Here is a 57354-nt window from a genome sequence, read left to right on the forward strand (position 1 = left end):
GCTTCCTCGGTGCTGCTGCTCTCCGGCACCGCCTTCGCGCACGTCAGCGTGCAGCCCCAGGGAGAGGCCGCCAAGGGCGGCTACGCCACCGTCAACTTCAAGGTGCCGAACGAGCGGGACAACGCCTCGACCGTGAAGGTGGAGGTCACCGTCCCCGCCGAGCACCCGCTGTCGTCCGTGATGCCGCAGCCGGTCCCGGGCTGGAAGGCCGAGGTCACCAAGACCAAGCTCGCCAAGCCGCTGACGGTGCACGGCAAGCAGATCACCGAGGCCGTCTCGAAGGTCACCTGGACCGCGGCCGGCGGCAAGATCGAGCCGGGCCAGTTCCAGCAGTTCCCCGTGTCGCTGGGACGGCTGCCCGAGGACGCCGACCAGCTCGTCTTCAAGGCTCTCCAGACGTACGACAACAAGGAGGTCGTGCGCTGGATCGAGGAGCCGAAGGAGGGTGCGGCGGAGCCCGAGCACCCCGCGCCCGTGCTCGCGCTGTCCGCCGCGACCGGTGACCACCACGGCGGTGGCGCCGCGAGCGACGACAAGAACGCCGCCGCCCACGACAAGAAGCACGACGCGGCGGACGCGAAGACCACGGCCGCCGCCGCCAGCGACACCACGGCCCGGGTACTCGCCGTCGTCGGCATCCTCGTCGGTGCCGCCGGTGTCGCCTTCGGCGTGCTGGCCGGCCGTCGTCGCGCTGCCTGACCTCCCCCCACGCACTTCACTTCCGGGACATTTCCTCATGCGCTACAAGACCGTGACGGCCGCCGCCCTGGCGGTGGCGGCCGCACTGACCCTCTCCGCCTGCGGCCCCGACGGCGGGGCCGACGCGGCGGACGGCCCCGTCGCCGACGTCTCCGCCCAGCCCAAGGGCAAGGCCGCGACCGTCCTCGACCGGCCCTTCGAGAAGCCCGACCTGGTCCTGACGGACACCAAGGGCAAGAAGTACGACTTCCGCGAGCAGACCAAGGGGAAGCCGACGCTGATCTACTTCGGCTACACCCACTGCCCCGACGTCTGCCCGCTCACCATGAGCAACATCGCCGTCGCCAGGAAGCAGCTCCCCAAGGCGGACCAGGACAAGCTCCAGGTCGTCTTCGTCACCACCGACCCCGAACGGGACACCTCGGCAGAGCTCGCCAAGTGGCTTCCCTCCGCGGGCGATCCGTCCTTCGTCGGCCTCACCGGCGACTTCCCGACCATCCAGGCGGGCGCACGTCAGCTCGGCATCGGCATCGACCCCGCCACGAAGGACAAGAACGGCAAGGTCGTCTCCATGCACGGAGCGCAGGTCGTCGCCTTCTCCCCCAAGACCGACCAGGGCTATGTCCTGTACGGGGAGGACACCACGCCCGACGACTACGCCAAGGACCTGCCGAAGATCATCAAGGGGGAGAACCCGTGAACCGCCGCACGACCGCCACCCTGGCCTCCGCCATAGCCATGGGCCTGGGTCTGGCCCTCGCGGGCTGTTCCTCCGGTTCCGGACCCGAACTCAAGGTCAGCGGGGCGTTCATGCCGCAGCCCGTGAGCGACATGGCGGGCGGCTTCCTCACCGTCACGAACAGCGGCGACACGGCGGACAAGCTCACCTCCGTCACCAGCAGCCTCTCAGACGACGTCCAGATCCATGAGACGAAGAACCAGAAGATGCAGCAGGTGAAGTCCTTCGACATCCCCGCGGGCGGGGAGCTCGACCTCGAACGCGGCGGCAACCACATCATGTTCATGGGCATCAAGAAGCAGCCGAAGCAGGGCGAGAAGGTCGACATCGAGCTGCACTTCGAGAAGGCGGACCCGATCAAGGTCCAGCTGCCCGTCGAGGCGCAGACCCACAACCCGACGAAGCACTGAGCCATCTGACGAAGCACTCAGCCACTCGAGGGACTGACGACACACCATGACCATCACCGCCCCGCGCTTCGGAACCGCACCACTTCTGCGGCTGCTGCTGATCACCGCGGCGCTGCTCGGCACCGTGCTCGCCGGCACGGCGAGCGCGCACGCCGCGCTGACCGGGAGCAACCCGAAGGACGGGGCGGTGCTGGCCACCGCCCCCAAGGACGTCACGCTCACCTTCTCCGAGCAGGTCGCCCTCGGGAACGACTCGATCCGCGTCCTCGACCCGAAGAGCAAGCGGGTCGACACCGGCGAGCTGAACAACCTGTGCAGCGGAAACATCATCAAGTACGGCGTCACGCTGCACGCCGGCCTGCCGGAGGGCACGTACACCGTCGCCTGGCAGGCCGTCTCCGCCGACAGCCACCCCATCGCCGGCGCGTTCACCTTCTCCATCGGCGCGCCCTCGAAGACGGCCGTGGAGCTCCCGAAGCAGGAGGCGGGCGGCGGGCTCGTCGGCACGCTCTACGGGATCGCGCGGTACGCCGCGTACGCGGGGTTCGTCGTCCTCGTCGGCGGCGCGGCGTTCGTCCTGGCCTGCTGGCCGCGCGGTGCGAACGCACGGCCGGTGCAGCGACTGGTGGTGCAGGGCTGGGTGACGCTCACCGCGGCCACGCTCGCCATGCTGCTGCTGCGCAATCCCTACACCGGCTCCGGCGAAGTGGGCGACGCGTTCGACCTCGCCGGGCTGCAGGCCGTACTCGCGACCAAGACCGGGGCCGCGCTGGTGTCACGGCTGTTGCTGCTCGGTGCGGCGGCGCTGTTCATCGCGGTGCTGTTCGGGGCGTACGCGAAGCGGATCACGGACGCGGACGCGGACGCCGACGCCGACGCCGAGTCGGACGCGGGGACGACCACGGGCGCGGGCGGGGACGCGCAGGAGCGCGCCAAGGAGCAGAAGGACCTCAGCTTCGGGCTGGCCATCGGCGGAACGGTCGTCGCGACCGGGATCGCCGCCACCTGGGCTCTCTCCGAACACGCCTCGACCGGCATCCAGCCGGGCGTCGCGATGCCGGTCGACGTGCTGCACCTGCTGGCCGTCGCCGCCTGGCTCGGCGGGCTGGTCGCCCTGCTCGTCGCGCTCCACCGCACTCCCGCCATCGATCGCTCGGCCGTACTGCGCTTCTCCCGGGTGGCGTTCTGGTCCGTCGTGGTCCTCGCCGCCACCGGGCTGTACCAGTCCTGGCGGCAGGTCGGCTCCTGGTCGGCGCTCACCGGCACGTCGTACGGGCGGCTGCTGCTGCTCAAGATCGGGCTGGTCGGCGTCCTGGTCGGCGTCGCATGGATCTCGCGGCGGTGGACGGCACGGCTGTCGGAGACGGGCACGGACGCCCATGCCGACACCGAAGCGGAAGCGGAAGCGATCGCGGACACGGAAGCCGTCGGCGACGCGGGTGCCGGCGCCGCGACGACCGATGCCCCACAGGCGTCCGACGATCCCGTACGCGCCGCCCAACTGGCCCGCCAGCAGGCCGCGGTGGCGACGGCGAAGCGCAAGCGGATCAAGGACGCCGACCCGGAGCGTGCCGGACTGCGCCGCTCCGTACTGACCGAGGCCGGTGTCGCCGTCGTGCTCCTCGCCGTGACGACCGTCCTGACGTCGACCGAGCCCGGCCGTACGGAGGAACAGGCCGCCCGGGCGGGCGGCTCTCAGGCCTCCACCGCCGTACCGGACCGGCCCGTCGACATCACCCTGCCCTTCGACACCGGCGGCACGGACGGCAAGGGCACCGCCCGGCTGACCCTCTCCCCGGGCCGGTCGGGCGCCAACGAGCTGCATCTCTGGGTCAACCGCCCCAACGGCCGTCCCCTGGACGCGCCCGAGGTCAAGGTCGCCTTCACCCTGACCGCCGAGAAGATCGGCCCGCTGCCGGTCGTACCCGACCGCGTCGCGACCGGCCACTGGAGTGCGAGCAACCTCCAGATCCCGCTGCCGGGCGAGTGGCGGGTCCAGATCACCGTGCGGACGTCCGACATCGACCAGGCGACCGTCGAGAAGAACGTGAAGGTCGGCTGACGTGACGAGCGGAAGCAGCGTGACCAGCGAGAACAACCTGAGCAGCACGAGCAGTGGAAACAGTGCGAGCAGTAGGAACGGCATGAGCGACATCGAGATCTCGCGACGCAGGCTCCTCGGCACCGTGGGCGCCGCAGGCGCGACCGGCATCGCCCTGGGCGCCGTCAGCGGTGCCGCCGGATACGTGGCAGCCGCCGGCGACCCGGCGACCGCCCTGGCGACGGTCGGTTCCGCCAGCGAGGCCTTCCACGGCGAGCACCAGGCGGGCATCACCACCCCCCTGCAGTCCCGCGGCCATCTGATCGCCTTCGACCTGGCGCCGGGTGCGGGCCGCAAGGAAGCGGTCGCCCTGATGCGCCGGTGGTCGGCGACCGCGGCCCGGCTGATGGCGGGCGAACCGGCCGGCGACGGCGACACGGGTGTCGCGCTCGACGCCGGCCCCTCCTCGCTCACTCTCACCTTCGGCTTCGGCCGGACCTTCTTCGACCGCACCAAGCTGACCGCGCGGCGCCCCGTCGCACTCGATCCGCTGCCCGCGTTCTCCAGCGACCAGCTCGATCCGCGCCGCTCCGACGGCGATCTGTGGGTGCAGATCGGCGCCGACGACGCGCTCGTCGCCTTCCACGCGCTGCGCGCCGTGCAGAAGGACGCGGGCGAGGCGGCGCGGGTGCGCTGGCAGATGAACGGCTTCAACCGGTCGCCCGGCGCGACCGCGGAGCCGATGACCGCACGCAATCTGATGGGCCAGGTCGACGGCACCCGCAATCCGAAGCCGTCCGAGGCGGACTTCGACCGCCGGATCTTCGTCCCGTCCGCCGGCGCCGAGGGTCCGTACGCATGGATGGCGGGCGGCTCGTACGCCGTCGTACGCCGTATCCGCATGCTGCTCGACGACTGGGAGAAGCTGCCCCTGAAGGAACAGGAGCAGGTGATCGGACGCCGCAAGTCGGACGGCGCGCCCCTGACCGGCGGCAGCGAGACGACCGAGCTCGATCTCGACAGGACCGGCCCCGACGGCACCCTGGTCATCCCGGCCAACGCCCACGCCCGGATCTCCGCACCGGAGCAGAACGCCGGCGCGGCCATGCTGCGCAGGCCGTACTCGTACCACGACGGCATCGCGGCGGACGGCACACCCGACGCCGGGCTGCTCTTCGTCTGCTGGCAGGCGGACCCGCTCAGGGGCTTCGTGCCCGTCCAGCGCAAGCTCGACCGTGGTGACGCGCTGTCCCCGTTCATCCGCCACGAGGCGAGCGGTCTCTTCGCCGTGCCCGGTGGGCCCGGCAGCGGCGAGTACGTCGGCCAGCGGCTGCTGGAATCGTGACGCGAGCGGCCCAAGGGTGGAGCGCACTAGGGTGACGAGTATGTCCGCCACGCGCTACACCTATCTCGGCCCCGAGGGCACCTTCACGGAGGCCGCCCTGCGCACCCTCCCGGAAGCCGCGACCCGGGAACTCGTCCCGATGGTGTCCGTACCGGCCGCCCTCGACGCCGTGCGCAACGGTGAGGCCGCGGCCGCGCTCGTGCCGATCGAGAACTCGGTGGAGGGCGGCGTCACCGCGACCCTCGACGAACTGGCCTCGGGCGAACCGCTGATGATCTACCGCGAGGTGCTGCTGCCGATCACCTTCGCCCTGCTCGTACGGCCGGGTACGAAGCTGTCGGACGTGAAGACGGTGACCGGTCACCCCGTCGCCCAGCCTCAGGTGCGCAACTGGCTGCGCGCCCATCTGCCCGACGCGCTGTGGGAGTCGGCGGCGTCGAACGCGGACGGTGCCCGGCTGGTCCAGGAGGGCCGGTTCGACGCGGCCTTCGCGGGTGAGTTCGCGGCGGCGACGTACGGGCTCGAGGCGCTGGTCACCGAGATCCACGACGCGCAGAACGCGGAGACGCGCTTCGTGCTGGTGGGCCGTCCGGCCCGGCCCGCGGCCCCGACCGGCGCGGACAAGACGTCGGTGGTCATCTGGCAGCGCGACGACCACCCGGGCGCGCTGCTGGAGCTGCTCCAGGAGTTCGCGGTGCGCGGGGTCAACCTGATGCTGCTCCAGTCACGCCCCACGGGCGCGGGCATCGGGAACTACTGCTTCGCGATCGACGCCGAGGGCCATGTCTCGGACCGCCGGGTCGGCGAGGCGCTGATGGGGCTGAAGCGCATCTGTCCCCAGGTGCGGTTCCTGGGGTCGTATCCGCAGGCGGGGGTGTCCGCTTCCGGGAGCACGGGGCGCACGCCGCGGCCCGGGACGTCGGACGCGGAGTTCGTGGCCGCGGCCGACTGGCTGGCGCGCTGCCAGGACGGCCGCGCGTAACCCTGCGTTTGCTTCGTCCGGCGCTGTCCGGATCTTCTTCCTACTTTTCGTTACCCACAGAGTTATCCACAGGGCTGCTTCTCTATCTGGGGACAAGTCGACAACGTAACCAGGCACAGTCGACAAATCGCCCCAGTCGCCTCACATCCGTCCACAGCACGGCCGGTCAGCCCCTGTCAGCCCAATTCCTTTGATCAACTCTTTGGAGCGAGGAAGTGCGAGGAATTCCCACTCGAACGAGTGCGTGGGCCATGTTTGGCGAGGGAATCCACTCGATCTCCTCGATGCATTCGGAATGATCAGTTCCGTAGTCCACAGGCCGACCCCACACCCTGTGGATAACTTGCCGGAGGCGCCCTCCCCTGTGGACAACGGCCCCCGAGTTCCGCACTCCACGGCACTCACGGGTCAATGAGGGGCGGCACTTGCCCCATTTCGGCGACCGGTATCCCGTTCATTGACGGATGTCGGCCCGGATTCACCGCATCTTTCCTCAATTCCGGCAATTCGGGCAAAGCGCCACACGATCAATATCAACTGGGGTGGCGGGAGTCCGCACCGGTAGCCTGGTGGGGTGATTGACCTTCGCCTGCTCCGTGAGGACCCCGACCGTGTTCGCGCCTCCCAGCGCGCCCGTGGAGAGGACGTCGAACTCGTCGACGCCCTGCTCTCCGCCGATGAGCGGCGCAGGTCGTCCGGCGTCCGCTTCGACGAACTCCGCTCCGAGCAGAAGTCGCTCGGCAAGCTCATCCCCAAGGCGTCTCCGGACGAGCGCACCGAGCTGCTGAAGAAGGCCGAACAGCTCAAGACCGACGTCAAGGCCGCCGAGGCCGAGCAGAACGAGGCCGACGAGGAGACCCGTCGGCTGCTGCTCCGGCTGGGCAATCTGATCCACCCGGACGTCCCCGTCGGCGGCGAGGAGGACTTCGTCGTCCTGGAGACGCACGGCACGATCCGCGACTTCGGCGCCGAGGGCTTCGAGCCCAAGGACCACCTGGAGCTCGGCGAGGCGCTCGGCGCCATCGACGTCGAGCGAGGGGCGAAGGTGTCGGGCTCGCGCTTCTACTACCTGACGGGTGTCGGCGCGCTCCTGGAGCTCGCCCTCGTCAACGCGGCGATCGCGCAGGCGACGGAGGCCGGCTTCATCCCGATGCTGACCCCGGCGCTGGTCCGGCCGCGCGCCATGGAGGGCACCGGCTTCCTGGGCCAGGCCGCGGAGAACGTGTACCACCTGGAGAAGGACGACTACTACCTGGTCGGCACCTCCGAGGTCCCGCTCGCGGCGTACCACATGGACGAGATCCTCGACGCCGACAAGCTGCCGCTGCGGTACGCGGGCTTCTCCCCGTGCTTCCGCCGCGAGGCCGGTACGTACGGCAAGGACACGCGTGGCATCTTCCGCGTCCACCAGTTCGACAAGGTCGAGATGTTCTCGTACATCGACCCGGACGACGCCGAGAACGAGCACAAGCGGCTGCTGGACTGGGAGAAGCAGTGGCTGACCGCCCTGGAGCTGCCGTTCCAGGTGATCGACGTCGCGTCGGGCGATCTGGGCGCGTCGGCGTCGCGGAAGTTCGACTGCGAGGCGTGGATCCCGACCCAGGGCAAGTACCGCGAGCTGACGTCGGCGTCCAACTGCGACGGGTTCCAGGCGCGCCGGCTGTCGGTGCGGATGCGTGACGGAAAGAAGGTCAAGCCGCTCGCGACGCTGAACGGCACGCTGTGCGCCGTGCCGCGCACGATCGTGGCGATCCTGGAGAACCACCAGCTGGCGGACGGTTCGGTGCGGGTGCCCGAGGTGCTCCGGCCGTACCTCGGTGGCCGTGAGGTCCTGGAGCCGATCGCCAAGTGAGCTTTCCGTACCGCCTGATCGCCACGGATCTCGACGGGACGCTGCTGCGCTCCGACGAAACGATCTCGGAGCGCACGCGCGACGCGCTCGCCGCCGCCACGGCGGCGGGCGCCGCGCACATCGTCGTCACGGGGCGGGCCGTCCCGTGGACCCGGCACATCCTGGACGACCTGGGCTATCAGGGCCTCGCGGTCTGCGGTCAGGGCGCGCAGGTGTACCACGCGGGCGAGCACAAGCTGCTGACGTCGGTGACCCTGGACCGGCAGCTCGCGGGGCTCGCGCTCTCGAAGCTGGAGGCGGAGGTCGGCCCGCTGGCCGTCGCGGCCAGCCGGGACGGCCTCGACGGGAACGTGATCGTCAGCCCCGGCTATCAGCTCCAGGAAGGCCCGCTGCCGGTCGTCCCGTTCGACGACCCGGCCGAGCTGTGGTCCGCGCCGTTGAACAAGCTCTACATCCAGCACCCGGGCCTCGACGACGACACGTTGACCCGCGTCGCCCGGCAGACGGTCGGCGGCCTGGTGGACGTGGTGATGGCGGGCGCCGGGATCGTCGAGATCCTCCCGCTCGGTCTGAGCAAGGCCACCGGGCTCTCCCTGGCGGCGCGCCGCCTGGGCGTGAAGTCCACGCAGACCATCGCGTTCGGCGACATGCCCAACGACATCCCCATGTTCGGCTGGGCGGCGCACGGCGTGGCCATGGCCAACGCCCACGACGAACTCAAGGCCGTGGCCCACGAGATCACGGCGTCGAACGAGCACGACGGCATCGCCGTGGTCCTGGAAGAGCTCATGCGCCGGTCGTGAGCGGCCGTTCCACCGGGATCGTGGGGCTCCGCACCGTGGGCACGGCACTCGGGGATGCCTTCAGGGTCAAGCCCGTCGGCAGCGTGCGGGCCCGCCCGTGGGACCCAAGGGGTTCCGGCCTCCTGCCGGAGGCGATACGCGGAGGATGCGCGGATCGAACGCGCGCGGGGTTGACCCCGACGACGGCTTAGCAAGCCGCTGCCTTACCACTCGGCCAATCCTCCGGGAGGGCGGCCCGCGCAGATGCGCGCTCGAAGCGGCCGCCCGGGCAGCATGCGGTCGGCGGCTCTACGGAGTCCGATGATTACTCCGAAGCCTGCCGTGCGCTGCCCTGCTGGGAGCTCGACGGACTCGTACTCTCGGTCATCGCCGCGCCCCTCCCCGGTCTCGAAACGGCTTCGTCGCACATGTGCGCGACTGCCAGAACCACTGTGCCCCGCCACGGCAGTTCCGTGCCACCGAATATCCGGCCTCAGTCCTTGTCCTTGCGCCGCCGCCACAGCCCTCGGCGCCGTCTGCGCGCCCGGCTCCAGAACCAGCCCGCCGGTGGTTCGTCGGACCGCCACGGCTGCGGCTCGGGCGCCGAGCCCCGCCACCGCGCGGCGAGCATCCGGGCCCGGGCGGACGGCTCGGCGGTCTCCGCGCCTCGTACGAAGTCCTCGTCGAGGACGGCCTTGTCCCAGGCGTCGTCCCGGGCGTGGTCCCGGGCCTCGTTCCGGGCGTCCTCCCCGGACTGCGGATCCTGCCCCGGATCCTGCCCCGGACCGTGTCCTGGATCGGGCCCCTCTCCCTGTCCCGGTTTCGGCTCCTCGGACATGGCGATTCCTCCTCTCCCCCAGTGTCCTCACGCACGCGTCAAACGCGTGTGAGAACGAGAACGCCCCCGGGAAGGCCCCTCGGGACCGTTCCCGGGGGCCGCCCCCGCCTGCTGTTCCTACTCCTCGCCCGCCAGCGTCAGCGTCCGCAGCTTCTGCCCGGCGTATCCCGTGGCCAGCAGCGTGACGCCCACGAGCAGCGCCACCGCGAGCGGCAGCCCCACATCGGAGGTGATCATCCCTTCGCCGCCGATCTTCTCGGCGAGGGCCAGCGACCACTGCTGGACGCTGAGTGTCCGCGCGCCCGGTACCAGGCTGCCGAAGAGCGTCTCCCACACCAGCGCGTAGACCAGACCGATGACGACCGCGTGCCGGCTGATCGTGCCGAGCAGCAGGAACAACGCGGCGTACGCGATCGACGCGACCAGCGCCGCGACGGTGTAGGCCATCGCGATCTGCTGTCCGTTGCCGTTGAGGATGTATCCGGCGATGAAGGTGGGGATCGCGGAGAACGCCATCGTCACGGCGATCGCCACGATCAGCTTGGTGATGATGATCGTCGGCCGCTTCACCGGCTTGGCCAGCAGATAGACGATCGAGCCGTCATCGATCTCGGGCCCGATCGCACCCGTGCCGGCGATCACACCGATCAGCGGCACCATCGTGGCGATGGCGAATCCGCCCAGCACGTCGGCGGCGATCTGGTCGTCCACCCCGTTGAAGGCCCGTACCGCAGCGGCGATGAGCAGCAGCAGCCCCGGGAGGATGAAGAGGACCGCAGCACGGCGACGGCCGAGAAGGGCCCGGTAGGTGAGCCGGGCGACTGTCGGGTTGTACATGTCGAAGGCTCCTTTCAGGCCTAGGCGGCAACGAGGTAGGAGAAGACCGACTCGAGGGACTCGTCCGAGGGCGAGACCGTCAGCAGCCGGATGGAGTGCTCACGGGCGACCTTCGGCAGCAGTTCCGTGAACCGCCCGAAGTCGACCGCCTGGATCCGCAACGCGCCCTCCTGGAGGTCCACTTCGATGCCGGCCGTCGACGGGTCGGCGATCAGCGCGGCGGCGAGTGCCCGGTCGTCGCTGGAGCGGACCAGGTAGCGGTGCGGCCGGTCGGTCATCAGCCGGCGGATCTTGCGGAAGTCGCCGCTCGCCGCGTGCCGTCCCGCGACGATCACCTCGATGTGCGAGGCGAGCTGCTCGACCTCCTCCAGGATGTGGGACGAGAACAGGACCGTGCGGCCCTCCGCGCCCATCCGCCGGAGCAGGTCCATGAGCTGCATGCGCTGGCGCGGGTCCATGCCGTTGAAGGGCTCGTCGAGGAGCAGCACGCTCGGGTCGTGCACGAGCGCGGACGCCATCTTCACGCGCTGGCGCATGCCCTTGCTGTACGTCGCGATCTTGCGGTCCTGCGCCGGCTCCATCTCCACCGTGGCCAGCGCGTGCTGGGCTTCCTTCGCGCCCAGTCCGTGCAGTTCGGCGTTGGCGACGACGAATTCCCGCCCCGTCAGGAAGTCGTACATCGCCTCGCGCTCGGGCACGACACCGATCTGCCGGTAGACCGTCTCGTTGCGCCAGATCGTCTGCCCGTCGAGGGTGACCGTGCCTGTGGAGGGGGCGAGGAATCCACCCATCATGTTGATGAGCGTGGACTTGCCGGCCCCGTTGGGTCCGAGGAGCCCGGTGACGCCCGGTCCGATGGTCATGGTCACGTCGTTGACGGCGACCACGTTGCCGAACCAGCGCGACGCGTGGTCGATGTTGATCGTTGTCACAGCCCGACCTTTCGGTAGCGGCGCATCAGGACGCCGTAGGAGCCGGCGATGAGCGCGAGGACGACCAGCAGATAGACCACGCCGGCCCCCGTCCCCGGCCCCTGCCCGCCCGGGTAGGAGGTGGTCGCGCCGAGGAAGGCGGTCTGCACTCCGTCGATGAGGGTGATGGGTGAGAAGAGGCCCAGCCACTCCACGACACCCTCGGACCCGGTCTCGTAGGCGATGGCCTGGAGCGTGGAGACCGCGCCGTAGGTGATCGTCAGGGTGGCGATGACGGCGGCGACGCCGAAGCCCCTGCGCGGGGTGAGCGCGGCCATGACGAGGCCGAGACCGCCGAAGAAGAGCGAGAGGAGTGCCACGGAGACCAGTCCCTGTGCGAATCCCTTGCTCTGCTCGGCGAAGTCCATCTTCGCCAGCAGCGAGCCGATGTAGAGGATCACCAGCGGGGTGGCGGTGAGGACGAACAGCGCCGAGGCCATCGCTCCGAGCTTGGCGAGGACGTAGTCGACGCGTTCGATGGGCCGCGAGAAGTACAGGGGCACGGTCTTGAAGCGCAGGTCCCGGGACACGGACTGGGGTGCCTGAGCGGCGAGGAAGAGGCCGATGACCGCCTGGGTGACGATCGCGTAGCGCGTGTAGTCGAGCGGCAGTTCCTTCATCTTCGTGGCCACCGCGACGGCGACGACGATCGCCGCCGGCACGCACATCACCGCGAAGAGGATCATCGGCAGCACCTTGGACTTGGCGGAGCGGCCGAGTCCGTAGGCGCCGCGCAGCGACTGTGTGTAGAGCGAGCGCCGCGCGTAGGCACGGCCGAGCCGGGCGCCGTCGTAGTTGCGGTATCCGATGTTGTGGATACGGGACGTCTCGGTGGTCATCGGACCGGCACCTCCATGGGCTGGGCCGCTGCCTCCGGGCGGAAGACCTCCGCGATGTGGTGGCGGCGCTGTTCCATCCGTACGAGGCCGAGGCCCAGGGCGGCGACGGTGTCGCGGACGGTGTCGTACGTCTCCTCGCCGGTCGCCTCCAGCAGCAGGATGTGGCCCGCTCCGGGCAGACCTTCCTCTACCCCGGCGTGCAGGGTGACGCCCGCGGCCGTCAGGGCCTCGCGGAGCGCGGCGGTCCCGTCGGGGTGGGTGTCGGAGTCGGTGACCTCGACCGCGAGGGTGGTCGTGATCTGGGTGAAGTCGCTGGTGGAGCTGGAGCGCAGCAGCCGGCCGCCGTCGACGACCACGACGTGGTCGCAGGTGCGTTCCAGCTCGCCGAGCAGATGGGACGTGACCAGGACCGAGATGCCGAAGTCCGTGTACACGCGGCGGATCAGGCCGAGCATCTCGTCGCGGCCGACCGGGTCGAGGCCGTTGGTCGGCTCGTCGAGGAGGACCAGCTGGGGGTCGTGGACGAGGGCCTGCGCGAGTTTGACGCGCTGCTTCATGCCGGTCGAGTAGCCGCCGATGGGGCGGTACCGCTCCTCGTAGAGGCCGACGTGGCGCAGGGTGTCGGCGGTGCGCTCGCGCGCCGCGGTCGGCGGGAGTCCGGACATGCGCGCCATGTGGACGACGAACTCGGTGGCCGAGACGTCGGGCGGCAGACAGTCGTGCTCGGGCATGTAGCCGACGCGCTCACGGATGACGGCACCGGAGGTGGTGACGTCGAGGCCGAGCACTTCGGCACGGCCTTCCGTGGCGGGGGACAGACCCAGCAGGATCTTGATCAGTGTGGACTTGCCGGCTCCGTTGGCGCCCACGAGTCCGGTCACACCGGGCCCGATGTCCAGGGAGAGCCGGTCAAGCGCGGTCACCCGGGGGAACCGCTTGCTCAGGCTTTCGGTCACGATCACAGTCACGTTTCGAAGGTAGTGGCGCACACCACAGGGGGCGTCAACCCTGGCGGCTGGTTCCGCATCCGACTCCAGGCGTACGGACCCGTAGGGGGCAACTCCGGAGGAGGACCTGCGGGGCCCTGCCGCGGGCCCGGCGTCGGGGTTGTCCACAGGCCGGTGCGGGGCTCTTGACGCAGCCGCCGGGCATTGTCACATTCATCAGTGTCAAGTTACGAGCACGTACCGCACACGAAAACGGGACGGGACGGGTGGCATGACCTCAGCAGTGACGAGGGAACGAACCGCGGAGCTGCGGGGGTTCCGGGAAGTGCAGCGCCTGGCCTACGAGTGCGCGGAGGCCGTCGCGGCGCAGCTGGGGCCCGGGGTGACCGAGCGCGAGGCCGCCCGGATGCAGCGTGAGTGGCTTCGCGAGCGCGGTGTGCGGGACTGGTTCCATCTGCCCTTCGCCTGGTTCGGCGACCGTACGGCGTTCGCCGGCTTCCGGATACCGCTGCAGTTCTTCCCCACCGGCCGGAGGCTGGAGGCGGGCATGCCCTTCATCCTCGACATGGCGCCGGTCTTCAAGGGCTTCACGGCCGACGTCGGCTATTCGGGCTGCCTTGGACCGCACCCCCTGCACGACAGGCTCCTCGCCGATCTCCGGGCGCATCGCGAGCTGATCCTGCGCGAGGTGCGCGAGCGCCGTTCCCTGCGCGAGATCTACGAGGACGTGGACCGGCTGATGGTCCGGCAGGGGTACGCCAATCGGCATCGGGAGTATCCGTTCGGCGTCATCGCCCACAAGGTGGACCGGGTCGGGGAGCGACGGTGGTCGCCGACGCTGTTCGGTTTCGGCACCCAGTCGCTGAAGGGGCTCGCGAGCGACGCGCTGCACGGCCACCGGGACGGCTGGTCACCGCTGTGGTCGCCGTACCGGTTCTCCGACCATCCGCCGCGGCCGGGGCTCTGGGCGGTGGAGCCGCATCTCGGCTTCCGTGGGACGGGCGCGAAGTTCGAGGAGATCCTGGTGGTCACGGACTCGAAGGACCCGGAGCAGAGCGCGTTCTGGCTGGATGACGATCTGCCGCATGTGCGCCGCTGGGCCGAGGAGGAAGCGGCGTCGGCGAGGCACCGGGCGGGCGGAGAAGCGAGCAGGAGGGATTCGTGAGCGTGGGGATCGAGGGCGCGCGCGAGCGTCGGGTGCGTACGGGCGGGATCGAGCTGTGCGTCGCCGAGCTCGGCGACGAGACGCAGCCGACGGTGGTGCTGGTGCACGGCTATCCGGACAGCAAGGAGGTGTGGTCCGAGGTCGCGTCCAGGCTGGCGAAGCGTTTCCATGTGGTGGTGTACGACGTCCGCGGGCACGGCCGCTCGACGGCTCCGGTGCCGCTGCGCGGCGGTTTCACGCTGGAGAAGCTGACGGACGACTTCCTGGCGGTCGCGGACGCGGTCAGCCCGGATCGTCCGGTGCATCTGGTGGGGCACGACTGGGGCTCGGTGCAGTCCTGGGAGTTCGTGACGGTGAAGCGGACCGAGGGGCGGATCGCCTCGTTCACCTCGATGTCCGGGCCGTCGCTGGACCACTTCGGGCACTGGATCAAGCAGCGCATGACCCGGCCCACCCCGCGCCGGGTGGGCCAGCTTCTCGGCCAGGGCGCCAAGTCCTGGTACGTGTACATGCTGCATACGCCGGTGCTGCCGGAGCTCGCGTGGCGCGGGCCGCTCGGCAGGCAATGGCCGAAGATCCTGCAGCGCATCGAGAAGGTGCCGGGCGGCGACTATCCGACGGCGTCGCTGCCGTCCGACGCGGCGCACGGCGCCTGGCTCTACCGGGACAATGTCCGGGCCCGGCTGCGGCGGCCCCGCTCCGACGCGTACGCGCACGTCCCGGTCCAGCTGATCACACCCACCGGTGACGCTTTCCTTTCCGAGCGGCTCTACGACGATCTGGCCGTGTGGGCCCCGAAGTTGGTGCGCCGGACGCTGCCGGCCAAGCACTGGGTTCCGCGCACGCGACCGGACCAGCTGGCTTCGTGGATCACCGAGTTCGTGACGGCCCACGAGGAGGGCGGGCCGGCCTGGCAGGCTCCCGCGATCACGGCGTCCGGCCGGTATGTGGAGCGGTTCGGTGGGCAGTTGGTGCTGGTGACGGGCGCGGCCAGCGGCATCGGGCGGGCCACGGCCTTCGCCTTCGCCGAGGTGGGCGCGCGGATCGTCGCCGTGGACCGGGACGGTGAAGGCGCCGCCAGGACCGCCGAGATGTGCCGGCTGATCGGCGCGCCCGCGGCCTGGCCGGAGACGGTGGACGTCGCCGACGAGGCGGCGATGGAGAAGCTCGCCGGGAAGGTCGCCGCCGAGTACGGCGTCGTGGATGTGCTGGTCAACAACGCCGGGATCGGTCTTTCCGGTTCGTTCTTCGACACGACGAGCGAGGACTGGCGCAAGGTCCTCGACGTCAATCTGTGGGGCGTGATCCACGGCTGCCGCGTCTTCGGCAGGCAGATGGCGGAGCGGGGCCAGGGCGGCCACATCGTGAACACGGCCTCGGCTGCGGCCTATCAGCCCTCCAAGGCCCTTCCCGCGTACGCGACGTCGAAGGCGGCGGTGCTGATGCTCAGCGAGTGTCTGCGGGCGGAGCTGGCCGGACAGGGCATCGGCGTCTCGGCGATCTGCCCGGGCATCGTGAACACGAACATCACCGCGACCGCGCGCTTCGCCGGGGTCTCGGAGGAGGAGCAGCAGCGCCGGCAGAAGAAGACCTCACGGCTGTACGGGCTGCGCAACTATCCGCCGGAGAGGGTCGCCGAGGCGGTCCTGCGCGCGGTGGTGGACAACCGGGCGGTGGTGCCGGTGACCCCGGAGGCCCGTGGTGCCCGTCTTCTGTCCCGTTTCAGCCCCGGGGCGCTGCGTGCGATAGCCAGGTTGGAGCCCCCGCTGTGAGCGGCCATGATGTGGTCTCGCCGCGAAGGCTCTGCCCGCCGGGCGGAGCCGCCGCGAAGCAGGGCGTCATGGGGCAGTGAGGAGTGGCCGTGTCCGGGGAGCATGCAGCGGAGTACCGGATCGAGGACCTCGCGCATCACAGCGGTGCGACGGTCCGGACGATCCGCGCCTACCAGGACCGCGGACTGCTGCCCAAGCCGGTGCGTCGCGGCCGGGCCAATGTGTACGGGGACTCTCATCTGGCCCGGCTGCGGCAGATCGCCGATCTCCTCGACCGGGGATACACCCTGGCCTCGATCAAGGAGTTGCTGGAGGCCTGGGACGCGGGGCGCGGTCTGGGCGGGGTGCTCGGGCTGGTCGCCGAGGTCCACGGCCCGTGGACGGACGAGGAGGCGGACCGGATCACCCGCGCCGAGCTGTACGAGACCTTCGGAGGGAAGCCGGACGAGGAGGCGATCACCGAGGCGGTGGAGCTCGGCGTGCTGGAGCGCGTCCCCGGACGGGACGACGAGTTCCTGGTTCCGAGCCCTCAAGAACTGGCGGTCGCGGCCGAGTTGTTCGCGGCGGGGGTTCCGCTGGCCGCAATCTCCGGACATCTACGGGAACTTCGCGGCCAGGTGGAGCACATCGCCTCCCGTTTCCTGGAGTTCACCACGGAGCATGTCTTCGCCCGGTATCTCGGGCACCGGCCGCCGACGGACGCCGATGCGGCCGAGGCGGCGTCGATGGTTCGCCGGCTGCGGCCGCTCGCGCAGCAGACCGTCGATGCCGAACTGGCCCGTGCCATGCGGCTGTTCGCGACCCGGCATCTTCAGCATCATCTGGGTGCGGAGACGCCGTTGACGCAGGGGGATGAGCCGCAGGCCGTGATGCTGCCGGCGGACACGATTCGGGCCGTTCATCGTCTGGTTGGCCCGGAGAATGCGACGGCGTTCATCGCCGCTGCCGCCGAACGGGAGGTACACACAAGGACATTGGATGCACTTACGGCAAATCACCTCAAAGACAACACTGTTGATCAAACCCTGTGAACCAAAGGCTCGTTGTCCACAGAGTCGCCAATTCCCTTGTGGATAACCTGACTTGGCTGTGGAACAAACATTTCGATCACCATCGTCCGGATGAAAATCGCGTGGCGGTGCGCTGACATCCGACGGCACTCTGAAGACATGGACGAACAACGCACCATCAAGGTGTCGAAGTACCTCTCGAAACATCTGCGGCATCAGCCGGAGCGGATCGGGCTCGCCCTGGATCCGAACGGCTGGGTCGAGATCGACGAGCTGCTGCGGGCTACCGCCGCGCACGGCTTCCGCATCACCCGGGACGAGCTCGACCACGTCGTCGCGGCCAACGACAAACGGCGCTTCATGATCGACGGCGCCCGGATCCGCGCCAATCAGGGCCACACGGTGCAGGTCGACCTGGACCTGCCCGTCACCGAGCCACCCGCGTACCTCTACCACGGCACGGTCGGACGCAGTCTGGACGTGATCCGGGCCGAAGGGCTGCGCCCGATGGCACGCCACCATGTCCACCTGTCCCCGGACCGCGAGACGGCCACCCACGTCGGCGCCCGCCGGGGGAAGCCCGTCGTGCTCTCCGTGGACGCGGGCGCGATGCACCGCGCCGGGCACGTCTTCCATGTCAGCGCCAACGGTGTCTGGCTCACGGACGCGGTTCCGCCGGAGTTCCTGCGCTTCCCCGGCTGACCCCCACCCCCGGTCCGCCGCCGCCCTGTGGCGAGCGGGGCCACGACAGGGCCGACGTACATTGGAGCGCATGACGTCTCCTCTGCGCCTCAGCACCGTGATCCTTCCTGTGCACCGCTGGAACGAGGGAGGCCGGGCACTGTGGCAGCGCGCCGAGGAGCTCGGTTTCCACGCCGCGTACACCTATGACCACCTGGCGTGGCGAGCCTTTCGCGACGGCCCCTGGTACGGCGCCGTGCCCACGCTGACAGCCGCCGCGGCGGCCACCGACACACTTCGCCTCGGCACGCTCGTGACCTCAGTCAAGCCTTTCTCACCTATCGCAGCCTGACCTGCGAAGATTTCCTTCGGTCAGCTGTCACAGCTGCCCCTCTCAGATGCCGATGAGCCGGACACGGTCGCCACACAACCGGGCCATGTCGTCGACGTCGGAGGTCAGCATGACCACCGGGCCCGGCTGACGCAGGGCCACCTCGGCCACGGTCGCGTCGATCGCGTACCTGTGGCCGTGCAGACCGGCGGCTTTGAGCAGTTCCGCGGACGCCTTCGCCGCATCCTCGGTCACCGGCTCGACCTTGACTCGGGAGAGCGCCCACCGCAGCCGAGGCATGTTCACCCGCGCATGGCTGACTTCCACGATGGTGTTGGCACCGATGACGAAATCGGCACCCACGGCATGGAACACCTGGAACATCGCGAGGATCTTGCGGTCCTGGGCGATCCAGGCAGAAAGCCCCTGGGAGTCCAGTACGACCGTCTCGACATGCTCTTTCACGCCGCGCTAACCGATCCGCCCGTACCCGTCGTCCCAAAGATCCTGGAGCGCGCCTCCGCCAACTCCTCCTCGGTGAAGGCCCCGTGCTCCTCCTGGTGACGCTGCAGGTCGGCACCGAGCAGTTGGTGCCGCAGTTGCCGCGCCACCGCCTCGGCGACATAGCCGGAGACGTTGTCGGTGAGCTTCCTGAGCTCGGCGACCTGCTCGCTCGGCAGCGTCACAGTGATACGCGTGGTGTCCGCCATGACCCGAGCATACTGCGATATGCGCCCCGGGTCGTGTCGCTCGCCACACGTCCGCACGCGGGCGCACCATACCCACTGCCAGCCACACCGGGGCCATGCTTGCCGAAAGGGAACAGCCGCCGACATCCGGGTTTGAGCAAGGCTGCGCCGACCCGCCATGATGGGCCTGCCTGGTGAGCGGGACGCGGTGAGGGCCGCCTGGAACACGATGGGGCGAATGGGCGTGGCACGGGTCGTCGCACGAGAACCACGCACCAGCACAAGGATCACGCCACCGCTCGCCACACCGGAGGCAACCGCCTTCGCGGTCGCCCTGCTCGACGACGGCTGGGCGGCGGTGTTCCTGCCCGGCGAACCCGCCCGCCTCGGACGGCTGCTGCTCTGGAAGCCCACCGGGGCAGCGGCGGCAGACGGCACAGTGCCCGAGGGCATCGAATCCGAGTCGGTGGAACTGGTGCTGCCGCACGGCCGGTCGGTCCGACGCCGCAGAGTCGAGGGCTATGCGCTGCCCGCCGCCGTCGCTGTCGCCGCCCTGGCCGACGCCCGGCCGGCGCATCCGTCCGCCGCGGCCTGGCAAGCCGCCTCCCGCTTCGCGCTGCGGCTGCTCGCCGACGGCCGTCTCCATCCGGCCCTCACCGACGCCGGCTACGACACGTGGCAGGCGGGTCCCCTCACCGCCGTACAGCGGCAGACGCTGGACGCCCTCGGCGCCGCCTTCCCACCCCACGCCCACTGCCTGCCCGAACCCGGCCCGGCTCCACTGCGCATCGCGGAACCGGTCGCGCTGGTACGCCAGTTCTGCGACGCGGTCGCGGACGACCTGGTCCGTACTCCGGCCGCGCCGCTCGCGATGGGGGCGCTGCCGTACGCCTGGCGCGAGGCGCGTGCCGTGCCCGTCCTGCGCGAGTGGGCCGAGGAGACCGCCGCCGCGTTCACCGCCGACGTCGGCGTCTCGCTGCGTGTCGACCTGCCCGAGGGGCGGCGCCGGGAGTTCCGGGCCGTTCTGCAGTTGCACACCGCGGCGGATCCGGCGCTCGTCGTAGAGGCCGCACGGCTGTGGAACGAGCCGTCCGAGACCGAGCGCCTCCTCGGCCCTCGCGCCGAGACCGAGACGCTGCTCGCACTGCGCCGCGGCGCCCGCGTCTGGCCTCCGCTCGACCGGCTGCTGAACGACGCCGCGCCGGACCAGCTGCGGCTGACCGACGAGGAGGCGTTCGACCTGCTGGGCGACGCCACCGACACGCTGCGCGCCGCCGGTATCGACGTGCACTGGCCGCGCGAGCTGGTCAAGGCGCTCAGCGCGACTGCCGAGATCGGGCAGCGCACCGCGCCCGGCTCCAGTGCCGGTGGTCTGCTCGACGCCGACGCCCTCCTCGACTTCCGTTGGCAGCTCTCGCTCGACGGTGAGCCGCTCACCGAGGCCGAGATGGATGTCCTCGCCGAGGCACGCCGTCCCCTCGTCAGGCTGCGCGACCAGTGGGTGGTCGCCGACCCGAAGCTGGTGGCCCGCGCCCGACGCCGCCGGATGGAATCGCTCACTCCCATGGAGGCCCTGGGTGCCGCGCTGACCGGCGAGGTGGAGCGGGACGGGGAGACGATCACCTGTGCTGCGGTCGGGGCGCTCGGCGACCTCGTCGCCCGTATCCGTGAGCCCGAGTCCCGTACTCCCGCCACCCAGCCCGCCGCTCTGAAGGCCACGCTGCGCGACTACCAGAAGCGGGGTCTGGCCTGGCTGGCGGAGATGTGCGAGCTCGGCCTCGGCGGCTGCCTCGCCGACGACATGGGCCTGGGCAAGACCATCACCCTGCTCGCCCTGCACCTGCACCGCCAGACCGACCCCGCCACCGCGGGTCCCACCCTCGTCGTATGCCCCACCTCCCTGCTCGGCAACTGGCAGCGCGAGGCCGCCCGGTTCGCGCCCGCCACCCCCGTGCGCCGCTACCACGGTGGCGACCGCCACCTCAAGGACCTGGCCGGGGACGAGATCGTCCTGGTCACCTACGGTGTCCTGCGCCGCGACCGCGATGCCCTCGCCGAGAGCGCCTGGTCGCTGATCGCCGCCGACGAGGCCCAGCACGTCAAGAACCCCTATGCCGTCACCGCCCGCGAACTGCGCGCCCTGCCCGCCCGCGCCTGCGTCGCCCTGACCGGTACCCCCGTGGAGAACAACCTCTCCGAGCTGTGGGCGCTCCTCGACTGGACCACGCCCGGGCTCCTCGGCCCGCTCGCCGCCTTCCGTGACCGCCACGCCCGCGCGATCGAGTCGGGCGAGGACCCGCAGGCCGCCGAGCGGCTGTCCCACCTCGTCCGCCCGTTCCTGCTGCGCCGCCGGAAGTCCGACCCCGGCATCGCACCCGAACTGCCCGCCAAGACCGAGACCGACCGCGTCGTCCCGCTCACCGCCGAGCAGGCGAGCCTGTACGAGGCGGTGGTCCGCGAGACCATGGCGAAGATCACCGAAGCCGACGGCATCGCCCGCCGCGGACTGATTCTCAAGCTCCTCACCGCGCTGAAGCAGATCTGCAACCACCCCGCCCAGTACTTGCGCCAGTCCAGCCCCCTGCACGGCCGCTCGGGCAAACTCGACCTCCTCGACGAACTCGTCGACACCATCACCGCCGAGGGCGAGTCGGTACTGGTCTTCACCCAGTACAAGCAGATGGCGGCTCTGCTGGAGAGACATCTCGCGGAACGAGGCATGCCCACCCTCTTCCTGCACGGCGGCACGCCCGTCACCGCACGCGAGGAGATGGTGGAACGCTTCCAGCGAGGCGAAGTGCCGGTGTTCCTGTTGTCGTTGAAGGCGGCCGGCACCGGCCTCAACCTCACCCGTGCCACCCACGTCGTGCACTACGACCGCTGGTGGAACCCTGCCGTCGAGGACCAGGCCACCGACCGCGCCTACCGCATCGGCCAGGACAAGCCCGTCCAGGTCCACAAGCTCATCGCCGAAGGCACCGTGGAGGACAGGGTGGCGAAACTGCTGGAATCCAAGCGGGCGCTCGCCGACGCCGTCGTCGGCTCCGGCGAAGCCACTCTGACCGAACTGTCCGACGCCGACCTCGCCGAACTCGTCGCCCTGGGGGGGCAGTCATGAGCCCGTCCGTCCCCGGCCCTCGCCGTGCACCCAGCCGCGGCAGGCGTGCCTTCGCGGCGACGTGGTGGGGCCAGGCGTGGGTGACGGCTCTGGAGGACTCCACCCTGGACTCGGGGCGGCTGTCCCGCGGACGCACCTACGCCCGCCAGGGCATGGTCGGCGCGGTCACCATCGCCCCCGGCCAGGTCAAGGCCGCCGTCCAGGGCAGCCGTCCGCGCCCGTACCGCTCCGCCGTCCACCTGCCCGTCCTCACCGACGCCCAGTGGGGCACCCTTCTTGACACCATCGCGGCCCGAGCCGGGCATCTCGCGGCGCTCCTCGACGGTGAGATGCCCGCAGAGCTCATCGACGACGCCCGCCACGCCGGCGTCCCCCTCCTCCCGCAACCCACCGAGCTCGACCCCGAATGCTCCTGCCCCGACTGGGGCCATCCCTGCAAACACGCCGCCGCGCTCTGCTACGCCATCGCCGCCACCATCGACGACGACCCGTTCGTGCTGTTCACTCTGCGGGGCCGCGGACGGGACGACGTCCTCGCAGAACTGCGCGCACGCCAGACAGCGGGCCGGACCACCGACGCCCCGCCCGCTCCGGCCGGTGTCCACGCGGCGGGCGCCTACGCCGCGTGGACCGCCCTGGCCGATCACGCCCCGGGGTGGCCCGGCCTGCCCGACCTGCCCGAAACGTCCGCCCACGACGCCGCGCTGCCGGTCCCCCCACCGGCCGGCAGCGGTCTCGTCGGCGCGGACCTGGAGCGCCTGATGACCGATGTCTCAGCACGCGCGGCACGGCTGCTGTCGGGCGACGCCACCAACCTGCACCTGACCCAGCACCAGGACGCCGTGCGCATCGCCGCGAGCGGCCCCGGCCCTGAGTGGTTCCGCGACCTGGTCCAAAACACCGGCGCCAACCCCACCGCCTTCGCCCGTCTCACCCGCGCATGGCGCCACGGCGGCCCCACCGGCATCACCGTCGTCGAACAGCCCCACAGCCCGGAACCGTCGGCGATGACAGCAGCCCGTACCGCCCTGACCACGGCCCTCGCCGAGATGACCGACACCCCCGTCCGCCTCAGGGCCTGGCGCAACCGCCTCACCCTCCCCGACCACGGCATCCAGCTGCGCCTGGGGCCCGACGCCCGCTGGTACCCCTATCTCCAGGAGAACGACAGCGAATGGTGGCCGGCCGCACCGCCCACCACCGACCCCGTTGCCGCGCTGACCGCGATCTGGCAGCGCACCGGGATGTAGTAGAAATCCCTCAGCATTTCTCGCAGTCACCGGAGCATAGGGTCGTAGGCATGCGACTGAGCACCGTAATCCTTCCCATCCACAGGTGGGGCGAGGGACAGAAGGTCTGGCAGCACGCCGAAGACCTCGGGTTTCACACCGCCTACACCTACGACCACCTCTCCTGGCGCACCTTCCGGGACGGGCCGTGGTTCGGGGCGGTACCCACGTTGACCGCAGCGGCGACAGCTACGCAGAGTATGCGACTGGGTACTCTCGTGACCTCGCCGAACTTCCGGCACCCGGTCACCCTCGCCAAGGAACTGATCACTCTCGACGACATCTCCGAGGGCCGCATCACGCTCGGCATCGGGGCCGGCGGCAACGGCTTCGACGCGACCACCCTGCTGAAGGGCGACGAGGAGCCCTGGACGCCGCGGGAGCGCGCGGACCGCTTCGGTGAGTTCGTGCCCCTGCTGGACAAGCTGCTGCGCGAGCCCGCCGGGACGACGCACGAGGGCCGCTTCTATGCCGCGTCCGAGGCGCGGAACGTCCCCGGCTGCGTCCAGCGCCCCCGCCTGCCCTTCGCCGTCGCCGCCACCGGCCCCCGTGGACTGAAGCTCGCGGCCCGGTTCGGTCAGGCGTGGGTGACGACGGGAGACCCGAAGCTGTACGAGTCGGGTACCCCCGAGCAGTCGGTCGAGGCCGTCGCCGGACAGCTCGGCAATCTGGGCAAGGCCTGTGCCGAAGCGGGCCGGGACGCTGCCGAGCTCGACAAGATCCTGCTCACCGGCTTCACCCCCGACTTCAACCCGGCCCTCGCCGCGCCCCGGCTCGGCCGTCCGCTGGACTCCCTGGACGCGTTCGTGGACTTCGCCGGCCGGCACGCCGAGCTCGGCTTCACCGAGATCGTCGTCCACTGGCCCATCGCGGAGTCGGTCTTCGCCGCTGACCAGGCAGTCTTCGAGCGAATCGCGACGGAGGCCCTGGCACAGCTGCGCTGACCCGGGAGGCCCGTGGACGCAGCACGGTTACTCGCCGCCAGGGGGCGTGTACTCACATGTGCGACCCCCTGCACGGTAGTGCGCCTGGTACGGGAGAATGCGTGGGTGACCTCAGCTACCGATCCTCTCCCGCTGCCCGCCACCGTCCGGCTGATCGCCACCGACCTCGACGGCACCCTGCTGCGCGACGACAAGTCCGTCTCCGAGCGCACCATCGCCGCCCTCGCCGCCGCGGAGGAGGCGGGGATCGAGGTCTTCTTCGTCACCGGTCGCCCGGCGCGCTGGATGGATGTCGTCAGCGACCACGTACACGGTCATGGGCTGGCGATCTGCGCCAACGGTGCGGCGGTGGTGGATCTCCACGCCGGCGGGGAGCTGCTGGAGGTCCGCCCGCTGGAGCGCGCCATCGCGCTCGATGTCGTCCAGCGGTTGCGTGACTCCGCACCCGGCACCTCGTTCGCGGTCGAGACGGCCACGGGTATCCACTACGAGCCCGAGTACCCCCCGTTCCACCTCGACCCGGCCGCCACGGTCGCCCCCGTCGAGAAGCTGCTCCACGAGGACGAGCCCGGTTCCGCCGCTCCGGTGCTCAAACTGCTCGCACGCCACGGGGAGCTGACGCCCGACGGCTTTCTCACCCTGGCCCGTACGGCCGCAGGGGACCTCGCCACCATCACCCGCTCCAGCCCGAGCGCGCTGCTGGAGGTGAGCGGTCCCGGGGTGTCCAAGGCGTCCACGCTCGCGCTGTGCTGTGCGGAGCGTGGGATCTCCTCGGACGAGGTCGTCGCGTTCGGGGACATGCCGAACGATGTCGAGATGCTGACCTGGGCGGGCACGTCGTTCGCGATGGGCAATGCCCACCCGGACGTCATAGCCGCCGCCTCCGGCCGGACCGTCGCGAACAACGAGGACGGCGTGGCGGTCGTCATCGAACGGATTCTGGCCGCGAGCGGAGCCCGGCCGCAGTCCTAGGCCATGTCTGACAAATCCCGCCTGACGCGCGACGCCCGGCACCCGCACTCGCTGCGTTGTCGGAGCCATCCAAGTACGTCCAGTACGAGGATGATCTCCCCCAGCCTTCGGCGGGGGCACCCCCACCGCCTTGCGATTGCACGCACCGGACGCCGCGCACCCCGCCCTGCGGGCGGACGGCGCCATTTGTCAGACGCGGCCTAGGCCGACCGCGGTCCTCGCCCGACCGTCTGCCGGACCGGCCGCGGGCGCAGCCGGCCCGCGAACCACCGGCAGAAGCCGTACGGCGGAGCCCGCCGTACGGCTACAGCCAGACTCCCCGCTTCCGCAGCCAGGCCACCGGGTCCACCGCGGACCCGAAGTGGGGAGTGAGCCGCACTTCGAAGTGCAGGTGCGGCCCCGTCGAGTTGCCCGTGGTGCCGGCCTGTCCGACCCACTCACCGGTACGGACCCGGTCACCCTGGTCGACCGTGACCGCGGCGAGGTGCGCGTACTGCGTGTACCAGCCGTCGTTGTGCTGGACGACCACCTCCATGCCGAAGCCTCCGCCGCAGGAGACGGAGACCACCCGGCCCGCGCCGATCGCCCGCACCGCGCTGCCGATGCCGACGGCGAAGTCCTGCCCGGTGTGGCGGTGCGCCCAGCGTTGACCCGCGCTGTCGAATCCGGCCGACAGCGAGTAGTGCTCGACCGGCGTCACCCATGCCGACCCCTCCGGCAGTTCCGACTGCGGCAGCCGGACCGCGCCCGCGCACTGGCCGGCCGCCGCGCTGCGGTCCGCCTGCGCCTGCAGCGACCATCGCGCCGACTCCAGCTTGCTCTCGATGCCTCGTTTGATCTTCGCCAGCTCCGCCGTGCGCGCGTCCAGGCGGTACCAGGCCTCACGGGCCTTCTCCTCCGCCACCACGGTCAGCTCCTCGGCCTCCTTGGCCCCGTCGAGAAGCCGGTCCATGGTGAGCTGGGCCTTCTCGAACAACCGCTGCCCGCGCAGCAGCTCGTCGGGGTCGTCGGCGAACATCAGCTCCATCGTGGGCGCCAGGTCGCCGCCGCTGCGGTACTGGGCCCGGGCCACGGAGCCGAGCTTGTCGTGCAGCTTCTTGAGCTCGCGCCGCCGGTCGGCCAGCTGCCACTGCAACTGGTCGACGCGGGCGCGCTCGGCGACGGACGCGCTCAGTCCCCGCTCGTACGAGGCACTGGCCTTGCCCACCTCGTCGAGCAGCTGGGCCACCTCGACACTGACGCTCGGCCCGTCGCTTGCGGACGCGGGCGGCGCGGGGAGCAGGGCGATCGAGGACAGCAGCGCACACAGCAATGGCGTGAAAAGCCTTCGGCGCCAGTCGCGTTGTTGGTGTCCCATGCTCGGATCGTCACATCGGATCCGGGGGGTTTGCCACATTTTGCCTGGTTCGTACGGCCAACCGGCCCAGCCGCGCGGAGCTCCCGACCGGCCTCCGCACCGGTTCCTGACGGGGTGTCGAGCCTGGTCCTGACGGGGCATCGGCCATCGGGCCGGGGTCCCGGTCGGTTCCCCGGCGATGACTCCGCCCCGCGGCCCCCACCGGGGAGTCCCACCGGGGACTCCGGCCGGGGACTCCGGGCCGTCAGAGCTCCGGCCGTTCCTCCGCGGAAGGGACGTCGGACGGCGCGGGCGGCGCCGCGGGTGCGGCCTGCGCCTGGAGCGGAGCCTGCCAGATCACCGTCGTACCGCCGCCGCCCTCGGCGATCCCCGGTGCGCACCAGCTCGACCCGCCGAGCGATTCGGCGCGTCGCTGGAGATTGCGGAGCCCACTGCGCCGTCCGCCCTCCGGGATGCCGACACCGTCGTCCGCGACCGACAGCCGCACCCCGTCCGCCGCCTCACGCTCGGCCCCGCCCTCCTCGTCACCCCTGCCGTCGAGCCGGAGCGTCGCGTCCACGACGACCTCGATACGGGAGGCGTCGGCGTGCCGGAAGGCGTTGGAGAGCGCCTCGCGCAGGGCGGCGATGAGGTTCTTCCCGGTGAGTTCACCGACCACCGAGTCGACCGGTCCCAGAAAGCGGTGCGAGGGCTTGAAGCCGAGCGGCACGGCCGCCATGTTGATCTCCCGCAGGACCCGGGTGCGCAGCCCTGACGGGGCTTCGGCGGGTCCCTGCTGGAGCGCGAAGATGGCGGTGCGGATCTCCTGGATGGTGACGTCCAGTTCGTCGACCGCCTTGCCGACCCCTTCTTGGACCGCGGACGCGACCGACCTGCGCGAAGCGCTCTCCAGCATCATCCCGGTGGCGAACAGCCGCTGGATCACCAGATCGTGGAGGTCGCGGGCGATCCGGTCCCGGTCCTCGTACACGGCGAGCCGCTCACGGTCCCGCTGGGCCTCGGCCATCATCAGCGCGAGCGCCGCCTGGGAGGCGAACTGGGTGGCGAGAGTCCGTTCGGCCTCGGTGAACTGCCGTGCCCCACGAGCCCGTGGCGTCACCAGCGCACCGAGCACCCGGCCCCCGCTCTGCAGGGGCAGCAGCATGCACGGACCGAACCGGCTCGCCAGCGTGGTGACCATGCGCGGATCGGTGGAAGCGTCGGAGACGAAGACCGCCTCACCCGCAAGCAGCGATCCGACGACCAGGCTCTCGGCCGGAACGATCACCCCGAGCGGTACGTCCGGCTCCGGGGACGAGACGGCGACGACCTCGAGCTCGCCGTCGTCGGCCGGCAGCAGCACGATCCCGGCGGCCGACTCGGCGAGGCGGCGGGCCTGTTCCGCGACGACGACGAGGGCGTCCTCCGCGTCACCGCCGGACAGCAGCGCGGTGGTGACGGCGACCGAGCCGTCGATCCAGCGTTCGCGCTGCCGCGCCGCTTCGTACAGTCGGGCGTTGCCGATCGCGATGCCCGCCTCGGTCGCGAGGACGCGGACCATGTGCAGGTCGTGGTCGTTGAACTCGGCCCCGCCGCGCTTCTCCGTGAGATACAGATTGCCGAAGATCTCACCCTGGACCTTGATCGGGACACCGAGGAAGGTCCGCATCGGCGGATGGCCGGGCGGGAACCCGCAGGAGCGCGGGTCCGACGTCAGGTCGGCGAGCCGCATCGAGGCGGGATCGTGGATCAGCGCGCCGAGCAGGCCCTTGCGCCCGTCGGGCCGGTGCCCGATCTCCTGGCTCACCGCGTCGCTCACGCCGTACGTCACGAAGTCCGACAGGCCCTCGCCCCCCTCGCTGACGACGCCGAGGGCGGCGTAGCGGGCGTCGGCGAGCTCTGCGGCCGTCTCGCAGATCCGGTCGAGGGTGGAGTGCAGCTCCAGGCCGGTGCCGACGGAGCGCATGGCTTCGAGCAGCTGCGGTAGGCGTGCGGTGAGTTCGGGGACAAGGCCCTGGATGCTCCGGGTCGCCTGGGTGGCGGCTTCGAGGTGATCCTTCGGATCCTCCGGATCTCTCGGCTCCGCGGGGTCCCTCCGGTCCTCCGGCTCTCTCGGCTCCGCAAGGTCTCTCGGGTCCACGGGGTCTCTCGGGTCGGGCGCTGCCATGCCCACGAGAGTAGTTAGTCCTATTTCACGTGGAAAGTCGGCTCTCTGAACCGCTCGCCGAGCAGATCACCGGCACGCTCGCGCTCCAGCATGCGGCGCAGAGGGCCGTCGGCCTCGGCGAGCTCCGCGTACGGTCCGCGCTGTACGGTCCGTCCCTCGTCCAGCACCAGCACCTCGTCGACAGCGTCGAGGCCCCGGAGCCGATGGGTGATCAGCACCGTCGTCCGTCCCTCGGTCGCGACCAGCAGATCCGCGGTCAGGGCGTCCGCCGTGGCGAGGTCCAGATGCTCGGCCGGCTCGTCGAGAAGCAGTACGGGGAAGTCCGCGAGCAGCGCACGTGCCAGCGCGAGGCGCTGGCGTTGGCCCCCCGAGAGCCGGGCGCCGTGCTCGCCGACGAGGGTGTCGAGTCCGTCGGGGAGACCGTCGGCCCAGTCCAACAGCCGCGCGGCGGCGAGTGCCGCGCGCAGTTCGTCCTCGGAGGCGCCGGTACGGGCGAGCCGGAGGTTCTCGCGGATGGAGCTGTCGAAGAGATGGGCGTCCTGGGCGCAGAGTCCGACGAAACGGCGGACGGTGTCCCCGTCGAGCGCGGCCGCGTCCGTCCCGCCGATCGTGTACGTACCCGCCCGCCCGTCCAGGAAGCGCAGCAGCACCTGGGCCAGAGTGGTCTTGCCGGAGCCGGAGAGCCCGACGACGGCGATCCGCTGTCCGGCCGTGAGCGTCAGATCGAGGCCGCTGAGCGCGTCCCGCTCCTGGTCGGCGTGGCGCGCGGTGAGACCGCGGACCTCCAGCGGGAACGCGGACGCGGGCGCGGGAGCCGGCTCCAGGGGTTCGTGCACCGGCGCCGGGGCGTCGAGCACCTCGAAGACCCGCTCGGCGCTGCGCTTCACCCGCTGCCGGTACTGCACGGCGAGCGGAAGCCCTGCGACGGCCTCGAACGCGGCGAGCGGGGTCAGCACCACGACGGCGAGTTCGACGCCTTCGATGCGGCCCGAGTGCACTGCGGCGACACCCGCGTACGCGGCGAAGGCGACGGTCAGGCCGCAGGCCACCGCGGACAGCCCACCACCGAGCGCGGTGGCGCTCGCGGCGCGCGAGGCGATCCGGGTGAGCGCGTGGTCGGCCTCCCGCACCGCGCTCATGCGGCGCTTGAGCGCTCCGGTGACCGTCAGCTCGGCCGTGCCCCTGAGCAGATCGACGACCCGGGTGGCCAGCACCCCGCGAGCGGGGGCGAGCCGGCGTTCGGCCCGCCGGGCGGACACCCCGCTGACCATCGGCACGGCCACGCCGGCTGCGAGCAGCCCGATGGCCAGGACGGCACCCGCCTCGGGCAGCAGCCACGCCGTGAACCCGACCGAGGCGGTTCCGACGACGACCGCCACCCCCGCGGGCAGCAGCCAGCGCAGCCAGTAGTCCTGGAGCGCGTCGACATCGGCGACGAGCCGGGACAGCAGATCGCCGCTTCGGGTACGCCGCAGCCCGGCGGGAGCGATCCGCTCCAGCCGCCGGTACACGCTGACCCGGAGATCTCCGAGCATCCTCAGCACGGCGTCGTGCGACACGAGCCGCTCCGTGTACCGGAACACGGCCCGCCCGATCCCGAAAGCCCGCGTCGCCGTGACGGCCACCATCAGGTAGAGCACGGGCGGCTGCTCCGAGGCACGCGAAATGAGCCACCCGGACACCGCCATCAGCCCGACGGCCGACCCGAGCGCCAGGCTTCCGAGCAGCAGCCCGGCCACGAGCCGCCCCCGCAACTCCCCGGCCAAGCCCCGCACCCGCGCCGGCGTCCCGCCGCGGGCCCCGCCGGACTCGTGCACGCGGGCGGGACCGTCCTCCCGGCCCGTGTCCTCCGGCGAGCCCGACGGCCGCGGAACACGGGAAGCGCCGGGAAATCCCTGGTCCACCCCTTCGAGGACCGACCGGGCGAGGGAAACCTGGGGCACCGCATCGACGAAGGTCTCGGCGGGGCGCAGTTCGACCACCCGGTCCGCCAGCGACAGCAACGCCGGCCGGTGGACGACCAGCAGCACCGTCCGCCCCCGCGCCAGCCTCCGCACCGCGTCCACGACGCCCGCCTCGGTCTCCCCGTCCAGCGCCGCTGTCGGCTCGTCGAGCAGCAGCAGCGGCCGGTCCGCCAGAAAGGCCCGGGCCAGAGCGAGGCGCTGGCGCTGACCGGCCGACAGGCCCGCGCCGTCCTCGCCGAGGACGGTCTCCACCCCCTGCGGCAGCCCGGCCACGAAGTCGTACGCCCCCGCGTCCCGCAGCGCGGCCATGACCGCCGCGTCATCCGCGCCGGGCCGTGCGAGCCGCACATTCTCCGCGACCGTTCCCGCGAAGAGATACGGCCGCTGAGGCACCCACGCGATCTTTCCGTGCCAGGCCCCACGGTCCACAGACGCCAGATCGACCGGTGCCTCCCCCGCGCCGCCGACCCGGACCGTCCCCTCGTCCGGCTGTACGAACCCGAGCACCACATCCAGCAGAGTCGACTTCCCGACCCCGCTCGGTCCGACCAGCGCGACGATCTCGCCGTCCTCCACCACCAGCGACGCCGCGTCCAGCGAAGGAGCGGACCGCCCCTCGTGCCGTACGGTCACGGAGTCCAGCTCCAGCCGTACGCCCCTCGCACCGGGCACCGGACCCGTACCAGCCGCCGGGACCGGGGTCTCCAGCACCGCGAAGATCTCCTCCGCCGCCGAGAGACCCTCCGCCGCCGCGTGATACTGCGCCCCGACCTGCCGCAGCGGCAGATACGCCTCGGGCGCGAGGATCAGCACCACAAGGCCGGTGTAAAGATCCAGGTCGCCGTGCACGAGCCGCATCCCGATGCCGACCGCCACCAGTGCCACCGACAGGGTCGACAGCAGTTCCAGCGCGAACGACGACAGGAACGCGATCCGCAGCGTCTTCAGCGTCGCCCGCCGGTACTCGGAGGTGATCGTCCGGATCGACTCGGCCTGCGCCTTGGCCCGTCCGAACACCTTCAGCGTCGGCAGCCCAGCGACCACATCCAGGAAGTGCCCGGACAGCCGTGACAGCAGCTTCCACTGACGGTTCATCCCGGCTTCCGTGGCCCAGCCGATGAGCACCATGAAGATCGGAATCAGCGGCAGGGTCACCACGATGACCGCCGCAGAGACCCAGTCCTCGGTGACGATCCGGGCGAGCACCGCGACCGGGACCACCACCGCGAGCCCCAACTGCGGCAGATAGCGGGAGAAGTAGTCGTCGAGTGCGTCCACCCCTCGGGTGGCGAGGGCCGCCAGCGAGCCGCTTCGCTGCCCACTCAGAAAGCCCGGCCCCAGCGCTGCGGCCCGCTCCAGCAACCGCATCCGCAGCTCGGACTTGACCGCCGCGCTCGCTCGGTGGGCGGCCAGCTCCGTCAGCCAGGCAACCAGTCCGCGCCCCGCCGCGACCGCCGCCAGCAGCACCAGCGGATCCCACAGTTCGGAGACGTCCAGCCCCTGCCGGAACGCTCCGACCACCACCTCGGCGATGAGCATCGCCTGGGCGACGACCAGCGCCGCCCCGGCAAGGCCGAGAGCCACCACGGCCGCCATGAAGAGGCGGGTGGCCCGGGCGTACCGGAGCAGACGCGGGTCGACGGGTTTCACGTGAAACATCCCTCACTCAGGGGGCCGGCGGGAGGCCGTGCGGCCCTACGGAACGCGGAACTCAGTGCGGATCAGCGATGTGCTGTGTGCCGATCCGCTTCCGGAACACCCAGTAGGTCCAGCCCTGGTACAGCAGGACCACGGGCGTCGTGATCCCCGCGCACCACGTCATGATCTTCAGCGTGTATGGGCTGGACGAGGCGTTGGTCACCGTCAGGCTCCACTCCTCGTTGAGCGACGACGGCATGACGTTCGGGAAGAGCGTCAGGAACAGCATCGCCACGGCGGCCACGATCGTGAGGCCCGACAGTGCGAACGACCATCCTTCGCGCCCCGCCTGATTCGCACCGACCGCCCCGACCAGCGCGACCACGGCGATGATCATCGCGACCAGGCTGATCCCGTCGCCCTTGTCGGCCTGCGTCCAGCTGAGAAAGCCCAGCGCCAGCACGGCCGTGATCAGGCCCAGCTTCCGCGCCAGCTTCCGGGCCCGCTCCCTGATGTCCCCGACGGTCTTCAGCGCGACGAACACCGTGCCATGGAAGGTGAACAGGGTCAGGGTCACCAGTCCGCCGAGAAGGGCGTACGGATTCAGCAGGTCGCCGAAGGTGCCGACGTACTCCATGTCCTGATCGATCTTCACGCCGCGCACGATGTTCCCGAAGGCCACACCCCACAGCACCGCCGGCACCAGCGAGGTCCAGAAGATCGCCTGCTCCCAGTTGCGCTGCCACCGCTCCTCCGGCCGCTTCGCCCGGTACTCGAAGGCGACTCCACGCACGATCAGACAGACCAGGATCATCAGCAGCGGCAGATAGAAGCCGGAGAAGAGCGTGGCGTACCACTCCGGGAAGGCCGCGAACGTCGCACCGCCCGCCGTCAGCAGCCACACCTCGTTCCCGTCCCAGACGGGACCGATGGTGTTGATGAGGACGCGCTTCTCGACCCGGTTCCGGGCGAGCAGCTTCGTCAGAATGCCGACCCCGAAGTCAAAGCCTTCGAGGAAGAAGTAGCCGGTCCAGAGAACGGCGATGAGTACGAACCAGACGTCGTGGAGTTCCATGCCTCAGCTCCCAGTCCTTCGGTCTCAGTACGAGAAGGCCATAGGCCGGTCGGCGTCACGGTCGTCGCCGCCGATCCTGGTGGGCGGGTTGAGGTCGGATTCGGTGAGCTCGGGAGGACCTGCCTTGACGTACTTCACCAGCAGCTTGACCTCGATCACGGCGAGCACGGCGTAGAGCGCCGTGAAGACGATCATGGAGGTGAGCACCTCACCCTGGGACACACCGGGGGAGACCGCGTCGCGGGTGCGGAGCACGCCGTACACGACCCAGGGCTGCCGCCCCATCTCGGTGAAGATCCAGCCCCAGGAACTGGCGATCAGCGGGAAGCCGAGCGTCCAGAGCGACGCCAGCCAGTACAGCTTGGTGAGCTTCGGCCCGAGCGGCTTCTTGAAGAGCACCACATGCGGCACCTCGTCCTCGCCCACCCGCAGTGCCGGCGGCAGCATGAACTTCTTCCGGGTCAGCCAGAGCCCGGCGAGTCCGATCGCGAAGGACGTCATGCCGAAGCCGATCATCCAGCGGAAGCCCCAGTACGCCACGGCGATGTTGGGCCGGTAGTCACCGGGCCCGAACTTCTCCTGCAAGGCCTTGTTGGTGTCGTTGATCCCGGGCACGTGCGACGTGAAGTCGCTGTGGGCCAGGAAGGACAGCAGGCCCGGAATCTCTATGGCGACCTTGTTGTGCCCCTTGTCCACGTCCCCGTAGGCGAAGACGGAGAACGGTGCCGGCTGCTCGCCCTCCCAGAGGGCTTCCGCCGCGGCCATCTTCATCGGCTGCTGCTCGTACATGACCTTGCCCAGGAAGTCGCCGCTGATGGCGGTGAGCAGACCCGAGACGGCGATGGTGACCAGGCCGAGCCGCAGCGAGCTCTTCATCACCGGGATGTGCTTCTTGCGCAGCAGGTGGAAGGCGGCGATGCCGACCATGAACGCGCCACCCACGAGGAAGGCCGCGGACAGGGTGTGGAAGACCTGGGTGAGCGTGGTGTTCTGGGTCAGCACCAGCCAGAAGTCGGTGAGCTCCGCCCGACCGTTCTCCTTGTTGATCCGGTAGCCGACCGGGTGCTGCATCCAGGAGTTGGCCGCCAGGATGAAGTACGCGGAGAGGATCGTGCCGATGGAGACCATCCAGATGCAGGCGAGATGGATCTTCTTCGGCAGCTTGTCCCAGCCGAAGATCCACAGCCCGATGAAGGTGGACTCGAAGAAGAAGGCGATCAGCGCCTCGAACGCGAGCGGGGCTCCGAAGACATCGCCGACGAAGCGCGAGTAGTCGGACCAGTTCATGCCGAACTGGAACTCCTGCACGATGCCGGTGACCACGCCCATCGCGATGTTGATCAGGAAGAGCTTGCCCCAGAACTTGGTCGCCCTGAGGTACTTCTCGTTCTCGGTCCGCACCCAGGCCGTCTGCAGGCCGGCCGTCAGCGCGGCCAGTGAGATGGTCAGCGGCACGAAGAGGAAGTGGTAGACGGTGGTAATGCCGAACTGCCAGCGCGCCAGTGTCTCTGGCGCCAGAGCTAGGTCCACGTCGTCTCTCCTTACGTCGGCGTGGTCACCGCGTGGTCACAGCGTGTGCCCCGACAGCCTGCCCTGTAATTCACCTCATTCCATGAGGCTCAGGGCGCGCTTGTGAACGCGTTCACATTCACAAGCAATTATGACCCATACGAAATCCGCACCGTCAAGGGGGGTCCCCCTGAGGGCCACCACCCCTTGGCCACCATCCGTCGGGATGCCGTCCCGCTCCTGACATACCGACGCCCGCACCCCGGGGATCGGGTGTGCGGGCGTCCGGTCGCGGTCGGCGGCTACATCTCCTTGCGGAACGCCTCCGCGGCCTGCAGGAACACGTCGTTCGCCTCGCACTCGCCGATGGTGACCCGCACACCCTCGCCCGCGAACGGCCGCACCACGACACCGGCACGCTCGCACGCCGCCGCGAAGTCGACCGTGCGCTCCCCGAGCCGCAGCCAGACGAAGTTCGCCTGTGTCGGCGGCACGGTCCAGCCCTGACCCACCAGCCCGTCGTACACCCGCGTCCGCTCCGCCACCAGCGAGCCGACCCGCCCCAGCAGCTCGTCCTCCGCCTGCAGCGAGGCGACCGCCGCGTCCTGCGCGAGCTGGCTGACGCCGAAGGGCACCGCCGTCTTCCGCAGCGCGGCCGCCACCGGCTCATGGGCGACCGCGAAACCGACCCGCAGCCCGGCCAGGCCGTACGCCTTGGAGAAGGTGCGCAGCACGGCGACATTCGGCCGCTCGCGGTAGATCTCGATGCCGTCGGGAACGGCGGCGTCCCGGATGAACTCGCGGTACGCCTCGTCCAGGACCACCAGCACGTCGGACGGGACCCGGTCGAGGAACCGCTCCAGCTCCTCCCGGTGCACCACCGTGCCGGTGGGGTTGTTCGGGTTGCAGACGAAGATCAGCCGGGTACGGTCGGTGACGGCGTCCGCCATCGCGTCCAGATCGTGCACATCACCCGAGGTCAACGGCACCGGCACCGCCGTGGCACCGCTGATCTGCGTGATGATCGGGTACGCCTCGAAGGACCGCCAGGCGAAGATCACCTCGTCGCCCGGGCCCGAGGTGGCCTGCAGCAACTGCTGGGCGACACCCACCGATCCCGTGCCGGTCGCCAGATGCGAGACGGGCACCCCGAAGCGGTCCGCGAGCTCGTTCATCAGGCCGGTGCAGGCCATGTCCGGGTACCGGTTGAAGGTGCCCGCGGCGGCGATCGCGGTCTCCATCACGCCGGGCAGCGGGGGGTACGGGTTCTCGTTGGAGGAGAGCTTGAACGCGGCCGGGCCGCCGGCAGCGGCGGGCTTGCCCGGCTTGTACGTGGGGATGCCGTCCAGCTCGGCGCGCAGCTTGGGGCTCGTCTCGCTCACCGCAGGTCCTCCTCGACCGTCATACATGCTCACCAATACTGCTCACCCTATGAGGATTCCTGGCCGCTGCGAATGGGTGAGCCCGGAACGCCGGGAATGCCGGAGCCGGGGGGAGCGCTCTGTGATCAGCCGCGCGCCGGTGGCTCACGCCGTGGCGCGCATCCCTCGTAGTAGTGAGTTGAGACCTCTTCGAGACCTCGACCATTCGGCAGGCCTATGCCGGTCGACAACCGTGAGACCAGCGCCCTACCTCCCAACTCCCTTTATTTCAAAGGCAATTGACCACATCGAGCCATGCAGAAACGTGCCTGTCAACGACTGCATATGCTGGCGGCTCAACCGTCCGCCATCGCCCTACTATCGGCCTGCCATGACAGCAGCAGGGAAGCACCAGGTGAGCCGGACGGAGACATCACGCCGGGGCAGCCGGCCAGGCCGGGCGGGCATCCGGGACGTAGCCGCCGCAGCCGGTGTCTCCATCACGACTGTCTCAGACGCACTGAACGGAAAGGGCCGGCTCCCGGACGCCACCCGCCGACACGTCCGCGAGGTCGCAGACCGGCTGGGTTACCGCCCGTCGGCCGCGGCACGCACGCTCCGTACCGGCAAGTCCGGACTCATCGGCCTGACGGTGACCACGTACGGGGATGAACCTTTCACCTTCACCGAGTTCGCGTACTTCGCGGAGATGGCGAGAGCCGCGACCTCCGCCGCCCTCGCCCGCGGATACGCCCTCGTCATCCTCCCCGCCACCTCGCGCCACGACGTCTGGTCGAACGTCGCGCTCGACGGCACCGTCGTCATCGACCCGTCCGACCACGATCCGGTGGTCACCGAACTGGTCCGCCAGGGTCTGCCCGTCGTCTCCGACGGCCGCCCCGCCGGCACGCTCCCGGTCACCGCCTGGGTCGACAACGACCACGAGGCCGCCGTCCTCGATCTGCTCGACCACCTCGCCGCCGGCGGGGCCCGCCGGATCGGTCTGCTCACCGGGACCACCACGGACACCTACACCCGGCTGTCGACCACGGCGTATCTGAGCTGGTGCGAGCGGGTCGGCCAGGACCCGGTCTACGAGGCGTACCCCGCGCACGATCCGTGTGCCGGGGCCGTCGCCGCCGACCGGCTCCTCGCCCGGCCCGACCGGCCCGACGCCGTCTACGGGCTCTTCGACCCCAACGGCACCGATCTGCTCGCCGCCGCCCGGCGGTACGGACTGCGCGTCCCCGAGGATCTGCTGCTGGTCTGCTGCAGCGAGTCCACGATGTACGCCAACACGGAACCGCCGATCACCACCCTGTCGCTGAAGCCGCGGCGCATCGGCACCGCCGTCGTCCAGTTGCTCATCGACGCGATCGAGGGAATCGGCGACAACGGTCCGGTCGAGCAGGTGATACCGACCGAACTCATCGTCCGGACGTCGTCACAGCGGCGTTCACCACGGACGACCGTGAGTGCCCCACGGGCTTCTTCTCAGGACTAGACCAACGCAATTGGGGCGAAACAGTCGATGAACCGGGGGTGTACCCGGATTCAGCACCCCTGGTGCATCACACAGCACGATCCGCATTCCTATGATGGGCGCACGACACCGCGGTTCGTCCCCGACCAGGCCGGTCCGACGGTGCAGGGTGGCGCGACGGTGGTGGAGGGGTCGATGACTCAGGGGGCCGGTCAGGGACCTGTGGTGCGGACGGCGACGTTGCGTGACTTCCGTGTGCCCCCGTACGCGCAGGTCCCGGTGCAGTCGCAGTCCCTGTCCCATGAGTACGTACTCACTCATCCCGAGGATCTCCCGCGTCCCGACGCGGCCGTGCGTCCCGAGGACCCCTCGCGTCCCGAGGACGAGGTCCCGCACGCCATGTCGGCCGCGCCGGCCCACCCCGGCAACGTCCTCCCGGACGACGAGCCCCCCGAGGGCTACACCCCCACCGAACGCGATCTGCCGATCATCAACCGCGGGGACACCCTGCAGGTGACCGTGGCCCCCGCCGAGGCACCGGACTCCGCCCAGGACGGCCTCGGTCCGCTCTTCGTCGTCGGAGACGTCCACGGCTACCTGGACGAGCTCGTCGCCGCACTCGCCGAACAGGGCCTCATCGATCCGGAAGGCCACTGGTCGGCGGGCAACACCCGACTGTGGTTCCTCGGCGACTTCACCGACCGCGGTCCCGACGGGATCGGCGTCATCGACCTCGTCATGCGGCTATCGGCCGAGGCCGCGGCGGCCGGCGGCTACTGCAAGGCCCTGATGGGCAATCACGAGCTGCTGCTGATCGGCGCCAAGCGGTTCGGTGACAAGCCCGTCAACTCGGGCGCGGGCACCGCCACCTTCCAGGCGGCCTGGCTGCTCAACGGCGGCCAGAAGAGCGACATGGACCGTCTCCAGGACGTCCATCTGCAGTGGATGGCCCGGCTGGACGCGGTGGTCGAGGAGGACGGGCATCTGCTGATGCACTCCGACACGACGGCCTATCTCGAATACGGCACCACGCTCGAGGACGTCAACGACAACGTCCACGAGATCCTCAACCGCAACGACGCCGACGAGTGCTGGGACCTCTTCCGCAAGTTCACCAAGCGCTTCGCGTTCCGCGACGAAGACGGCCCACAGGCCGTGCGCAAACTGCTCGCCACCTACGGCGGCGAGCGCGTCGTCCATGGTCACAGCCCCATTCCGTATCTGCTGGGCGAGGTCGGAACCGAGGACGCCGGAGACGGGGAGGAAGCGTCACGCCCGGTGGTCGAAGGCCCCCACGTGTACGCGGACGGTCTCGCCATCGCCATGGACGGCGGAGTGACCATGGCCGGAAAGATGCTGGTCGCCCGGCTTCCGCTGCCCGGCTGAGGCAATCCGGGACAGGCGATTTCCGGAAACCCCCTGTCACCCCGTGCCGTAACCGCTCTACCATCGGCTTATCCGTAGCAGGCTCTCCTCCGTTTCCGCCCAACCGCCCCGAAAACAGGGGCAATCCGGCCCTACGGAGCATCGGGGGATGCACATGAACAGCGCTCCGCACCTGCTGACCGAGGATCGCGCCGATTACGAGCGCATCCTCGACGACGCACTGCGCACCGCGCACGACCGTCCGGGTGTCGACGGCATCGGGGAGCGGCTCAACGCCGAACAGCTGCGCACGATGGCCCTCAACGCCACCGCGCTGATCACCGGCGCCGCCGCCGCTGAGTACGAGCACTTCGTCAAGGTCCGCGAGGAGACGCGCACGTCCGCGGCCTCGTCCGTCAGCCGCTCGGTACTCGGCCCGGCGATGGGCGAGGCGTCCGAGGCCGGTGCCGGTTTCGGTGCCGTGCTCACCGTCCTGGCGCCGGTCCTGGCCGGCACCGCCGCGCTGATCTTCCTGCTCTTCGGCTACATCCTGAAGCTGGTCAGCCCCGAGCCCGCCTTCGCGGACACCCTGTTGACGGCGGGCTGGTTCTTCGGGGCGCTCACGGCCGCCGGAATACTCGCCGCCGCGATCGGTCTGCTGATCACGGCACTGCGCAACGGCGCGACCCAGGTTCCCGCCGAGGACGCGGGCGGCGAACTGCCCGACGAGGTGGCACGCGCCAGGGAAGCCTGGCGGCACGCGCTGCTGGAACGCGGCATTCTCCCGTTCCTCCGGGCCGCCCTGGCCGACCCCAGCGTCGATCCCGCCTCCCCGACGCCGCCGCGCCGGGTGAACCGGATCCCCAAGATCGGCTACAGCGGCCCCGAGTTCTCCAGCCCGAGCGAGGGCTCAACGACCGGCTCCCGCCCGACGTTCACCAGCCCGGACTTCACCAGCCCGGACTTCGGCCCCCCGGAACACCAGCCCGAGTAGCCGGAGGCTGCCGTACCTCGGGAGTGATCGCGCCGGGGCGAGACTGGTACGAGCGCACGGCCCTTGATCCGGACAGCCTCGCCGGCCACCCCGCCGTCGTCGAAGCCGCAGGCGCCCACCGCGACGAGGCGCTGTTCCACGAGGACGGGCCGGCCGAGTTCCACGGCCCAGGCTGGGCTGAGCGCGCAGGGTCGTCAGCCTGCGGTCGTCATCGGCCTCGGCCAGGCTCTCGCCCAGGGCGCGGGTTCTTCAGGACGAAGCCCGTCCGTCTCTCCTTGAGGAGGAGCCCCATGGGCTCCTGCAGGCGGGGCTGGGTAGCTCCGTTCAGCACAGGAGCTACCCAGTCGCTCACTCAGTCCGCAAGGGGCAGGTACACGCGATTGCCCGCCGCGGCGAACTCGGCGGACTTCTCCGCCATACCCGCCTCGATCTCGTCCGTCTTGAGGTCACCACCGTGCTCACGGCGGATGTCCTGGGAGATCTTCATCGAGCAGAACTTCGGACCGCACATCGAGCAGAAGTGCGCGGTCTTCGCCGGCTCGGCGGGTAGCGTCTCGTCGTGGAACTCCCGTGCCGTGTCCGGGTCCAGGGCCAGATTGAACTGGTCCTCCCAGCGGAACTCGAAGCGCGCGTCGGAGAGGGCGTCGTCCCACTCCTGCGCGCCCGGGTGCCCCTTGGCGAGATCGGCGGCATGAGCCGCGATCTTGTAGGTGATGACGCCGGTCTTGACGTCATCCCGGTTCGGCAGGCCCAGGTGCTCCTTGGGCGTGACGTAGCAGAGCATCGCCGTGCCCCACCAGGCGATCATCGCGGCACCGATGCCGGACGTGATGTGGTCGTACGCGGGCGCCACATCGGTCGTCAGGGGCCCCAGGGTGTAGAAGGGCGCCTCTTCGCAGATCTCCTGCTGAAGGTCGATGTTCTCCTTGATCTTGTGCATCGGGACATGTCCCGGGCCCTCGATCATCGTCTGTACGTTGTGACGCTTGGCGATCGTGTTGAGTTCCCCGAGCGTCCTCAACTCGGCGAACTGCGCCTCGTCGTTGGCGTCCGCGATCGAACCGGGCCGCAGACCGTCGCCGAGCGAGTACGTCACGTCGTACGCCGCGAGGATCTCGCAGAGCTCCTCGAAGTTCTCGTACAGGAACGACTCCTTGTGGTGCGCGAGGCACCACGCGGCCATGATCGAGCCGCCGCGCGAGACGATGCCGGTCTTGCGGCGGGCGGTCAGCGGCACGTACCGCAGCAGAACGCCCGCGTGGACCGTCATGTAGTCGACGCCCTGTTCGGCCTGCTCGATGACGGTGTCCTTGTAGATGTCCCAGGTCAGCTCCTCGGCGCGGCCGTCGACCTTCTCCAGCGCCTGATAGAGCGGGACGGTGCCGATCGGCACGGGGGAGTTGCGCAGCACCCACTCACGGGTGGTGTGGATGTTGCGGCCGGTGGAGAGGTCCATGACCGTGTCCGCGCCCCAGCGGGTCGCCCAGGTCATCTTCTCCACCTCCTCCTCGATCGAGGAGGTCACCGCGGAGTTGCCGATGTTGGCGTTGACCTTCACCAGGAACCGCTTGCCGATGATCATCGGCTCGATCTCCGGGTGGTTGACGTTCGCCGGCAGCACCGCGCGGCCCGCGGCGATCTCGTCGCGCACGACGTCCGGGGACACGTTCTCCCGGATCGCCACGTACTCCATCTCCGGCGTGATCTCGCCGCGGCGGGCGTACGCGAGCTGCGTCACCGCCTGCCCGTCGCGGCCACGGCGGGGCTGGCGCGGGCGGCCGGGGAAGACCGCGTCCAGGTTGCGGAGTCCACCGCGCGGAGACGTGTGCTTGATCCCGTCGTCCTCGGGGCGGACGGGACGGCCCGCGTACTCCTCGGTGTCGCCGCGGCCGATGATCCAGTTCTCCCGGAGCGGCGGCAGACCCCGCCGCACATCCTTCTCGACGTTCGGATCGGTGTAGGGGCCGGACGTGTCGTACAGGGTCACGTCCTTGCCGTTGGTGAGGTGCACCTGCCGGACGGGCACCCGGATGTCGGGGCGTGAGCCCTCGACGTATCCCTTGTGCCAGCCGATGGACTTCCCGGCCTCCGTCGTGCTCTCCGTGCCGGAGGCAGGCGTGCGCGTGTCCGATGTGGTCATGAGACCTACTCCCTACGCCGGCATTACCCGGTAACAGGTTCGGCGGTCGGCGCAGCTGTTCCGTACGAAGTACGGTGGTCAGCGCCCTCTCAGCCCGGTGCTCCGAGCTCCCGCGTGTGCAAAGGTGCCACCACGCTAGCGCCCCGTCGGGCGTGCTGAACAGTGGACCCCTTCCGTTCTTGCGATGATCTGTCGGTGACTTCCTCCCAGCAGACGCCCCAACCCGATCGCCGAACGGACGGTCCGGAGGTCGACCACGCCCCTGGCCACGCCCCTGACCACCCCCCTGTCCACGCGCACGGTCACGGGCACACACCTGCCGCGCCCGTCTCACGGCATCTGCGGCGGGTCATCGCCGCGGTACTGATTCCGTTCGCCGCGGCGGTGGTGGTCGGCCTGGTCGCCCTCTGGCCCGGCGGCGCGCCGGCGCACGAGCGCACCGGTGTCGGCTTCGACCGGCAGACCGAAGAGGCCCGGGTGGTCAGGGTCGAGCAGGTCGACTGCAAGGACGTGAACGCGGGACAGGTCCCGCCGACCGGCGAAACCTCGACACCCGAAGGGGGTGCAGCGGTCAACTCCCGGCAGGAGGCGTGCAAGAAGGCGACCGTCGAGGTCACCACCGGTAAGGACAAGGGCCGTACGTTCGTCGAGGTCGTCCAGCCGGACGCGTCACGCCAGCTGAAGCAGGGCCAGGAAGTGGTCGTCGCGTACGCACCCGACGCCCCGCGCGATCTGCAGTACTCCGTGAGCGATGTGAACCGCGAGTTCCCGATGGCGCTGCTCGCCGGGATCTTCGCGCTCGTCGTGGTCCTCGTGGGGCGGATGCGCGGGGTGATGGCGCTGATCGCGCTCGCGCTGAGCTTCGCCGTACTGACCCTGTTCATCCTGCCGGCGATTCTGCAGGGCTCGAATCCGCTGGTCGTCGCCGTGGTCGGGGCGAGCGCGATCATGCTGATGGCGTTGTACATGTGCCACGGTCTGACCGCCCGTACCTCGGTCGCGGTGCTCGGCACGCTCATCTCGCTGCTGCTGATCGGGCTGCTCGGCTCGCTCTTCATCGGCTGGGCGTCGCTCTCCGGGAACACCGATGACAACACCGGACTGATTCACGGCCTTTTTCCGAACATCGACATGTCCGGTCTGCTCCTGGCGGGCGTCATCATCGGCTCGCTCGGTGTGCTGGACGATGTGACGGTGACCCAGACCTCTGCGGTCTGGGAGCTGCACCAGGCGGATCCGGGGATGGGGCCACGAGGTCTGTACAAGGCGGGGATCCGGATCGGCCGGGACCACATCGCCTCGGTCGTCAACACGCTCGTACTCGCCTATGCGGGCGCTTCGTTGCCCCTGCTCCTGCTGTTCTCGATCGCGGAGTCGAGTGTGGGCACGGTCGCGACCAGCGAGCTGGTGGCCGAGGAGATCGTCCGGACCCTGATCGGTTCGATCGGCCTGGTCGCCTCGGTACCGGTGACCACGGCGCTCGCGGCGCTGGTCGTCTCCGCCGACCGGCCGGGGGGCACCGTGACGGGCGCGATGACCGGGGCGGTACGGGGCAAGGGCCGCCGTCGGCGCGCGAAGTAGCGCCCCTCACCGAACCGGCCCTGTGCAGGGCGGCGTTCGGCTGCCGTCAGCCGGCGGCCTCCTCGGCCAGAATGCGCCCCAGGGCGGCCTCCAGGTTGTCCTCGAAGTCGCCGAGCGTGCGCTCCTGCCCCAGCGGGACCAGCTTGTCGGTCCGGTCCAGGAATGCCACGAGGGGCGCGGCGCCGGCCCGGAACAGCGCCCGGTCGAGGCCGACCTGAAGCCGGATGTGGACGTCGGACAGCCCTTCGGGCTCCGTCGGCGCGATGTGCACATCACCGTCGCCACTGGGCCCGTTGATCCCGTCGAGCAGCAGCTCACGGCCGAACGCCCAGGTCACAGGCGCGTCGCCGGGCAGGTGAAAGGTCATCCGCACCGCATAGGGATCTCTCGTCTCGTACGTGAGCTCCACAGGGATCCGGAAGGAGAGCTCCTCGGAGACCAGGAAGCTCATCAGGACCTCGGCCTGAACCGACTCGCGCATCGTGTTACCCCGCAGTGGATGAAGCACTCGTGAAAACGGCCAGGAATGATCCCCCATGGCCCTCGTGACGACATGGTGCTGTACGTCACCATGAGATCACAAGGAGTAATTTTTCAGATACTGATAGAGAACGCGAACGGACTGAGCAGACGTCCGATACCACTGCGTAGTTGTTCGACTGCGGGAAGCAATCGATCTTCCTGCTGGAGCGGGAGGGAAATCGCCATGGCGGCGGCCGTGCTTCCGACCGTGATCGGAATAGCCGCGCAGACCGTTCCCAGGGCATATTCCTGTCGCTCGATCACCGGTTGCATCCGGCTCATACCGCCGAGCCGTTCCAGCAAAGTCCCCCGGTCGCGCACCGTATGAGGAGTGATCCTTTCGACGGGGTGGCGGTAGAGATGATCTTTTCTGGCCCGTTCGTCGAGCTGGCCCAGCAGACACTGACCGAGTGCGTGCGCGTGCCCCGTCTCCCGGAAGTCGGCCCATTCGTCGACAGCGGGTGCGTACGGGGTGTCGGCGACGGCGACGAGTTCGATCTCGTCCTCCTGGTAGACGGCGAAATAGACGGGTACGCCGATCGCGTCGCGCCAGTGCGCCAGGGATTCCTCGATCTTGGTGCGACGATTCTGCATCGCCTTGCTCATCGCGAGACGCACCGCTGCCTCGCCGAAGACGAACACGCCCCGCTCACGCCGGAGATAGCCCTCGTGCACGAGGGTCCGCAGCAGGTGGTAGGCGGTGGGAAGGGGCAGTCCCGCCTCACGGGCGAGCTGCTTGGCGGGGGCTCCGTCGGTGTGGGAGGCCACGGCCTCCAGGAGTCTCAAGGCCCGTTGGACCGAGCCGATCAGAGTGGGTGGAGCGGTCGAGGTGGGCGCGGAACTGGTAGCCATGGCCGTGGCCAAAGGTCACCCCCAGGCATGGTGACGGGCGGTCCGCCCGCGCGCGGAGGCCGCCCCCGCGCGCTCGCCGTGCTCCCTGATGATCCGAGGTGCTCCTGAGATCAACGTCGGGAACTTCCCAGGAAGTCGTACAAACCCCTGTCGTACAAACCGCTGTTCAACAGCGATCGTCGACCCGGGCCTCTCAGGGGCGGCAGAGGCTTGCCACTCTAATGGCAGCCTCCGACCGGCCGCGGGCATCACCTGCGCCATTCCCCCGCGCGAGGTAACAGGCGTACGAACCTTTCGTATCTCTACCGGCTCGTATGCCTGTCGGCGCGGATGCCTACCAGTCGCTCTTGTCGGACGAGGACGACGACGTGGTCATGAACTTCCGTACGACGTAGATCAGCCCACCGACGATCGCCACGAAGAGCAGGACCTTGAAGAGCAGCCAGACCAGAATGCCGATGAAACTCGCGATCATGCCGCCGAAGACGACAATGGCGATCAAGGGGATGGCGACCCACTTCACCCACCAGGGCATCCCCCGCAATATCTCCTGCACCGCCATCGTCCTACCTCGATTCTGTGAGTTGTCCTGGTTTCGATGCTAGAGGTGCGAGTGCAGTCTGCGGGGCGTCGGCGTCCCTTGAAGACCCCTGAGCCGTCCCCTAGGGAAACCCGGGCCGACGGGTCAGCTCTCCGGCGGAGAGAAGATCACCAGCACCCGCAGGTCCTCGGTGATGTGGTGGAACTTGTGGGGCGCTCCGGCGGGGACGTAGACGACGCTGCCCCGCGCCACCTGGGTCGTCTCCATGCCGACGGTGATCGAGGCCCGGCCGCTGACGATGAAGTAGACCTCGTCCTGGCCGTGCGGCTGCTGCGGGTCGAGCGCGCCGGCGTCCAGTGCGTACAGCCCGACCGACATGTTCCGCTCGCGCAGGAACTGCAGATATGCGCCGTCGTTGACGACGCGCTCCGCCTCCAGATCGTCCAGTCGGAATGCTTTCATCGTGCGTCCGCCCCTGCCATTGGTCCGATCATGTCTGCCACGATCAGACACATGAAGAATTTTGTAGTCAAGACGATCGCCAACGCCGCGGCACTGCTCGTGGCGATCTGGCTGCTCCAGGACATCACGCTCACCGGTGACGACACCGGGAAGAAGACCGTGACGCTGATCATCGTGGCGTTGCTCTTCGGCCTGGTGAACTTCCTGGTGAAGCCGGTCGTGAAGCTGCTGACGCTGCCACTGTTCATCCTCACGCTCGGGCTGATCACGCTGGTGGTCAACGCCCTGATGCTGATGCTGACCTCGTGGCTCGCCGGCGTACTGGATCTGGACTTCCACGTCGACGGCTTCTGGACGGCGGTGCTCGGTGGTCTGATCATCTCGATCGTGTCGTGGGCGCTGAACATCGTGCTCCCCGACAGCAAGGACTGAGCACCGGATGTCCTTCTCCGTCTGTTTCGTCTGCACCGGGAACATCTGCCGTTCGCCGATGGCCGAGTCCGTATTCCGGGCCCGGGTCGAGGAAGCCGGGCTCGGCGGCCTCGTCGAGGTGGACAGCGCGGGTACGGGAGGCTGGCACGAGGGCGACGGCGCCGACCCCCGTACGGTCACCGTCCTGCGGGCGAACGGCTACGAGTCCGGCCATGTCGCGCGGCAGTTCCGCGTCTCCTGGTTCGCCGGGCTGGACCTGGTGATAGCACTCGACCAGGGACATCTGCGCGAGCTGCGGCGGCTGGCGCCGACGGACGCGGACGCCGCGAAGGTGCGGCTGCTGCGTTCGTACGACCCGGCCGCCGGTGCCGAACTCGACGCCCCGGACCCGTATTACGGCGGCATGGACGGCTTCGAGGAGTGCCTGGAAATGGTGGAGGCGGCGAGCGAGGGACTGCTCGCCGCCGTACGCAAGGTTGTTGAGGAGCAAGCGGCATGACCATGGGCGAAGGAACGAGGGCCGTACGGGCCGGGCTGCCCGAGGCGCGGAAGTACGAACCGACGCTGCCGGGACCCGTCTTCGCGGCGCACTACCACCTGCCCGGCGAGCCGACCGGCCCGTACACCTACGGACGCGACTCCAACCCGACCTGGACCCTGCTGGAGCAGGCCATCGGGGAGCTGGAGGCGCCGGGCGGCGACGGGGTGGAGACCGTGGTCTTCGCCTCCGGGATGGCCGCCGTCTCGGCCGTCCTGCTGTCCCAGGTCCGGGCGGGCGACGTCGTCGTCCTCCCCGACGACGGCTATCAGGCCCTGCCGCTGGTCCGGCAGCAGCTGGAGGAGTACGGAGTCGCGGTGCGGACCGCGCCGACCGGGGGCGATGCGCAGCTGGCCGTGCTCGACGGGGCGAAGCTGCTGTGGATCGAGACGCCGTCCAACCCGGGGCTCGATGTGTGCGACGTACGACGGCTCGCGGACGCCGCGCACGCGGGCGGCGCCCTGGTCGCCGTCGACAACACCCTGGCGACCCCGCTCGGCCAGCGGCCGCTGGACCTGGGCGCGGACTTCGCCGTGGCCAGCGGCACCAAGGGGCTGACCGGGCACGGCGATCTGCTGCTCGGCTATGTGGTGTGCCGGGACGCCGCGCTCGCCGAGCGGGTACGGAAGTGGCGCAAGGTCGTCGGCGCGATCCCCGGCCCGATGGAGGCCTGGCTGGCGCACCGCTCGCTGGCCACGCTGCAGTTGCGCTCCGACCGCCAGTGCGCGAACGCCCTCGCCCTCGCACGGGCGCTGGCGGGACGCGCCGAGGTCACCGGGCTGCGGTACCCGGGTCTGCCCGAGGACCCCTCGCACAAGCTCGCCGTGGCCCAGATGCGCCGCTTCGGGGCGGTGGTGTCCTTCGAGTTGCCCGACCGCGCGCACGCCGAGCGATTCCTGGCCGAGGTACGTCTCGTCGACGACGCGACCAGCTTCGGCAGTGTCCGCTCCAGCGCCGAGCGCCGGGGCCGATGGGGCGGCGACGCCGTGGCGGAGGGCTTCATCCGCTTCTCCGCCGGCGCGGAGGACCCGGACGATCTGGTGGCGGACGTGCTCCGGGCGCTGGACGCGGCGGCCGGATGACCGGACGACCGCACGGCAATGGGACGGTCCGAGCCTCCCCCCTCGTGGCTCGGACCGCCCCGGTATCGCCGGCGGATTACCGCTCGCACAAGGCTAGTTGACTCTGCGTCAGTGTCCAATCACACAGGCGACACCGACCTATCGACTTATTTATAGTTGGACGATGGATCTGGCCCTGTTGCGCACATTCGTCACCGTGCACCGAGCTGGTTCCTTCACCCGCGCCGCGGCGCTGCTCGGTCTCTCCCAGCCCGCGGTGACCAGCCAGATCCGGACTCTGGAGCGACAGCTGGACCGGCCGCTCTTCCTGCGTCAGGCGCGCGGTGTCACCCCCACGACCTTCGGCGACGAGCTCGCCCACCGGGCCGCCCCGCACCTGGACGCCCTCGTCGAGATCGCGGAAGCGGGGCTGGACGAGGAGTCGGGCGTCCGCACACTCCATCTCGCCGGGCCGCCCGAGTTCACCTCCTTACGGGCGCTGCCCGCGCTGACCCCGTTGATCTCCCAGGGCCTGGCGCTGCGGGCATCGTTCGTGGGGAACGCCCAGGAGGCCCTGGAGGGGCTTGCGGCCGGACACCATGACCTGGCCATCGCCACGGCCCGCCCGCGCGGCGGACTGCTCGGCTCCACCCCTCTCTGCGACGAGGAGCACGTCCTGGTCGCCTCACCGCGCTGGGCGACCCGGCTCGGTTCCGGGGTGCTGCTGCACAAGGGCGCGGTCGTGCTGGAGCAGTTGCCGGTGGTCGAGGTCCACGAGTCCCTGCCGTTCGTCTCCCGGTACTGGGCCGCGGTCTTCGACAGCCGGCCGCCCGCCGCCGGCACCGTCATCGCCCCCGATCTGCGGGCGGTGCTGGAGTGCGCGGCATCCGGCGCTGGGCTGGCCGTGCTGCCGCGCTATCTGTGCCGGAGCGCCCTGGAGAGCGGGGAGGTCGTGGCGCTGCTCGACCCTCCTGTACCGCCGCTGCGCACCTACTTCCTCGTCGTCCGTACCGGCACGCTCGCACTCCCGCACATCGCGCGGGCGCACGAGGGACTGTTGCGCGCCGCGGCCGACTGGTGACGACAGGCGACCGCAGGGTGGACAGGAGTTTCAGAACGGGTGTCGTGGGCCACTCTCTGACCATGACCGAACGGCCAGTGGTCAAGCGCACCGCACGCGCCATCCTGCTCGACGGCGACGATCTCGTCCTGATCAAGCGAACGAAGCCGGGCGTGGATCCGTACTGGGTCACTCCGGGCGGCGGGGTCGAACCCGACGACGCGACCGTCGTCGAAGCCCTCCACCGTGAGGTCGACGAGGAGCTGGGCGCCAAGATCGTCGATGTGGTGCCCTGTTTCGTCGACACCGTGGAGCACATCGTGGACGGCGGTGTCTCGGGCGTGAAGGTGCAGCACTTCTTCGTCTGCCGCCTGGCGGCCATGGACGCGTCGCTGCGCCACGGCCCGGAGGTGGAGGACCCTTGCGGCGAGTACGAGATCGTCCGGGTGCCCTTCAGCCGCGTCGGGATCGCCGCCGTCCATCTCGTCCCGCTGTCCCTGCGGCACTACTTGGACGGCAACATCGAGGGCGTACGGGCGATGCACGCTCCCGATCTGGGCTGATCGCGTCGCGTCTAGTCGGCGGCCGCCACGAGCTCTTCGAGGGAGTCGTGGCGGATCCGCTCGAACGGGATGCCGACGCCCCTGAGCGCGTCCACTCCGCTGCGGATCATCCCGACCGGGCCGGAGAGATACGCGTCGTACTCGTTCCACGGCCCGTACTCCCGCACCGCGTCGGGCAACTGTGCCCTGCCGTCCACGACGGGCCGCACCTGGAGCCATGGATGGCTCTGCTGGAGCCGCAGCATCGTGTCGATGTCATAGAGGTCGTGGTTGCTGCGTGCCCCGTAGAACACCTCCACCGGCCGACGCTCACCGTGCTCGGCGACATCCTCGACCAGGGCCTTGATCGGGGCGATGCCGGTCCCGCCGCCCAGGCACAGCAGACCGTTGTCGGTGGTGTGGTCGACCACCATCGATCCGGCGGGCGGGCCCAGCCGCAGTACGTCGCCAGGGCGGGCGTGGTGGACCAGCGCATTGGAGACCCAGCCCGCGGGGACGGCCTTGACGTGGAACGAGAGCAGCCCGTCGGAGCGCGGTGCGCCCGCGAAGGAGTAGTGCCGCCAGATCCGCGGCCACCAGGGGGTCTCCAGGCTCGTGTACTGCCCGGCCAGGAAGGGGTAGGGCTGGTCCGGGCGCACGGTGACGACCGCGATGTCCGGGGTTCTGAGGTCGTGCGAGACCACCTCCGCGTGCCACCAGGCCGGCGCGTGCCGCTCGTTCTCCGCAGCGGAGTCGATCATGATCTGGGAGATCGTCGTGTACGTACGGACCCACGCGGCCTCGGTCTCCTCGTCCCAGGTCGTCGTGGCGTACCGGGTCAGCGCACCGATGAGGGCCTCGCCCACGGCCGGATAGTGCGCGGGCTGGGTGCCGTACTTGCGATGGCCGCGGCCCAGGTGCTGGAGGTATTCGACGAGCACGGCGGTGTTGTCCATGTGCTCGGCGGCGGTGAGCAGCGCCTTGAGAAGGCGGTCGCGCTGGGTGTCCATGGCGGCGGGGAAGAGGGGCCGGAGATCGGGGTGGCGGACGAAGAGCAGCGCGTAGAAGTACGAGGTGACCTTGTCGGCGACGGGGGCGATCTCGGTCATCGTCCGACGGATGAGGATCGCGTCGGGTGACGCGTTGTCGTCGGAGACGCCGGCGAACGGACCGGCGGCGGACCCTGCCGCCTCGCCGGCGGGAGCGGGGTGCTCGTACTGCGGGGCGGCGGCGGTCTCGTAGGAGGAAGGGGCAGGGGCTCCGTACGGAGAATGCCCGCCGTACGGCGAGTGCGTTGCCTGTGGGGAGTGCATTGCCTGCGGGGACGGCGCCTCGTGCGGCGCTGTGGCCCCGTACGGCGCCGCCGGTGCCGCGGGGGCCTCAGGGGCGGTGCGGGCCTGGGGAACGGTGGCTCCGCGGGGCGGCGTGGCGGATGCCCGGTCCGCGCCGGTGCCTACGGGACGTATGGAGGCAACGGGCCGGCTAGGGGTGGTTATTCGTCCCTCGCCGGACGTGCCGGTGCCCGCTGGGGCACTGCCCTCGGCCGCAGGGGCCGGTCGGCCCGCGGCAGTCCGCTTTCGGGGGCTGAACCAGCCTCCCCCGCCGGTCGCACCGTTCTCGTCGGAGGTGCCGTTGTCGGCCGACGTGGTGGTCGGAGCGTCCATTGTGTGCCTCGCCTCGAACATCTCTCGGTCGGTCTGCGCACTTCCGCTGGTCCGGAACGTGCCTCAATTCCCCGCTCTGCCTCAGGACTCCTGCCCGCCCACATTAGCCTTCGCGCGATTTGAGGTTCGGGACGAGTGGGACCGGATTGTGACGTTGCCCGCAGCGCTCTTCGTCGCAGCATGCCAGGTTGCCCCTCGGCAGCGGACAAAGAGCGGAAAGTCCGGGTATCCGTACCCGCTTTCCCGTTAGGCTGCATTGCCCTCATGTCCGTATGCGCGGCCAGGACTCGGGTCCCGGTGGTATGCCCCGTACCCGAAACTCACGTTGAAATCGCCCCAGTTGTAGGCTTCCGGCAGATCGCTCCCCGTCCAGGTGTGTGCGGCGAGCCCGGACAGATGATGGTCCGCATTCACCGCCACCGCAACGGTCATCGCGACGAAGATCTGCGCATCGGACATCGCATCACTGTCGAGGATGCGATGTCCGGCCCTCATCCCGAACTCCACACAGAGCCGGTTCGTGATGTTCACTGCCGCGGCAACGGAATCGGGATCTACATCAACCGGGGATGGTGCGCAGGCCCCATGCGGAGAACTCTCGGTGAAGAAATCGGGCCCGTCATGTACGCCGAGACCAGTACACGTGGTTACTCCCGCTGTCAGACGCGAAGAGGGCCGGCTGCCCGGCACCGTGTTTCACGTGAAACCACTCAAACGTCCCGCTCGGCGGGCCATCCTCGTCGTCCATGTCTCCGCGTCCGCGGGTTGGCTGGGGCTCTCGCTCGGTCTGCTCGGGCTGAGTGTCGCCGCGGTCGCCTCCGGATCCCCGGCCGTCGCCGAGGCCTCGTACCGCTCGATGGCCGTCTTCGCGAACTGGCTGATGATCCCTGTCGCTCTGCTCACCCTCGCCAGCGGTCTGGTCCTCTCCCTGGGTACGCCCTGGGGCCTTGCCCGCTACCGCTGGGTCTGGACCAAGTTCTGGCTCACGCTGGTCACGACCGGGCTCACGGCGTTCTCGCTCCGGCCCGAGGTGAACGCAGCCGCCGATCTGGCCGCCGCGGGGATCGGGGTGGCGGACACGTCCGGCCTGCTGGCCGCTCCGATCGTCTCGCTGTCCACGTACCTCTTCATGACCGCGATCTCGGTCCTCAAGCCATGGGGGATGACCCGTCGCGGACGACGGCTGCGGGTCTTGGCCACTTCGTCGAAAACGGTGGACGAACGATCACTGCGTCCGACAGCCTGACCTCATGTCAACACCGCTCACCGAGCTCCCCGTCCGGCGTCTGACCACTGCAGACCTGAGCTCCTGCGCCGATCTGTCCGAGGACCGCGGCTGGCCGCGCGAGGAGCATAAATGGGGCCTCCTGCTCGCGGCGGGAAGGGGCTACGGCATCGACGATCCGGCCGGCAAGGGGCTGGTCGCAGGGTGCGTGGTGACCTCGTACGGTCCGGGGCTCTCCGCGATCGGCATGGTGCTCGTGGCCGAGCGATACGCCCGACAGGGGGTCGGGCGGCGCCTGATGAAGCACGTACTCGCCGAGGCGGGTGCCACTCCGCTCACCCTGCATGCCACGCCGTACGGACAACCGCTTTACGAAGAGCTGGGCTTCAGCCATGTCGGCCGCGCCGAGATGGTCAGGGGCCGCTTCCGCCCCTCCGGTCCGGCGCCCCGGGCCACCACCCGGCCGGCGACCGCGGAGGACCTGCCCGCGATCCTGCGCCTCGACGCCGAGGTCTTCGGCCTGGACCGTACGCACATCATCACGCGGCTCCCGGCCTTCGCCGACCAGTTGAGGGTCGCGGAGGCCGACGGTGCTCTCACCGGCTTTGCGGCCGTCTGGCCGAACATGGAGACCCATGTCGTCGGCCCCTTGATCGCCCGCGACACGGACACGGCCAAGTCCCTGATCGCCTCGCTCGCCGCGCAGACGGACCGCCCGCTGCGTACGGACATCGACGTGCGCCACGAGGAACTGCTCGCATGGCTGAAGGCGAACGGCTTGGAGCCGATCGCCTTCAACGCCGTGATGATGCACGGCGCGCCCGCTCTCCCCGGTGACTGGACCCGCCGCTTCGCGCCCCTGACGGTCGCCGCGGCCTGAGTCGAGGAGGCCTTGCCGCAGGGTCAGTTGTCGAGGGCTCCCAGCGCCGCCGCCGCAAAGCCGTGGTCCTGCTCCGGCGCGCCCCCGCCGACGCCGATCGCACCGATCAGGCGACCCTCGCGGTGGACCGGGACTCCCCCGGCGATGAAGAGGAGCGGGCGGTCCAGGGCGGTGGGGAGGGTGTGGAAGAGACCGCCCGGCTGGACCGCGTCGACGAGATCCGCCGTGGGGGCGTTCAGCTGAAGCGCGGTATAGGCCTTCCGCGTGCTGGTCTCGCCCGCGATGAGCACGGCCCGGTCGTCGCGGCGGAAGGCCAGCAGATGGCCGCCCGCATCGAGAACGGTGATCGCGACGGTCACGCCCGCGGCTTCAGCGGCCTGGCGGGCCGCCGCCACGAGGGCCTCGGCGTCCTGGATGGTCAGCGGGGCGACGGCGGTACCGGCAGCAGTGGTGGCGGTGGTGGTCATAGTGATCTCCTTGGTGCGTTTCCTGGGCGTGCAGGGGTTCTTGGGCGTGCAGGGGTTCCCTGGGTGCCTAGGGGTCAGTGCCGGACCCCGGCGGCCGAGGCCGGCTCCGCCACCGCCGAGGCGGCGACGATCCGGCTGTCGCGGCGGAGGTCGCGACGCTCCAGCGCGCTGGACAGCACCGCCAGCACGAGCGCCGAGGCGGCGAGAACCGCGCCGACCCAGTTCGGGGCCGTGAGTCCGAAGCCGGCCGTGATGACGATGCCGCCGAGCCATGCGGCGAGCGCGTTACCGAGGTTGAAGGCGCCGATGTTGACGGCCGATGCCAGCGTCGGGGCACCGGAAGCCTGGTCGAGGACCCGCTTCTGCAACGGCGGCACGGTGGCGAAGCCCAGCGCGCCGACCAGCACGATCGAGACGGCTGCCGCGACCTTGTTGTGGGCGGTGAACGTGAACAGCGCCAGTACCAGGGCGAGGGCGCCGAGCGAGACGTACAGCAGCGGCATCAGGGAACGGTCCGCGAACTTCCCGCCGGCCAGATTGCCGCCGACCATGCCCAGGCCGAAGAGAACGAGCAGCCAGGTGACGGAGGAGTCGGCGAAACCGGCGACCTCGGTCATCATCGGCGTGATGTAGGTGATCGCGGCGAAGACGCCGCCGAAGCCGAGCACGGTCATCGCCATGGCCAGCAGAACCTGGACATTGCGGAACGCGGCGAGCTCATGGCGCAGCCGTACGCCTTCCGGCCTGGGCTGTTCCGGCACCAGCTTCGCGACTCCGGCGAGCCCCAGCACACCGAGCCCGGCCACGACGAGGAACGTGGTGCGCCAGCCGATGCTCTGGCCGATGAACGTGCCCATCGGCACACCGACGACGTTCGCGACGGTCAGTCCGGTGAACATCATGGCGATCGCACCGGCCTTCTTCGCCGGGGCGACCAGGTCGGCGGCGACCACCGAGCCGATGCCGAAGAAGGCACCGTGCGCGAGCGAGGCCACCACACGGCCCATGAGCATGACGCCGAAGACCGGGGCGACGGCGGAGAGCACATTGCCGGCGATGAACAGACCCATCAGCACCATCAGCATCCGCTTGCGGGACACCTTGGTCCCGAGGACGGTCATCAGCGGTGCGCCGATGACGACCCCCAGGGCGTACCCGGTGACCAGGTAGCCGGCGGTGGGGATGGTGACCTGGAAGTCGCCGGCGACCTCCGGCAGCAGGCCCATGATCACGAACTCGGTGGTTCCGATACCGAATGCCCCGATGGCGAGGGCGAGGAGCGCGAGCGGCATGGGGAGTGCACCTTCCTAGCGGATTGCGTCTGCGCCTAACAAGCGTCGACAATAATTGCAGGAGACGTTAATTGCAAACGCGGGCTATTGCATGGGTCGGCTATTCTGGATGCCAGCCACTCCGGTGCCGCTGCACGGGACGCCCGACCGCGTCCGCACGGCGCTCCTGGACGGAGGAGAGATCGATGACAGCGATGGACCCGGCACTCACCGCGCTCGCCCAGAGCTGGTGCGCGCTCTCCCTGCTGCACAGCAGGATCGAGGCCCACATCGAGCGGGCGCTTCAGGCCAAGCACGATCTGAGCGTGCGCGAGTACTCGCTCCTCGACGTCCTCAGCCGCCAGCACAACGGTCCCGGGGGCCATCTCCAGATGAAGCAGGTCGCCGACGCCGTCGTGCTCAGCCAGAGCGCCACGACCCGGCTCGTCACCCGGCTCGAGGACCGCGCGCTGCTCAGCCGCTACCTCTGCGACACCGACCGCCGCGGTATCTACACGGATGTCACGGAGGACGGCCTGAAACTGCTCTCCGAGGCCCGGCCGACCAACGACCGTGCGCTGCGTGAGGCGCTCGACGAGGCCGCGAGGAACCCCGAGCTGGCTCCTCTGGTCAAGGCGGTCGAGGAACTGAAGATGCCGGCGGCCTCGATCCCCACGCCCGCGGGCGTGCCCACGTAAGGACGGGCCTAGGCTGCGGATCATGAACGATCTGCAGATACGCCCCGCGTCCCCCGCCGACATCCCCGCGATCGTGGCGATGCTCGCCGACGACCCGCTGGGCGCCCGACGTGAGTCGCCGGACGACCTCACCCCGTACACCGCGGCGTTCGACCGACTCGCGGAGGATCCGAACCAGCATCTGGTGGCCGCTGAACGCGAGGGCCGCATCGTCGGTACTCTGCAGCTCACCGTCATCCCCGGGCTCTCCCGGCGTGGCGCCACCCGCGCGGTCATCGAGGGTGTGAGGATCCACGCCGATGAGCGCGGCGGCGGCCTGGGCGGCCGGCTCATCGAGTGGGCGGTCGATGAATCCCGGCGCCGGGACTGCCAGTTGGTCCAGCTGACGTCCGATGTGTCGCGCACCGATGCCCATCGCTTCTACGAGCGTCTCGGCTTCGAGGCGTCGCACGTGGGCTTCAAGCGCACCCTCTGACGAGGGGAACTCACCTCCTGAGCCGAGGGAAGCCGTGTTTCACGTGAAACGCGGCTGAGGGACCGTGCCTCACATGGACAGACCGCGCCAGCCGCCTTCGTCCACCCCACCGGGCACCGCGGCGGCCGGGTCGTACGGGCTCCGCGTGAAGACGAACGAGCCCAGGTCGAGATGGCTCACCGCACCATCGGGCCGCCGCACCACGCGCAGGGTCTCGCCCGTGTAGTACCCGTCGAGCCCGGTCCACGTCCCGTCGGGGCACGCGCGGAACCGCGATCCGCGGCCGTTCCCCCAGAGCGGGTACAGCTCCATGGCCCGATCCGCTACCAGCTTCAGCCCGAAGGCGGAGGTGCCCCAGTACCAGGACCCGGTCAGCTCCAGCAGCGCCTCGTCCACCTCCGGCATCGGGCGCCAGGGCTCGGGGAAGCGCGGCTCCGCCTCGGCGACGATGCGTGCGAGCTCAGCGGCGGCCACAGCGGTGGACGGTCCCGAGGTCGCATTGGCAAGGACCACCGCGGCGACGCCCTCGTCCACATCCACCCACAGACAGGCGAGGAACCCCGGCAATGAGCCCGTGTGGCCGATGAGAGTACGTGCTTCCCTCCGTACGATCTGAAGACCGAGACCGTACGTGCTGTCCCACTCCCCGGCCTCCGCCGGCGCGGCAGGCGTACGCATCTCCTGTACGGAGTCAGCACTCAGCACACGGTCGTCGCCATCGGCGAGAAAGCCGGCGAACCGGCAGAGGTCGGATGCGGTCGACCAGAGCTGCCCGGCCGGGGCCATCAGGCCCAGATC

General features: G+C 70.0%; 52 protein-coding genes, 1 tRNA gene and 1 pseudogene (2 of these 54 only partly in view). 30 read left to right on the top strand and 24 right to left on the bottom strand.

Features of this window, described 5'->3' with window-relative positions:
• From OG766_RS17325 to OG766_RS17360, 8 genes are all read left to right on the top strand, one after another.
• Positions 1-699, top strand: partial view of a YcnI family copper-binding membrane protein gene (locus OG766_RS17325; protein ID WP_266380115.1) — the 3' portion only. The gene continues 42 nt to the left of window position 1, outside the view; 699 of the gene's 741 nt are visible here — the last part of the coding sequence; the start codon falls outside the window, past its left edge; the stop codon is at positions 697-699.
• Positions 700-736: 37 nt separating this feature from the next.
• Positions 737-1399 (top strand): SCO family protein, encoded by a 663-nt coding sequence (locus OG766_RS17330; protein ID WP_266380118.1) that lies wholly within the window; start codon positions 737-739, stop codon positions 1397-1399.
• A complete protein-coding gene (locus OG766_RS17335) occupies positions 1396-1848 on the top strand; it encodes a copper chaperone PCu(A)C (RefSeq protein WP_328725719.1) in 453 nt (150 codons plus the stop codon). Before OG766_RS17330 ends, OG766_RS17335 begins: the two co-directional genes overlap by 4 nt.
• A 46-nt stretch (positions 1849-1894) precedes the next feature.
• On the top strand, positions 1895-3910 hold the full coding sequence (locus tag OG766_RS17340; RefSeq protein ID WP_328725720.1) for a copper resistance CopC/CopD family protein: 2016 nt from the start codon (positions 1895-1897) through the stop codon (positions 3908-3910).
• Positions 3911-3992: 82 nt separating this feature from the next.
• Complete coding sequence (gene efeB, locus OG766_RS17345) at positions 3993-5234, top strand: iron uptake transporter deferrochelatase/peroxidase subunit (protein ID WP_266380127.1); 1242 nt, start codon at positions 3993-3995, stop codon at positions 5232-5234.
• A 40-nt stretch (positions 5235-5274) separates the two neighbouring features.
• Positions 5275-6216 (top strand): prephenate dehydratase, encoded by a 942-nt coding sequence (gene pheA, locus OG766_RS17350; protein ID WP_266380129.1) that lies wholly within the window; start codon positions 5275-5277, stop codon positions 6214-6216.
• Positions 6217-6790: 574 nt separating this feature from the next.
• On the top strand, positions 6791-8068 hold the full coding sequence (gene serS, locus OG766_RS17355; protein ID WP_328725721.1) for a serine--tRNA ligase: 1278 nt from the start codon (positions 6791-6793) through the stop codon (positions 8066-8068).
• The gene (locus OG766_RS17360; RefSeq protein ID WP_266380134.1) at positions 8065-8871 is read left to right on the top strand and encodes an HAD family hydrolase; all 807 of its coding nucleotides are present in this window, start codon (positions 8065-8067) and stop codon (positions 8869-8871) included. Before serS ends, OG766_RS17360 begins: the two co-directional genes overlap by 4 nt.
• 139 nt (positions 8872-9010) lie before the next feature.
• Here OG766_RS17360 and OG766_RS17365 read toward each other — a convergent pair.
• From OG766_RS17365 to OG766_RS17390, 6 genes are all read right to left on the bottom strand, one after another.
• Positions 9011-9095, bottom strand: a tRNA-Ser gene (locus OG766_RS17365).
• Positions 9096-9343: 248 nt separating this feature from the next.
• Positions 9344-9688: an SGM_3592 family protein gene (locus tag OG766_RS17370; protein WP_443045504.1), complete on the bottom strand. Its 345-nt coding sequence runs from the start codon at positions 9686-9688 to the stop codon at positions 9344-9346.
• Positions 9689-9805: 117 nt separating this feature from the next.
• Positions 9806-10525 (bottom strand): ABC transporter permease subunit, encoded by a 720-nt coding sequence (locus tag OG766_RS17375; RefSeq protein WP_266380140.1) that lies wholly within the window; start codon positions 10523-10525, stop codon positions 9806-9808.
• 20 nt (positions 10526-10545) lie between these two features.
• On the bottom strand, positions 10546-11457 hold the full coding sequence (locus OG766_RS17380) for an ABC transporter ATP-binding protein (protein ID WP_266380144.1): 912 nt from the start codon (positions 11455-11457) through the stop codon (positions 10546-10548).
• Positions 11454-12335: an ABC transporter permease gene (locus tag OG766_RS17385; protein ID WP_266380147.1), complete on the bottom strand. Its 882-nt coding sequence runs from the start codon at positions 12333-12335 to the stop codon at positions 11454-11456. The genes OG766_RS17380 and OG766_RS17385 overlap by 4 nt, the downstream gene beginning before the upstream one ends.
• Positions 12332-13297, bottom strand: a complete 966-nt coding sequence (locus OG766_RS17390; protein ID WP_266384216.1) for an ABC transporter ATP-binding protein — start codon at positions 13295-13297, stop codon at positions 12332-12334. Before OG766_RS17390 ends, OG766_RS17385 begins: the two co-directional genes overlap by 4 nt.
• Positions 13298-13553: 256 nt before the next feature.
• Here OG766_RS17390 and OG766_RS17395 point away from each other — a divergent pair, with 256 nt between their 5' ends.
• From OG766_RS17395 to OG766_RS36745, 5 genes are all read left to right on the top strand, one after another.
• Positions 13554-14447 (top strand): M24 family metallopeptidase, encoded by an 894-nt coding sequence (locus OG766_RS17395; RefSeq protein WP_266380150.1) that lies wholly within the window; start codon positions 13554-13556, stop codon positions 14445-14447.
• A 2-nt stretch (positions 14448-14449) separates the two neighbouring features.
• Positions 14450-16219, top strand: a complete 1770-nt coding sequence (locus OG766_RS17400) for an SDR family oxidoreductase (protein ID WP_266384219.1) — start codon at positions 14450-14452, stop codon at positions 16217-16219.
• Between the two features lie 89 nt (positions 16220-16308).
• A complete protein-coding gene (locus OG766_RS17405) occupies positions 16309-17250 on the top strand; it encodes a MerR family transcriptional regulator (RefSeq protein WP_328725722.1) in 942 nt (313 codons plus the stop codon).
• A gap of 138 nt (positions 17251-17388) precedes the next feature.
• Complete coding sequence (locus OG766_RS17410; protein ID WP_328725723.1) at positions 17389-17931, top strand: RNA 2'-phosphotransferase; 543 nt, start codon at positions 17389-17391, stop codon at positions 17929-17931.
• The gene (locus OG766_RS36745) at positions 17864-18262 is read left to right on the top strand and encodes an LLM class flavin-dependent oxidoreductase (protein WP_443045505.1); all 399 of its coding nucleotides are present in this window, start codon (positions 17864-17866) and stop codon (positions 18260-18262) included. Before OG766_RS17410 ends, OG766_RS36745 begins: the two co-directional genes overlap by 68 nt.
• Positions 18263-18304: 42 nt before the next feature.
• Here OG766_RS36745 and OG766_RS17420 read toward each other — a convergent pair whose 3' ends face one another.
• Positions 18305-18706: a DNA-binding protein gene (locus tag OG766_RS17420; protein ID WP_266380157.1), complete on the bottom strand. Its 402-nt coding sequence runs from the start codon at positions 18704-18706 to the stop codon at positions 18305-18307.
• Entirely contained in the window at positions 18703-18951 is a 249-nt protein-coding gene (locus OG766_RS17425) for a type II toxin-antitoxin system CcdA family antitoxin (protein ID WP_328725724.1), read from the bottom strand. The genes OG766_RS17420 and OG766_RS17425 overlap by 4 nt, the downstream gene beginning before the upstream one ends.
• A 217-nt stretch (positions 18952-19168) precedes the next feature.
• Here OG766_RS17425 and OG766_RS17430 point away from each other — a divergent pair, with 217 nt between their 5' ends.
• The 4 genes from OG766_RS17430 to OG766_RS17445 all read left to right on the top strand — a co-directional run bounded on the left by OG766_RS17430 (position 19169) and on the right by OG766_RS17445 (position 25253).
• Positions 19169-22048, top strand: a complete 2880-nt coding sequence (locus OG766_RS17430) for a DEAD/DEAH box helicase (protein ID WP_328725725.1) — start codon at positions 19169-19171, stop codon at positions 22046-22048.
• Positions 22045-23298 (top strand): SWIM zinc finger family protein, encoded by a 1254-nt coding sequence (locus OG766_RS17435; RefSeq protein WP_328725726.1) that lies wholly within the window; start codon positions 22045-22047, stop codon positions 23296-23298. Before OG766_RS17430 ends, OG766_RS17435 begins: the two co-directional genes overlap by 4 nt.
• 50 nt (positions 23299-23348) lie before the next feature.
• Positions 23349-24281 carry an LLM class flavin-dependent oxidoreductase gene (locus OG766_RS17440; protein WP_328725727.1) on the top strand — a complete coding sequence of 311 codons (933 nt, stop codon included), beginning with the start codon at positions 23349-23351 and terminating at the stop codon, positions 24279-24281.
• Positions 24282-24386: 105 nt separating this feature from the next.
• Positions 24387-25253 carry an HAD family hydrolase gene (locus OG766_RS17445; protein WP_266380169.1) on the top strand — a complete coding sequence of 289 codons (867 nt, stop codon included), beginning with the start codon at positions 24387-24389 and terminating at the stop codon, positions 25251-25253.
• Positions 25254-25557: 304 nt separating this feature from the next.
• On the opposite strand, the gene OG766_RS17450 is transcribed toward OG766_RS17445, so the two are convergent.
• The 6 genes and pseudogenes from OG766_RS17450 to hisC form a co-directional block, all read right to left on the bottom strand.
• Positions 25558-26610: a M23 family metallopeptidase gene (locus tag OG766_RS17450; RefSeq protein WP_266380171.1), complete on the bottom strand. Its 1053-nt coding sequence runs from the start codon at positions 26608-26610 to the stop codon at positions 25558-25560.
• Positions 26611-26929: 319 nt separating this feature from the next.
• Positions 26930-28756 (bottom strand): annotated as a pseudogene (locus tag OG766_RS17455) (sensor histidine kinase); the annotation flags it as partial.
• A gap of 20 nt (positions 28757-28776) precedes the next feature.
• A complete protein-coding gene (gene cydD / locus OG766_RS17460; RefSeq protein ID WP_328725728.1) occupies positions 28777-32370 on the bottom strand; it encodes a thiol reductant ABC exporter subunit CydD in 3594 nt (1197 codons plus the stop codon).
• Positions 32371-32431: 61 nt separating this feature from the next.
• The gene (gene cydB / locus OG766_RS17465) at positions 32432-33433 is read right to left on the bottom strand and encodes a cytochrome d ubiquinol oxidase subunit II (RefSeq protein ID WP_328725729.1); all 1002 of its coding nucleotides are present in this window, start codon (positions 33431-33433) and stop codon (positions 32432-32434) included.
• A gap of 24 nt (positions 33434-33457) precedes the next feature.
• Positions 33458-34963 (bottom strand): cytochrome ubiquinol oxidase subunit I, encoded by a 1506-nt coding sequence (locus OG766_RS17470; protein ID WP_266380182.1) that lies wholly within the window; start codon positions 34961-34963, stop codon positions 33458-33460.
• Positions 34964-35244: 281 nt separating this feature from the next.
• On the bottom strand, positions 35245-36324 hold the full coding sequence (gene hisC / locus OG766_RS17475) for a histidinol-phosphate transaminase (protein ID WP_328725730.1): 1080 nt from the start codon (positions 36322-36324) through the stop codon (positions 35245-35247).
• A 370-nt stretch (positions 36325-36694) separates the two neighbouring features.
• On the opposite strand from hisC, the gene OG766_RS17480 reads away from it, so the two are divergent.
• The 3 genes from OG766_RS17480 to OG766_RS17490 all read left to right on the top strand — a co-directional run bounded on the left by OG766_RS17480 (position 36695) and on the right by OG766_RS17490 (position 40145).
• Complete coding sequence (locus tag OG766_RS17480) at positions 36695-37807, top strand: LacI family DNA-binding transcriptional regulator (RefSeq protein WP_266380188.1); 1113 nt, start codon at positions 36695-36697, stop codon at positions 37805-37807.
• A gap of 174 nt (positions 37808-37981) precedes the next feature.
• On the top strand, positions 37982-39172 hold the full coding sequence (locus OG766_RS17485; RefSeq protein WP_328725731.1) for a metallophosphoesterase: 1191 nt from the start codon (positions 37982-37984) through the stop codon (positions 39170-39172).
• Positions 39173-39320: 148 nt separating this feature from the next.
• Positions 39321-40145 carry a hypothetical protein gene (locus tag OG766_RS17490; protein WP_266380193.1) on the top strand — a complete coding sequence of 275 codons (825 nt, stop codon included), beginning with the start codon at positions 39321-39323 and terminating at the stop codon, positions 40143-40145.
• A gap of 352 nt (positions 40146-40497) precedes the next feature.
• Here the strand turns inward: OG766_RS17490 and thiC are convergent, their stop codons facing one another.
• Positions 40498-42285, bottom strand: coding sequence for a phosphomethylpyrimidine synthase ThiC (gene thiC / locus OG766_RS17495; protein WP_328725732.1), 1788 nt, complete (start codon positions 42283-42285; stop codon positions 40498-40500).
• Between the two features lie 195 nt (positions 42286-42480).
• Here thiC and OG766_RS17500 point away from each other — a divergent pair, with 195 nt between their 5' ends.
• Entirely contained in the window at positions 42481-43866 is a 1386-nt protein-coding gene (locus OG766_RS17500) for a YibE/F family protein (protein ID WP_328725733.1), read from the top strand.
• Between the two features lie 46 nt (positions 43867-43912).
• On the opposite strand, the gene OG766_RS17505 is transcribed toward OG766_RS17500, so the two are convergent.
• The 4 genes from OG766_RS17505 to OG766_RS17520 form a co-directional block, all read right to left on the bottom strand.
• Positions 43913-44347, bottom strand: coding sequence for an SsgA family sporulation/cell division regulator (locus tag OG766_RS17505; RefSeq protein WP_266380198.1), 435 nt, complete (start codon positions 44345-44347; stop codon positions 43913-43915).
• 113 nt (positions 44348-44460) lie between these two features.
• Positions 44461-45240, bottom strand: coding sequence for an IclR family transcriptional regulator (locus tag OG766_RS17510; RefSeq protein ID WP_266380201.1), 780 nt, complete (start codon positions 45238-45240; stop codon positions 44461-44463).
• 334 nt (positions 45241-45574) lie between these two features.
• Positions 45575-45796, bottom strand: a complete 222-nt coding sequence (locus tag OG766_RS17515) for a DUF5326 family protein (protein WP_328727489.1) — start codon at positions 45794-45796, stop codon at positions 45575-45577.
• 129 nt (positions 45797-45925) lie between these two features.
• Positions 45926-46243, bottom strand: coding sequence for a cupin domain-containing protein (locus OG766_RS17520; RefSeq protein ID WP_266380207.1), 318 nt, complete (start codon positions 46241-46243; stop codon positions 45926-45928).
• A 51-nt stretch (positions 46244-46294) separates the two neighbouring features.
• Between OG766_RS17520 and OG766_RS17525 the strand changes: the two genes are divergently transcribed.
• The 5 genes from OG766_RS17525 to OG766_RS17545 all read left to right on the top strand — a co-directional run bounded on the left by OG766_RS17525 (position 46295) and on the right by OG766_RS17545 (position 49897).
• Positions 46295-46675 carry a phage holin family protein gene (locus OG766_RS17525; RefSeq protein WP_266380210.1) on the top strand — a complete coding sequence of 127 codons (381 nt, stop codon included), beginning with the start codon at positions 46295-46297 and terminating at the stop codon, positions 46673-46675.
• A 7-nt stretch (positions 46676-46682) separates the two neighbouring features.
• Positions 46683-47174 carry a low molecular weight protein-tyrosine-phosphatase gene (locus OG766_RS17530; RefSeq protein ID WP_266380213.1) on the top strand — a complete coding sequence of 164 codons (492 nt, stop codon included), beginning with the start codon at positions 46683-46685 and terminating at the stop codon, positions 47172-47174.
• Positions 47171-48295, top strand: a complete 1125-nt coding sequence (locus tag OG766_RS17535) for a cystathionine gamma-lyase (protein WP_328725734.1) — start codon at positions 47171-47173, stop codon at positions 48293-48295. The genes OG766_RS17530 and OG766_RS17535 overlap by 4 nt, the downstream gene beginning before the upstream one ends.
• A 163-nt stretch (positions 48296-48458) precedes the next feature.
• Entirely contained in the window at positions 48459-49355 is an 897-nt protein-coding gene (locus tag OG766_RS17540) for a LysR family transcriptional regulator (RefSeq protein ID WP_266380217.1), read from the top strand.
• A 62-nt stretch (positions 49356-49417) separates the two neighbouring features.
• Entirely contained in the window at positions 49418-49897 is a 480-nt protein-coding gene (locus OG766_RS17545) for an NUDIX domain-containing protein (protein WP_266380219.1), read from the top strand.
• An 11-nt stretch (positions 49898-49908) separates the two neighbouring features.
• Here the strand turns inward: OG766_RS17545 and OG766_RS17550 are convergent, their stop codons facing one another.
• Both OG766_RS17550 and OG766_RS17555 read right to left on the bottom strand, forming a co-directional pair.
• On the bottom strand, positions 49909-51540 hold the full coding sequence (locus tag OG766_RS17550) for a globin domain-containing protein (RefSeq protein ID WP_328725735.1): 1632 nt from the start codon (positions 51538-51540) through the stop codon (positions 49909-49911).
• 246 nt (positions 51541-51786) lie between these two features.
• Positions 51787-52071, bottom strand: coding sequence for a hypothetical protein (locus tag OG766_RS17555; protein ID WP_266380223.1), 285 nt, complete (start codon positions 52069-52071; stop codon positions 51787-51789).
• A gap of 169 nt (positions 52072-52240) precedes the next feature.
• Between OG766_RS17555 and OG766_RS17560 the strand changes: the two genes are divergently transcribed.
• Positions 52241-52786 (top strand): DUF2269 domain-containing protein, encoded by a 546-nt coding sequence (locus OG766_RS17560; protein ID WP_328725736.1) that lies wholly within the window; start codon positions 52241-52243, stop codon positions 52784-52786.
• Between the two features lie 4 nt (positions 52787-52790).
• Positions 52791-53645 (top strand): GNAT family N-acetyltransferase, encoded by an 855-nt coding sequence (locus OG766_RS17565; protein WP_266380228.1) that lies wholly within the window; start codon positions 52791-52793, stop codon positions 53643-53645.
• Between the two features lie 23 nt (positions 53646-53668).
• On the opposite strand, the gene OG766_RS17570 is transcribed toward OG766_RS17565, so the two are convergent.
• Positions 53669-54112, bottom strand: a complete 444-nt coding sequence (locus OG766_RS17570; protein WP_266380230.1) for a GlcG/HbpS family heme-binding protein — start codon at positions 54110-54112, stop codon at positions 53669-53671.
• A 74-nt stretch (positions 54113-54186) separates the two neighbouring features.
• A complete protein-coding gene (locus OG766_RS17575) occupies positions 54187-55404 on the bottom strand; it encodes an MFS transporter (RefSeq protein WP_266380233.1) in 1218 nt (405 codons plus the stop codon).
• A gap of 185 nt (positions 55405-55589) precedes the next feature.
• Between OG766_RS17575 and OG766_RS17580 the strand changes: the two genes are divergently transcribed.
• Positions 55590-56081, top strand: a complete 492-nt coding sequence (locus tag OG766_RS17580; RefSeq protein ID WP_266380235.1) for a MarR family winged helix-turn-helix transcriptional regulator — start codon at positions 55590-55592, stop codon at positions 56079-56081.
• 22 nt (positions 56082-56103) lie between these two features.
• Positions 56104-56556, top strand: coding sequence for a GNAT family N-acetyltransferase (locus tag OG766_RS17585; RefSeq protein ID WP_328725737.1), 453 nt, complete (start codon positions 56104-56106; stop codon positions 56554-56556).
• Between the two features lie 69 nt (positions 56557-56625).
• Here the strand turns inward: OG766_RS17585 and OG766_RS17590 are convergent, their stop codons facing one another.
• Positions 56626-57354, bottom strand: the 3' portion of a protein-coding gene (locus OG766_RS17590) for a serine hydrolase domain-containing protein (RefSeq protein WP_328725738.1). 654 nt of this gene lie beyond the right edge of the window; 729 of the gene's 1383 nt are visible here — the last part of the coding sequence; its start codon lies off the right edge, out of view; its stop codon occupies positions 56626-56628.

This window comes from Streptomyces sp. NBC_00259, from assembly GCF_036181745.1.
Lineage (GTDB): Bacteria > Actinomycetota > Actinomycetes > Streptomycetales > Streptomycetaceae > Streptomyces > Streptomyces pratisoli.

What these genes read in the sequence shown, in the direction of transcription:
- OG766_RS17550 (WP_328725735.1), bottom strand. Translation starts at nt 51,540, where the DNA reads ATGGACGCTCCGACCACCACGTCGGCCGACAACGGCACCTCCGACGAG.
- OG766_RS17540 (WP_266380217.1), top strand. Translation starts at nt 48,459, where the DNA reads ATGGATCTGGCCCTGTTGCGCACATTCGTCACCGTGCACCGAGCTGGT.
- OG766_RS17585 (WP_328725737.1), top strand. Translation starts at nt 56,104, where the DNA reads ATGAACGATCTGCAGATACGCCCCGCGTCCCCCGCCGACATCCCCGCG.
- OG766_RS17505 (WP_266380198.1), bottom strand. Translation starts at nt 44,347, where the DNA reads ATGCGCGAGTCGGTTCAGGCCGAGGTCCTGATGAGCTTCCTGGTCTCC.
- OG766_RS17395 (WP_266380150.1), top strand. Translation starts at nt 13,554, where the DNA reads ATGACCTCAGCAGTGACGAGGGAACGAACCGCGGAGCTGCGGGGGTTC.
- OG766_RS17545 (WP_266380219.1), top strand. Translation starts at nt 49,418, where the DNA reads ATGACCGAACGGCCAGTGGTCAAGCGCACCGCACGCGCCATCCTGCTC.
- OG766_RS17525 (WP_266380210.1), top strand. Translation starts at nt 46,295, where the DNA reads ATGAAGAATTTTGTAGTCAAGACGATCGCCAACGCCGCGGCACTGCTC.
- OG766_RS17430 (WP_328725725.1), top strand. Translation starts at nt 19,169, where the DNA reads ATGGGCGTGGCACGGGTCGTCGCACGAGAACCACGCACCAGCACAAGG.
- OG766_RS17530 (WP_266380213.1), top strand. Translation starts at nt 46,683, where the DNA reads ATGTCCTTCTCCGTCTGTTTCGTCTGCACCGGGAACATCTGCCGTTCG.
- OG766_RS17435 (WP_328725726.1), top strand. Translation starts at nt 22,045, where the DNA reads ATGAGCCCGTCCGTCCCCGGCCCTCGCCGTGCACCCAGCCGCGGCAGG.
- thiC (WP_328725732.1), bottom strand. Translation starts at nt 42,285, where the DNA reads ATGACCACATCGGACACGCGCACGCCTGCCTCCGGCACGGAGAGCACG.
- OG766_RS17490 (WP_266380193.1), top strand. Translation starts at nt 39,321, where the DNA reads ATGCACATGAACAGCGCTCCGCACCTGCTGACCGAGGATCGCGCCGAT.
- OG766_RS17575 (WP_266380233.1), bottom strand. Translation starts at nt 55,404, where the DNA reads ATGCCGCTCGCGCTCCTCGCCCTCGCCATCGGGGCATTCGGTATCGGA.
- OG766_RS17440 (WP_328725727.1), top strand. Translation starts at nt 23,349, where the DNA reads ATGCGACTGAGCACCGTAATCCTTCCCATCCACAGGTGGGGCGAGGGA.
- OG766_RS17485 (WP_328725731.1), top strand. Translation starts at nt 37,982, where the DNA reads ATGACTCAGGGGGCCGGTCAGGGACCTGTGGTGCGGACGGCGACGTTG.
- OG766_RS17580 (WP_266380235.1), top strand. Translation starts at nt 55,590, where the DNA reads ATGACAGCGATGGACCCGGCACTCACCGCGCTCGCCCAGAGCTGGTGC.
- pheA (WP_266380129.1), top strand. Translation starts at nt 5,275, where the DNA reads ATGTCCGCCACGCGCTACACCTATCTCGGCCCCGAGGGCACCTTCACG.
- OG766_RS17410 (WP_328725723.1), top strand. Translation starts at nt 17,389, where the DNA reads ATGGACGAACAACGCACCATCAAGGTGTCGAAGTACCTCTCGAAACAT.
- OG766_RS17450 (WP_266380171.1), bottom strand. Translation starts at nt 26,610, where the DNA reads ATGGGACACCAACAACGCGACTGGCGCCGAAGGCTTTTCACGCCATTG.
- OG766_RS17385 (WP_266380147.1), bottom strand. Translation starts at nt 12,335, where the DNA reads ATGACCACCGAGACGTCCCGTATCCACAACATCGGATACCGCAACTAC.
- OG766_RS17425 (WP_328725724.1), bottom strand. Translation starts at nt 18,951, where the DNA reads ATGGCGGACACCACGCGTATCACTGTGACGCTGCCGAGCGAGCAGGTC.
- efeB (WP_266380127.1), top strand. Translation starts at nt 3,993, where the DNA reads ATGAGCGACATCGAGATCTCGCGACGCAGGCTCCTCGGCACCGTGGGC.
- OG766_RS17375 (WP_266380140.1), bottom strand. Translation starts at nt 10,525, where the DNA reads ATGTACAACCCGACAGTCGCCCGGCTCACCTACCGGGCCCTTCTCGGC.
- OG766_RS17570 (WP_266380230.1), bottom strand. Translation starts at nt 54,112, where the DNA reads ATGACCACCACCGCCACCACTGCTGCCGGTACCGCCGTCGCCCCGCTG.
- OG766_RS17510 (WP_266380201.1), bottom strand. Translation starts at nt 45,240, where the DNA reads ATGGCTACCAGTTCCGCGCCCACCTCGACCGCTCCACCCACTCTGATC.
- OG766_RS17480 (WP_266380188.1), top strand. Translation starts at nt 36,695, where the DNA reads ATGACAGCAGCAGGGAAGCACCAGGTGAGCCGGACGGAGACATCACGC.
- OG766_RS36745 (WP_443045505.1), top strand. Translation starts at nt 17,864, where the DNA reads ATGTCAGCGCCAACGGTGTCTGGCTCACGGACGCGGTTCCGCCGGAGT.
- OG766_RS17520 (WP_266380207.1), bottom strand. Translation starts at nt 46,243, where the DNA reads ATGAAAGCATTCCGACTGGACGATCTGGAGGCGGAGCGCGTCGTCAAC.
- cydB (WP_328725729.1), bottom strand. Translation starts at nt 33,433, where the DNA reads ATGGAACTCCACGACGTCTGGTTCGTACTCATCGCCGTTCTCTGGACC.
- OG766_RS17340 (WP_328725720.1), top strand. Translation starts at nt 1,895, where the DNA reads ATGACCATCACCGCCCCGCGCTTCGGAACCGCACCACTTCTGCGGCTG.
- OG766_RS17535 (WP_328725734.1), top strand. Translation starts at nt 47,171, where the DNA reads ATGACCATGGGCGAAGGAACGAGGGCCGTACGGGCCGGGCTGCCCGAG.
- OG766_RS17565 (WP_266380228.1), top strand. Translation starts at nt 52,791, where the DNA reads ATGTCAACACCGCTCACCGAGCTCCCCGTCCGGCGTCTGACCACTGCA.
- OG766_RS17370 (WP_443045504.1), bottom strand. Translation starts at nt 9,688, where the DNA reads ATGTCCGAGGAGCCGAAACCGGGACAGGGAGAGGGGCCCGATCCAGGA.
- OG766_RS17330 (WP_266380118.1), top strand. Translation starts at nt 737, where the DNA reads ATGCGCTACAAGACCGTGACGGCCGCCGCCCTGGCGGTGGCGGCCGCA.